The following is a 55,985-nucleotide window of genomic DNA, read 5'->3' on the forward strand; positions in this document are numbered from 1 at the left end:
GGCGACCTGGGCCGAGCCGTCGGTGGAACCGTTGTCGACGACGAGTGCGCGCCAGCCCGGCGGGATCCGTTCGAGGACCCAGGGCAGGGCCTCGGCCTCGTTCAGGCAGGGCAGCACCACGTCGACGTCCGAAGGAATCGTCTTCACGGCTTCACCCTACGAACGCGAATCAGGCATATCGGACTGCCGCTCCTTACGAAACGCGGACGTCGGCGGCCCGGAGGGCTCCGGGCACGGCATCGGAGGCGGCCCGGTGCCAGGCTGGGGGCATGCAGCAGCCCCATCAGCAGGACGAGGCCCTCGACGGGTCCCCGCGGATCCTGGTCGTCGACGACGATCCGACCGTCGCCGAGGTCGTCGCCGGGTATCTGGACCGCGCCGGTTACGTCGTCGACCGCGCGGACGACGGCCCGACGGCCCTCACGCGTGCCGCCGCGCACTGGCCGGACCTGGTCGTCCTCGACCTGATGCTGCCCGGGATGGACGGCCTGGAGGTGTGCCGGCGGATGCGGGGGCACGGACCGGTGCCGGTCATCATGCTCACCGCCCGTGGCGACGAGGACGACCGCATCCTCGGCCTGGAGGTCGGCGCCGACGACTACGTCACCAAGCCCTTCAGCCCCCGCGAACTGGTCCTGCGCGTGGAGTCGGTCCTGCGCCGCAGCAGGCCCGCGACCCCCGGGCACCGGCTGGGGGCGGCCGGTCTGACCGTCGACCCGGCGGCCCGCCGGGCCACCAGGAACGGCTCCGAACTCGCCCTCACCCTCCGCGAGTTCGACCTGCTCTCCTTCTTCCTGCGCCACCCGGGGCGGGCCTTCGGCCGTGAGGACCTGATGCGGGAGGTGTGGGGGTGGGACTTCGGCGATCTGTCGACGGTCACCGTCCACATCCGCCGCCTGCGCGGCAAGGTCGAGGACGACCCGGCCCGGCCGCGGCTGATCCAGACCGTGTGGGGCGTGGGCTACCGCTTCGACCCCGCCGGAGAGGAGACCGGGTCGTGAACGACACCCTCCTCATCGCCCTGTACGCCTTCGCCGGAGCGGCGGCCACCGGCCTGGCCGGAGCCGGCGCACTGCGCCTGATCCGGCGCCGCTCGCTCACCGCCTCGTTCGCCGTGGTCGCGGCGGTCGGCGTCGTCGCGATGCTCGCGGGCACCCTCGCCGTCGCCTGGGCGATGTTCCTGTCGGCTCACGACCTGACCGTGGTCACGACCGTCGTCGCCATGGCGGCCGTCGTCTCCCTCGCCACCGCGCTGCTGCTGGGCCGCTGGGTCGTGGCCCGCAGCCGCGAACTCGCCGTGGCCGCACGCTCCTTCGGCGACGGCGGGGACTTCGCCGCTCCCGACGGACCGACGACCGCCGAACTGGAGGACCTGAGCCGCGAGTTGGCCGCCACCAGCGCCCGCCTCGCCGAGTCCCGGGACCGGGAACGAGCGCTGGAGACCTCCCGGCGCGAACTCGTCGCCTGGATCTCGCACGACCTGCGCACCCCGCTGGCCGGTCTGCGCGCCATGTCCGAGGCCCTGGAGGACGGCGTCGCCGCCGACCCCGACCGCTATCTGAAGCAGATCCGCACCGAGGTCGAGCGCCTCAACGACATGGTCGGCGACCTCTTCGAACTCTCCCGCATCCACGCCGGCACCCTGCCCCTGAGCCTCACCCGGATCTCCCTCTACGACCTGGTCGGCGACGCGCTGGCGGGAGCCGACCCGCTCGCCCGGGAACACGGGGTGCGGCTGGTGGGCGACCGTGTCGAGCCGGTACCCGTGGAGGTGGACGGCAAGGAGATGAGCCGGGTGCTCGGCAATCTGCTGGTCAACGCCATCCGCCGGACCCCGGCCGACGGCACGGTCGCCATCGCCGCGGAACGTTCCGCCGAGGGCGTGGTGCTGTCGGTGACGGACGCCTGCGGAGGCATCCCCGAGGAGGATCTGCCGCGCGTCTTCGACACCGGCTGGCGCGGCACGCACGCCCGGACGCCCCCGGCCGGCGCGGGCCTCGGCCTCGCCATCGTCCGGGGAATCGTGGAGGCCCACCAGGGCCGGGCCACCGTACGCAACATCCCCGGCGGGTGCCGTTTCGAGGTGGTGCTGCCCGCCGCCGCTTCCTGAACACGGGCAGCACCACCGGTCTTTCGCGAGCCGGGGCCCCGAGGGGCCGCGCGACAGGACGCTACGCGTCCCGCATCCCGGCCCGTGCGAACTCCGCCATGCCCTCTGCGAACCCGACTTCCGGCTTCCACCCCAGTCCGTCCCGCAGCCGCGACGAGTCCGCGGTGATGTGCCGTACGTCCCCGAGACGGTACTCGCCGGTGACGACGGGATCGGGCCCGCCGTACGCGGCGGCCAGCGCCCGCGCCATCTCGCCGACGGTGTGCGGGTCGCCGCTGCCGGTGTTGTACGCCGTCAGCACGCCCCGGGGCGCCTCGGCCTCCAGTGCCACCGCGCCCGCCTCCGCCACGTCGCGGACGTGCACGAAGTCCCGCCGCTGCCGCCCGTCTTCGAACACGCGCGGTGCCTCGCCCCGGGCGAGCGCCGAGCGGAAGAAGGAGGCGACACCGGCGTACGGGGTGTCGCGGGGCATGCCGGGCCCGTACACGTTGTGGTAGCGCAGCGACACCGCCGAGCCGCCCGTGCAACGGGCCCACGCGGCGGCGAGATGCTCCTGGGTCAGCTTGGTCGTCGCGTACACGTTCCGTGGATCGGCCGGAGCGTCCTCGCCGACCGGCCCGGGGACGAGATCAGCCCCGCAGACCGGACACGGCGGTTCGAACCGGCCCGCGTCGAGGTCCTCGACGGCACGCGGCCCGGGCCGTACGCCCCCGTGCCGGGGGCACTCGTACCGCCCCTCCCCGTAGACCACCATCGATCCGGCCAGCACGAGACGCCGTACACCTGCCTCCGCCATGGCGGCGAGCAGCACGGCCGTCCCGAGATCGTTGTGCGAGACGTACGCCGCCGCGTCGGCGACCCCGTCCCCGAGCCCGACCCTCGCGGCCTGGTGACACACGGCGTCCACACCGGCCAGGGCGCGGCCGACGGCCGCCGGATCACGCACGTCGGCGCCGGGCTCCTCCCGCATGTCGAACACGACCGCCTCGTGCCCACGCTCCCGGAGCACGGCGACGACATGGGACCCGATGAACCCGGCACCGCCGGTGACCAGTACGCGCATACGGCCACGCTAGGCCCGCACCGGCGCGGTGCCACGGGACCGCGCCGGTGCGTCATGACTCCGTAAGGTCCCGCGCCGTGCGTCGAACCGGGACAGCACCCGCTTCACAGCGACGCGTTCTCCGGCGCCGTCGCCCAGGCGAACCCGTCCGGGTCGGTGAAGGTCCCGGCGTCGCTGTCGACCGTGAGCCGGTGCGATCCGGTGCCGTCGGGTGAGATGCCGACGAGCTTGGCCAGGCCCCGGCGCTTGTACAGCGCCAGCTTGACCGGCCCCGACCCGGTGGCGAACTCGACGTACTTGCTGCCGAAGCTCTTCGCCACGGCGAGGCCGTGATCGACGTAGAACTGCTTGCTGGCCTTCACGTCCTCGACGCCGAGCAGGAGCACGATCTCGTCGATCTGCCGGGCGGCCGGGCCGGTGTTCTTCTTCGACGACGAGGCCACCTGCCAGATCGTCCCGTCCGGGGCCTGTACGACGCCCCCGTAGCCCCAGAGCGACTTGGCGGCGGGCTTCAGGGTCTTGGCACCGGCGTCCACGGCGGCGTCGACGAGGGCGTCCACGTTGGCCGGCTGGGACACCACGAGCGACAAGGTGAACCCGCGGAAGCCGCTGCTGGGTGCCTCCGAGGCCCGCAGGCGTACCTGACCGCCCAGGCCGAAGGCGGTGGTGAGGAAGCGTTCGGCGGCCGCGGGGTCGGCCACCTCGAGGGTGACGGATGCGATGGAAGTCATGACGTCGACGCTAGGTCCGCTCCGGGACCCGCGCTTCTCGAATCCTGACCGGAACGGCGCCGAGGCCGGGATGGCCGGCGTGCCGACGGCCCGGTCCGCGCCTAACGTGGGCCGGGCCAGCGCCGCCGCGGAGAGGAACGTGCCATGCCGGTCGCTCAGAGCCCCCTGCACGGTCGGACCGCCGTCGTGACCGGTGCGGCGCGCGGCCTCGGGGAGGCGATGGCCCGGGAGCTGTGCCGCCGGGGCGCGAGGGTGGCGCTGCTGGGCCGTGAGGAGCGGACGCTCGCCCGGGTGCGGGACAGCCTTCAGGGCGTGTCCGAGTGCTGGGAGGCCGATGTCACGGACGAGCGCCGGATGGCTCGCGTCGCCGACGAGATCCGTGCGCGGTTCGGGCCGCCCTCGGTGGTGATCGCCAACGCGGGAGTCGCCGAGGGCGGACCGTTCGCCGAGGCCGATCTCGACGTCTGGCGCCGGGTCGTCGAGGTGAACCTCGTCGGCAGTGCCGTCACCGCGCGGACGTTCCTGGCGGACCTCCTGGACACGCGGGGCTACTTCCTCCAGGTCGCGTCGCTCGCGTCCATCGGGGCCGCGCCGATGATGAGCGCCTACTGCGCGTCGAAGGCCGGGGTCGAGTCGTTCGCTCACGCGCTGCAGGCCGAGGTCGCCCATCGGCATGTGGGCGTGGGGATCGCGTACATCAACTGGACGGACACGGACATGGTCCGGGACGCCGACGCGCACGCGGTGCTGCGGGAGTTGCGCGGCCACATGCCGCGGCCGGCGCGCAAGGTGTATCCCGTCCCGTATGTCGCCGGCCGGCTGGTCACGGCGGTCGAGCGGCGCCGGCCGTCGGTCTACATGCCCCGTTGGCTGCGGTACACCCAGGTGGTGCGGGCGGCGATGCCGCCGGTCGTCACGCGGCTGTCGCGACGGGAACTGCCGCGTCTCGCCGCCCACGAGCCGTTCACGGCCACGGGGCTGCTCGGTGCCGGAGGCCGGGCCGACCAGGCGGCCGGCGTCGACACTCCGCCCGGTTGAACGCCCGCTCGGCGGTGTCGCGCATCCGTCGGCCGCTACGCGACCGAAGTGGTCGTGTGAGAGCGAATGCGGCCGGTCGCCCCGCCGCGACAGGCGCGGTCCCGCTGGTGCGGCCATGCTCGAAGGAGCGAGGCCACAACGCCGGAGCCCACACGTGGAGGAGCCGATCGTGGAGACACGCGGACAACGGGACGCACAGCGGCTGCACTGTCTGGTGACCGGGGCGTCCGGGTACATCGGCGGGCGTCTGGTGCCGGAACTGCTCCAGGCCGGCCACCGGGTCCGGTGTCTGGCCCGCTCCCCCGGCAAGCTTCGCGATCACCCCTGGGCGGGGCACGCCGAGACGGTCCGAGGCGATGTCACGGACGCCGATTCGGTCGCCGCCGCGATGCGAGGTGTCGACGTCGCGTACTACCTGGTGCACGCCCTGGGGACCGGTCCGGGCTTCGAGGACACCGACCGGAGGGCGGCCCGGGTCTTCGCCGAGCAGGCGCGCGCCGCCGGTGTGCGGCGGATCGTCTACCTCGGCGGGCTCACACCCGAGGACGTTCCCGAAGCGTCCCTCTCCCCGCATCTGCGGTCCAGGGCCGAGGTGGGACGCGTCTTCCTCGACGCGCCGGTGCCGGCCACCGTGTTGCGGGCGGCGGTCGTCATCGGCTCGGGATCGGCGTCCTTCGAGATGCTGCGATACCTGACCGAGCGGCTGCCGGTCATGGTCACGCCCAGTTGGGTGCACACCCGGACTCAGCCGATCGGCGTGCGGGACGTGCTGCGGTACCTGGTCGGTTCGGCGTCGATGCCGGATGACGTCGACCGTGCGTTCGACATCGGCGGGCCGGATGTCCTCACGTACCGGGAGATGATGGACCGGTACGCCGAGGTGGCAGGGCTGCGGCGCAGGCTCATCGTTCCGGTGCCGGTGCTCACCCCGAGGCTGTCCAGCCACTGGGTCGGCCTGGTGACCCCGGTGCCCGCCGCGCTCGCCCGGCCGCTGACGGAGTCGCTGCGCCACGAGGTCGTGTGCCGCGAGCACGACATCGCCCGGTACGTGCCCGACCTTCCGGGCCGGCCGCTGCCGTTCGACGCGGCGCTGGCACTGGCGTTGCGCAAGGTGCGGGAGGCGCAGGTCGTCACCCGCTGGTCGTCCGCCGCCGTGCCCGGGGCGCCCAGCGATCCCCTGCCCACCGACCCGGACTGGGCGGGCGGCAGCCTCTACGAGGACGAGCGGCACCTCTCGGTGGACGCGTCCCGGGAGTCGCTGTGGAAGGTGATCGAGGGCATCGGCGGCGACAACGGCTGGTACTCCTTCCCGCTCGCCTGGACGGTCCGGGGCTGGCTGGACCGTTTCGTCGGCGGTGTCGGTCTGCGCCGCGGACGACGGGACGCCGAGCGCCTGCGGGCCGGCGACTCACTGGACTTCTGGCGGGTCGAGGAGATCGAGCCGGGCCGGCTGCTGAGGCTGCGGGCGGAGATGCGCCTGCCCGGCCTGGCGTGGCTGGAGATGTACGCGGAGACGGACGACGCAGGGCGCACGCGCTACCGGCAGCGCGCCCTCTTCCATCCCCGGGGTCTGCTGGGGCACGCCTACTGGTGGTCCCTCTCCCCGTTTCACGCCGTCGTCTTCGGCGGCATGGCCCGCAACATCACCCAGGCCGCCGCCAAGGGCATGAGCGCGCGCCGGGCCGGGCCGCGTTCCGGCCGCATCCGGATCACGCGCCGCGACCGAAGAGTCCGGCAGTAGAGATCCGCACCGCATCGCCCCCTCAGGAGAGTCGCCATGACCGTCGCGGTCGTCCTGTTCACCTCGGATCTGCGGGTGCACGACCATCCGCCGCTGCGCGCCGCACTGGCGTGGGCGGACGAGGTGGTGCCGCTCTTCGTCCGCGATCCCGGTGTCCACGCGGCGGGCTTCGACGCGCCCAACCGCAGCGCCTTCCTCGCGGACTGCCTGGCCGACCTCGACGCCTCGCTGCGCCGGTGCGGCGGCCGGCTCGTCGTGCGCAAGGGCCCGGTCGTTCAGGAGGTCTGCGCGGTGGCCGCGGAGTGCGAGGCGACGGAGGTGCACCTCGCGGCGGGCGTCACGGGCTACGCCCACCGGCGGGAGCAGCAGTTGCGGGACGCGCTGAGCGGACAGGGCGTGGCGCTGCACGTGCACGACAGCGTGATCACGGCCGTCGCACCCGGCGCCGTGACGCCCGCGGGCAACGACCACTTCGCCGTGTTCACCCCCTACTTCCGCCGGTGGTCGCAGGAGCGGCTGAGGGATGTCTGCCCGGCGCCGCGCGTCGTGCACGTCCCGGACGCCGTGCGGGGCGAGCCGCTGCCCTCCCGGGAGGAACTGTCCGGCATCTCGCCGGGCCTGCCCACCGGGGGCGAGGCTCCTGGGCGCGACCGGTTCTCCCGCTGGGTACGCAGCGGCCTCTCCGATTACGAGGACCGGCACGACGATCTGGCGGGCGACGCGACCTCCAGGCTCTCGCCGTATCTGCACTTCGGTGCCCTGTCGCCGGTGGAGCTGGTCCAGCGCGCCCGCGAGCGCGGCGGGCCGGGGGCGGAGGCGTTCGTACGGCAGCTGTGCTGGCGCGACTTCCACCACCAGGTGCTGGCGGCGCGCCCGGACGCCTCACATCAGGACTACCGGACCCGGCACGACCGGTGGCGGACCGAGGACGAGGCCGCCGAGGACATCGCCGCGTGGCGGGACGGCCACACCGGCTACCCGGTCGTCGACGCCGCCATGCGCCAGCTGCGCCACGAGGGCTGGATGCACAACCGGGCGCGGCTGCTGGCGGCGAGTTTCCTGGCCAAGACCCTGTACGTGGACTGGCGGATCGGCGCCCGGCACTTCCTGGACCTGCTGGTGGACGGCGACATCGTCAACAACCAGCTCAACTGGCAGTGGGTCGCCGGGACCGGCACCGACACCCGTCCCCACCGTGTCCTCAACCCGGTCGTCCAGGGCAAACGCTTCGACGCGGCGGGAGGGTACGTGCGGCGGTGGGTGCCGGAACTGCGGGACGTGGCCGATGCCCGCATCCATGAGCCCTGGCGGCTGCTCGAACGTGAACGGGCGCGGCTGGAGTACCCGCAGCCGCTGATCGACCTCGGTGAGGGCCTGGCACGGTTCAAACACGCGCGCGGCCGGGACTGACGGCGGGAGCGCCTCATGCACTGGCTTTTCGGTGATCAGCTCGGTCCGCACTTCCTGCGGCCGTCCGAGGACAGCGGCCTCGCCCGTGACACGCCGCTGCTGATGATCGAGGCCCGGTCGGTGTTCCGGCGCCGGCGCTTTCACCGGGCCAAGGCACACCTGGTCCTGTCCGCCATGCGTCACCGGGCGGCCGAACTCGGCGACCGCGTCACCTACGTGCGCGGCGACACCTACCGGGAAGGGCTCGACCGGGCGGCGGGCGGCCGTCCGGTGACCGTTCACCACCCGACCTCGTACGCCGCGCTGCGGCTGGTGCGCTCGCTGCCGCAGGTCACGACGGGCCCGGCGCGCGGATTCCTGGTGCCCATGGCCGCCTTCGCCGCCTGGGCCGACGGCCAAGGCGGCAGGAGCTTGCGTCAGGAGGACTTCTACCGCTGGGTCCGGCGCGGACACGACCTGCTGATGGACGCCGACCGGCCCGCGGGCGGCCGGTGGAACCTCGATCACGACAACCGGCAGCCGCCGCCCCGCGACGCGACCACCCTGCCGGTCGACCGTCCCTACCGGCCGCGCGAGGACGACATCGACGAGCGGGTCCGCCACGACCTCGACCGCTGGGAGAAGGACGGCGACGTCTGCTTCGTCGGGCGGGACGGGCCACGCCTGTTCCCCGCGACCCGCGCCGAGGCCCGGGCGGCGTTGCGGCGCTTCGTCGAGCGCCGGCTCACCGCCTTCGGGCCGTACGAGGACGCCATGCTCGCCGCCGACCCCGTCATGAGCCACAGCCTGCTGTCGTCCTCACTCAACCTGGGCCTGCTCGATCCCGCCGAGTGCGTCGAACAGGCCGAAGCGGCGTGGCGCGAGGGACAGGCGCCGTTGAACAGCGTGGAGGGCTTCGTCCGGCAGATCGCCGGCTGGCGCGAGTACGTGTGGCAGCTGTACTGGTACTTCGGCGAGGACTACCGGAACTCCAACGTGCTGCGCCACACCGCCCCGTTGCCGGGCTGGTGGAACGACCTGGACGCGGACGACGTGGCCGCGCGCTGTCTGCACACGGTGCTGTCCCAGGTGCGCGACACGGGGTGGACCCACCACATCCCCCGGCTGATGATCCTCGGAAGCTACGCGCTCCAGCGGGGCTGGGATCCGGCCGCGGTCACGGACTGGTTCCACCGCTGCTTCGTCGACGGCTACGACTGGGTGATGGTGCCCAATGTCGTCGGCATGTCCCAGTACGCCGACGGCGGCCGCATGACCACCAAGCCGTACACGTCCGGCGGGGCCTATGTGAACCGGATGAGCGACCTGTGCGGCTCGTGCGTCTACCGGCCCGCGGACCGGACCGGCGCGCACGCGTGCCCCTACACCGCGGGCTACTGGGCCTTCCTCGACCGGCACCGCTCCGGACTGGAGCGCAACCACCGCATGAGCCGGGCCGTGCGCGGCCTGGACCGGCTCGCCGACCTCGACGCCGTAAGACGCCAGGAGCGGGCCCGCGGTGACTCACCGCCCTGACACGACCGACTCCACCACCGCGAGGGCCTCGGCCAGGCCGGGAGGATGTGGCAGCCCGGCAACGGTCTGCCCGGCCCAGCCCGGCCCCAGGGTCAGGACGACCGGCCTCCTGCGGGCACCGCGCACCCCCCATTCCATCGCCGCCACGTGCTGAGCCAGTGGCCGGCTGGCCGTGGTGCGGGACTGCGCCCACAGGCCCACCGCGGCCGGTCCGGTCCGGCGCACCGCCGAGACGACCGATTCGACGGGCAGCGCGCCACCGAACATGCGTACCGGCAGACCGCGTTCGGCCAGTGCGGCGGCCAGCACCTCCAGCGGCAGGGTGTGGTTCTCCCCCGGTACGCAGGCGAGCACCGTGGTGGTGCCCGGGCCGTCGGCGGTCACGGGTGGTGAGCTGCGCCGCAGCGCCCCGGAGACGTGCCAGGACAGGAAGTGCTCCACCTCGACGTACTTCTCGCCGGAGCTCTCCCACTTGCGGCCGGCCGCCTGCAGGGTCGGCATGATCACCTCGGTCCAGGCGGTGACCAGTCCGTGGTCGGCGATCGCCGCCAGCAGCAGTTCGTCCAGAGCGGCGGCGTCGAGGCGCAGGGCGGCACGGGCGATCCCCCGGGACTCCTGGCGTACGTCGCCGAGTCGCATGCCGCTCCCGGCCCGGCTGCGGCCGCGGGGCAGCGGTCGCGGCTGCGGGAGGGCCGCACGGGTGTGCGGGGCCGCGTCCGGCGGCGCATCGCCGAGCGCCGTGCGCGCGGCCTCGGCAGGGGGCAGCCCGGTCGCCGTCAGGGCGCACATCCGCTCCAGACGGGCCACGTCCGCGGCGGTCCAGCGCCGGTGCCTGCCGCCGGTGTGCGTGTCGGGACCGATGCCGTAGCGGCGGTCCCAGGAACGGACCGTGGTGGGCGCCACCCCGAGGCGCCTCGCCACTTCTCCGGTGGTGAGCCCGCCGCGCGGCAGGTCCTCGTCGTGCCGGTCGTCGCCGTCACCTCTGCTCACGGGCCCCACTGTACGACGCACAAACGACGCATGTTGCCTGCGTCGTTTGTGCGTCACAACACTGGGACGCGTGCGGACGGCCGCACCTCGCGCATGGCAGGAGGAACCAGGCCATGATCACTGAAACCCGAGAAGAAACCAGGTACGAGGACGAGTTGGCCCTTGGATTCCGTGCCGCCGACGAGGACGCCTTCGCCGCGGTCTACCGGCGCTGGGCGCCCTTGGTCCACACCATGGCCACCCGGTCGCTCGGCGACACGTACGAGGCCGACGACGTCACCCAGCAGGTGTTCCTCGGCGCCTGGCGCGGTCAGGCCGGCTTCCGCCCGGAGCGGGGCCCGCTGGGCGCCTGGCTCGTGGGCATCACCCGACGCAAGATCGTCGATGCGCTGGCCGCCCGGACCAGACGGCTGGCTCTCGCCGACTCGCTCGCCCACACGGACGGCACGCTCGGACGCGACGAGTCGGCGGCGGAGGACGTCCTGGACCGGGTCCTGCTGGTGAACGAGTTGTCCTGTCTGCCGTGGCACCAGCGGCACGTGCTGTGCCTGGCCTTCTACGAGGACCTGACCCAGGCCCAGATCGCGGAACGGACCGGAATGCCCCTCGGCACGGTGAAGAGTCACGCCCGCCGTGGCCTGCAGCGTCTGCGCAGGGCGATCGAACAGGGCCAGGTCCGCTGGACGGGTGCCTAGGCGCGCCGCCGGCGAAAGGTGTCGTCGGCGCATCCACGGCGGTCGCCCTTCACGAAACGACATCGAGACCCCGCAACGTGCGGAGGCGCATTCGAAGGGACCACCCCATGACTTCCCGGACCTCTCTCGCGGTCGCCGCTTCGGCCGCCGCCTGCGCCCTGGCCCTGGGCGCCACCGCGTCCGCCATGGCCGCTCCCGCCTCACAGAACGAGGCGATGGTGTCCGTTTTCCACGGCATCCCCGGGATGACCGTCGATGTCTACGCCAACGGTGACGAGCTGCTCGGCGACTTCAAGCCCGGCACGGTGACCGACCCGCAGGCCCTCGACGCCGGGACCTACGACATAGAGATCTTCGAAGCGGGCCAGAACCCGGACGGCACACCCGCCCTCGAGAAGGAGATCAAGGTGCCCGAGGGTGGGAACGCCACGATCGCCGCCCACCTCACCGCTGCCGGCGAACCCCAGCTGACGGCCTTCGCCAACGATGTCTCGCAGGTCGACGACGGCAAGGCACGCCTCACGGTGCGTCACGTCGCCGCCGCACCGGCCGTCGACGTCCGCGCGAACGGGCAGCCCCTCTTCACCGGCCTGGAGAACCCCGAGGAGGACACCACTGAGGTCGCGGCAGGCACCGTGAGTGCCGATGTCGTGCTCGCCGGCACGGACACCGTGGCCATCGGCCCGGCCGACCTGCCCCTCAAGGACGGGACGGCCAATGTCGTCTACGCCTGGGGCAGCGCCGATGACAAGAACCTGGCTCTGGCGACCCAGACCCTCAGCGCCACGAAGTAGGTTCGGTGGGCCGGCGGTCCAGGAGGTAGCGCAGCCGCACATCGCGACGGTCCGCTCCCCTGGCCGTGCGGTCCGCGACGGCCGTTTCCCAGCAGGCCGCGATGGCTTCCCGGAAGAAGCTGGAGGCGGACTCGTCGCGTGCGGCGGTCTCCACCAGGACCCGTTCCGGCTCCTGCGCGGACTCGCCGGAGCGATCCGCGGCGTCGGCTCGCGGCCTGGTGCGGTTGGGCAGGTCGGTGGCCCGCGGCTGGGCCTGTCGCACGGACCGGGAGACCGCTGACGTGGCGGCCAGGATGATCTCGAGTTGTTCGGCGAAGTGCGGGCCGGGGAGCGGGATTTCGTAGCCGGGGTTGCGGGCGTATCCGGCGGCGACGGCGTTGGTGACGTAGGACTTGACCGCGGTGAACGTCTCGGTGCGGTCGCGGGGGGCGGTCGGGGCCAGGCGACTGAGGATGCGCAGGACCGTGGGGATGCTGGTGTCGACGCCGAGGCCGCTGTCGGCCGGCGCGTCGTCGCCGGCCTGCTTGTGCCACAGGGCGGCCGCCTGCCTGTCGCCGAGCGCCAGGTGATGCAGGTAGAGGCAGTAGGACGCGGCGGGTTCGCCGGCCCCGGCGGCGTACTGCCACCAGAAGCGCGCGCCGTCCTGCGCGTCGGCGAGTTGCAGGACGCAGCCCAGGATCCAGGCGCCGCGCGGCGAGGGCAGCTGTTCGGTGACGAAGTCGGCGAGCTGGCCGGGCGTGGCGTGGACGACGACCGCCTCGCACAGGGCCCGCAGACTCCGGGCGGCGTTGTCGTCGGCCAGGTCGCCGCCGCCGACGTCCCACAGCGGTGTGCCGTCCGGGGCGAAGGCCGGGTAGGCGGTGTCCTCGTACGGGACGGTGTCCGAAGGCACCTGGGGATCGTGCATCAGAAGCGAGCGGGAGAGGAGATCGTCGATGGCGGTCATGGCGGGGTGCTCACTCCCGGTTGTCATGGCGGTGGTAGGTGCCTTCCAGGGCGCCTCGGGCGTGGTGGTCGATGGACTGGGTGATGGCCGTGGACAGGCCGACGACGTCGGGGATGGTGTCGGGGTGGATGCCGCACAGGTAGCGCAGGACGGTGACGTCGAGCTGGTTCTGGGGCAGCCGGGCGACGGCGTCGAAGAAGTCGGCGAGCCGGCCGATGCGGGCGAACCGGGCGGTGAGGTCGTCGATCCGGCTCTGGTCGACGGTCTGGAACGCCGCCGGGCGCAGGTCGGGATGTCCGGCCGGGTGAAGCTGCGCGCGTAACAGGACGCGGGAGCGCAGCAGCCGCCAGGCGTGGCGGGGGACGTTGGGGCCGGCGACGGCGTCGTCCCAGCCCAGCCAGAGGATGTCGCAGGCTTCCGAGACGACCCAGTGGGCGCGCCGGTCGCTCTGCAGGAAGGCGCGGGCGTAGGCGGTGTAGGGGTGGCGCATGGCCTCGGTGAAGCCCTGGTGCGCGAGCGGGGGCCGTTCCGGCGGCAGCGGCTGGACGGCGTGTATGCGGCTCTCGATCCACGCGGAGTCCTTGGCCGCTTCGCGTGCCGCCGCCGTCCACAGCCGGCGCAGCGGCCAGACGGGGATGTCCAGGGCCCGGACGACGCTGTAGGTGATCTCCCAGCCGGGGTAGTAGCCCTTGCCGCGCAGCAGTTCGCTGATGCGGGCCTTGGAGTAGCCGGAGCGGCCGACGAGGTCGTCGAGTGTGAGCCCCGTGGCGAAGAGCCTGTTGCGCACCGGCTCCAGCCAGGCCCGGTGGGAGGGGCCCACCTGCTCGCCGATCGACTCCGGTTTGCGGCCGCGCCTACTCGGCGGCTCGCCGTCGGGCTGCTCGTACGCGGAGAACGGGGTCATCGCACCGACTCCTCGGGTCCGGCCGCTATGGCCGTCGGGGCGGCGTCCACCGGGGTGTGGCGCGGGGACTGCGTGGCGTGGAGGGCGGCGACGATCTGCTGTACGAGCAGTCCGAGCGACGGCAGCAGCGCGGCCACTGCCGCGAGGTGCCCCAGCACGGTCATCACCGTGCTCCACGCGAAGACCGCCACCATCACGACGACGGTCAACACCTGCTTACTGGACATCGCACCTTGTCTCTCAACTCGAGGCGTCTGGAAGGCTCTTCCCCGGCGGTGCTGAGGCGCTGCGGAAGAGTTGGACGTCAGCATGGTGTGTCGACCGCCGGACACTCAACGTGATCATGAAATTACGGAACAATGCCGCCGGGCGCCCCGGTGCCCACAGCGCGCCTCACTGGGCCATGTCGGTCACCCGCACGCGCAAAACATGGCGGATTGAACGCTTTTGAAGGCGGAAACGTACTTCTCCTCGCGACACCGGGGGCAAGGCGCACCATGGAACACGGACGCCTCCCCGGGCGTCGGACCTTCCAGTCTGGAAGGACGAGCGGTCCCTTCGTGCTGAAGAACGACCGGAGGGGACCGCACCGCTCCCGCCCAGACCCCGTGCTGGGCGGGAGCCACCGCCGTACAGGCCTGTTCGGGTGACGCAAGGCGCGCGCTTCCATGGATATGCGGACAGAATGCGCGTAGACGGCTCACCAACCGGCAGGTCAGGAGACAGTCGTGGCAGAGGCACCCAACGGGGACGTCGAATTCCGCAACGCCATCATGGACGTTTTCGTCAAGTACCCCGAGGCGCAGCGCAGATACGCACTCGCGAGCCTGGGACTCGAGAACGAGATGGGCATCGACTTCGAGACCCAGGTCGGATTCTCCCGGATCGACGGCAACAAGATCATCACCGAATTCCGGGATCGGGACACGAGCGTCAAGGCCCAGCTCTGCTTGAAGTGGAACTTCGACTACAGCCGCTGCCTCCATTGGCGAGAGGCACCGGAGTAACGAGGCGGCGTCGCGCCGACACCCGGCTAACCGTGCCGTCGGCGCACCATCTCGGCGATCCAGACGGGTGCGAACGGGGACGTGCAGCCGGGGGACGTCGGGTAATCCTTGAGCACTTCCAGGCGCTCGCCGATGCCGATGGCACGACTGCGGTGCTCGGCGTGCTCGATCCCGATCTGGGCCAGGCAGTGGTTCATCGCCCACTGCAGGCGGTCCGGGGCGTCCTTCATCTCCGCCTCGATGACGTCGAGCAGTCCCGCGAGGTCGAGGCTCCCGGGCTTCTTCGCCACGCGTTCGGTGGTCAGCGCCCAGCCGGCGCTCGCGACCACGGGATCCGGATCGGCCGACCAGGCCAAGCGCAACTCCTCGGAGTGCGGGCTCTTCTTCACCACGTAGTTCACGAGCCAGTCGTGCACCTTGGGCGTGCGCGCCTCGCGCAGCATGACGTCCAGCGCATCACGCTCGAATGCCCTCGGGCGGCAGATCAGGAGCGCCAGCAGTCTCGCGGCGGTGTCATCCGTCCCCCAGAGCCGGCGCGCGAGTTCCTGCTGCGTCTTCAGCCGCTTCGCGAGCGCGCGCAGCTTGCCGAGGTTCACACCGTGATCGTCACCGTGCCTCTCGTTCACCTCGCGCGCCTTCGGGTCCTCGAGCGCGGCCAGCTCGGCCATCACCTCGGCAACCGTCGTCGGTGTCAGCGTCGTCTCGGCCACCTCGGCCTCCCGTCCCTCACGAGCGGCATTCACCCTACGACGGAACCCGGCCTCTGACTGTCCTCCGTCGTCGGCCGGGTCCTCCAGGGGCGTGCGTCCGCCGTGATCAGCCCCGCTGTCCCCAGTCCAGGCGGTCGGCCAGCCCCGCGGCGGTGAAGGCGGCCTCGAGTTCGTCGCGGCCCTCGGTGAAGTGGGTCCAGCTGTCGTAGTGGACGGGGACCACCCGGCGGGCGTCGAGGATCCGCGTGGCTTCGGCGGCCTGGGCGCTGTCCAGCACGAGGGTGCCTCCGTCGAAGAGACCGGCGAAGCGGGGGGCGCCCGCGAAGAGGACGGCGGTGTCCACCGGCCCGAGGCGCTCGGCGGTCTCCCTGACCGCGTCGAGGGAGGCGTTGTCACCGCTGACGTACACGGTGGGCAGTCCGTCTCCGGTCAGGACGAATCCGACGACCTGTCCGGTGATCGCCTCGGTCTCCTCGCGCGGACCGGGGCCGTGAACGGCGGGGACGCCGGTCACGGTGACCGTGCCGCCGCCGGGGCGGTCCAGCTCGACCGACTCCCAGTCGGCCAGCCCCCTGGCCTTGCCGCCGAGGCGCTTGCCGCCACCGGGAGTGGTGAGGGTCAGCGGTATCTCGGCGAGCAGGGCCCGGCCGGCGCGGTCGAGGTTGTCGGCGTGCTCGTCATGGGACAGCAGGACCACGTCGACGGGACCGAGCTCGGCGGGGCTGCCGGAGGCAGGGGCCGTCTTGGTCAGGACCGGGTCGCCCGCCTCCGGGTAGTCGCCGGGAGCGTCGAAGGTGGGGTCGGTCAGGAACCGCAGGCCGCCGTACTCGAAGAGAGCGGTCGGGCCGCCGAAGACGCGGACGGGGAACTGCTCACGGGTCGTCACTGAAGGAGCCACAGAGAAACACCTCACGGATGGGGGCGGCTTATCCGTGAGAGACCGTAGCACGCTCCTCACGGATATGGGCGAGCCGTACCATGAGAGCCATGGATGTGAACGCCGCCGCCGAGCCCGCCGGATTCGTCGAACCGGCCGTGCCCCCCGCGCCCGGCGAGGAGCAGTACCCGGCCCTCGCCTTCGCCAACAGCGCCATCGCATCGCCCGGCGGAAGGTTCACCGACTTCCTCGGCACGCCGGCGCAGGCGAATCAGTGGCTGGCGGACCGCGACCTCGCCCCCGTGGACGCCGGCCTCCGGGAGATGTGCACCGCACAACTGCGGTCGCTGCGCGAACAGATCAGGTCGCTGCTCGCCTCCCGCGTCGAGGCGTCGCCGGCCCTGCCCGCCGCCCTCTCCGCCGTCAACGACGCCATGACCAAGGTGCCCACCGCCTCGCTGCTCCGGTGGGACGAGAAGAACGGCCCCTACCGCACGCCCCCGCACCCCACCACCGAGATCGTCGACCACGCCCTCGCGACCCTCGCCGCCGACGCCGCCGACCTGCTCACCGGGCCCGACGCCGAGCGGCTCACCGCTTGCGGCTCACCGCCTTGCGGCCGCTACCTGCTGCGGCACGGCCGCCGCCACTGGTGCTCGACACGCTGCGGCGACCGCGCACGAGCGGCCCGCGCCTACGCACGCAGGACCCGGGCGGGGGCCGGTACGGACTAGAGCTTGAAGACGAGCTCGGCCCGGTCGCGCCGGGTGGTGTGCAGGTCCCAGTAGAGGGGCGTGATCTGCTCAGGCCGGGCCGCCTCCACACCGGGGATGACGGAGACGCCGATCGACGAGTCGATGCCGACATGGGCGGCCTGGACGCCGGTGCCGGCGTCGGCCAGCTCCTTGTGCAGGTTCATCGCCCAGTTGCGCAGCGCCGCCGCGGCGGCGTTGACGTTGGCGACCCGCGGGTCGGGCCAGATGGAGCCGGCACCGGTGGTGTAGAGCAGGGTGCCCGCGCCGGCCTCGCGCATCGCCGGCAGCACGGCCCGCGTGGCGGCGATGGCCCCGTACAGCTGGAAGTTCATCTCGAACTCCACATGGGACGGTTCGGTCCCGGTCGGAGCGGTCAGCGCGGTGATGCCGAACGTCCCCACCGGGGAGTACTCCAGGACCTCGATGCCGCCGAACGTGGCGGCGGCATCCTGGAGCGCCTCGGTGAGCCCGGCACGGTCGAGCACATCCGCGGGGAACGCGGCGGTGTTGACGCCCTCGGCTTCGAGCTTGCCGACGAGGTCGTCGAGCTTGTCCCGGTTACGGGAGATCAGAGCGACGTCGAAGCCCTGGGAGCCGAAGGTGCGGGCGATGGCCAGGCCCATCTGGGGGCCGGCTCCGACGATGGCGATGCTGGGCACGGTGAGTCCTAACGTTGCAGGTCAAGGGCGCTAGATATACGGATAGAGCTATCCATTTCTAGATCCGGATAGACCATTCCGGTTCACTGCGCCCCACCGTACACCAAAACTGGATAGGGCGATCCGCTTATCGGGCTCCCGGTGCCGGCGGTCGCGAGATCAGCGCAACGCGACAGTCAGGCGATACCGATCGGACGGCAGGCGGTACCCGCAGACCCCGTCCTCGAATCCGAGGAAACGCACTCCGGGCACCCGTGCCAGCGGGGTGCGTCCCTCACGGACGGCGTCGGCGGATGCCGCCGGAAGGCGCAGGGTCGCCTCGCTGTTGGCGGGCACGACGGCTTCGTACGCCAGGGCCCGCCCCGCCTCGACGACCTCCCACGCACTGCTGATCTCGCCGTACGGCGACTCGTACGAGCCCGCCACCCTCGTGATCCTGCCCGTGGGATCGAGGTGGGGTTGGAGCAGGAAGTGCTTGAAGCCGGGGCTGTCCGGGTCGCGGGCGATGCCGGCCATGTGCGTGTACATCCACTCCATGATCGCGCCGTAGGCGTAGTGGTTGAAGGAGTTCATGCTGACCGGGCCGAAGCCTGCGTCCTCGGAGTAGGAGTTCCAGCGCTCCCAGACGGTGGTGGCGCCGTTCTTCACCGAGTACAGCCAGGACGGCAGTGCGTCCTGGTGCAGCAGCTCGTACGCCAGATCGGCGCGGCCCTCGTCGGACAGGACGGGGGCCAGGACGTTGACGCCCAGGAAGCCGACGGACAGCGTGTTCTCGGCGTACCTGACCCGGCTGCTGTCCGGGTGCGCCGCCTTGTAGGCCGCGTCGTTGCCGATGTTGTCGGCCAGGTGCCGGACGAGCGCGCGGCGTTGCGCCTGTGTCTCGTAGAAGCCGAGCTTGAGGACCCACAGCAGCGCGGTCTGGCTGTTGTCCTCCGTCTTCTGGTTCGGGTCGGCGCCCGGTTCGATCGGGGACGCCTCGCCCAGGCTGGACCTCACCGTGACCTGGCCGCCCTCGGTGCTCAGGTACGTGGCGATGAACGCCTTCCTGATCCGTCCGAAGAGGCGCTGGTACGTCTTCGCCTCCGCGGTCCGGCCGATCGCCCGGGCCATCTGCGCCATCAACCGCGCGGAGTAGCCGTAGTAGACGTCGCTCATGAGCTGGGCGCTGGTCTTCTGCGGAGCCAGCCAGTCGCCGGTGAGGGATCCCTGGCCGGCGTGGGTGTCACCGGTCCGCTCACGGATCCAGGCCAGATAGCGGGTCATCGCCGGCCAGCTGCTCTCGATGACGGTCGCGTCCCCCGTCATCTGCCACACGGTCCACGGGAGGACGACACCGCAGTCCGCCCAACCGCTCCCACCGTCGGGGAAGTTGTACCGCCCGCCGGGAGCCACTCCGGTGAACTGCGCCCGGTCCGTGCCGTAGATGGTCTGGGAGTCGACGACGGTGTCCTGGAAGTGGCCGAGGAAGACACCGGCGTCCACGTTGTACAGGCCGGTCGCGGCGAAGACCTGGGTGTCACCGGTCCAGCCGAGGCGTTCGTCGCGCTGGGGACAGTCGGTGGGCACCCAGAGGTAGTTGCCGCGCTGGCCCCAACGGATGTTGCTCATCAGCCGGTTGACGTCGGGATCGTTCGTGGTGAGGGTGCCGGCCTCGCGGATCGCGGAGGTGGCGGCCTTGCCGGTCAGACCGGTGATCGTGACGGTCTCCGTCGCGGTGACCGACACATAGCGGAAGCCGTAGAAGGTCAGAGCGTCCTGATGGGTCTCGCCGTGCCGGTCGCCCTTGAGGATGTACGTGCTGGTGGCCTTGGCGCTGCGGAGGTTGGCCCGGTAGACGGAGCCCTCGGGGCCGTCCGCGCCGGCACTGTCGTCGTTGAGCATCTCGCCGAACCTGAACTCGACCCGGGCGCCGGCCGGGCCGCGCAGACGGTAGCGGGCGACGCCCACCATGTTCTGGCCGAGGTCGAAGACGGCCGTCTCGCCGCCGCCGATCGTGACGGCGGCGGAGGCCGCCTGCTCCGGGTCGGTCACCGTCCGGGCGGGGTCCACGACGATGCGCCCCTTGCCGTTGGGGCTGCCGTCCTGGCCGGTCACTCCGGTGGCGACCGTGACCGACCGCGGCCGGCGGTCCCACTTCGGCATCAGACGTGCCGTCTCGGCCGGGTAGGCGAGGAGCCGGACGCCCGGGTACCTGTCCTCGAAGGCGACGCGCTCCACGTCCGCCCACGCGCTGTCGTCGAATCCGGGAGCCGTCCAGCCCGGCAGCTCCCTACGGGCGTCGTAGGTCTGGCCGTCGTAGATGTCGTCGGCCCGGTAGGGGCCGGTGTCGGTGGCCTTCCAGGTGCCGTCCGGCCCGGTGACGACCGTCTGCTCTGTGCCGTCGGTGTACCGGAGCAGCAGCTTGGCCTTGACCGCGAGGGCGTTGCCGTCCTTCGAGTAGTACGTGCTGCCCTCGGAGACACGGCCGTTGTACCAGCCGTTGCCCAGGACGAAGGCGAGGGTGACCGCGCGCTCCCGTGTCACGAGTTCCGTGACGTCGTACGTCAGGTAGTTGATGCGCGCGTCGTAGTTGGTCCAGCCCGGGGGCAGCAGTTCGATCGTGGTGCCGCCGTCCTGCGGGACGGTCACGTGCTGCCCGTTGACGTAGGCGTCGTAGACGCCGAGAGCCGAGACGTACAGCCGCGCCTCGCGCACCCGCCTCCGGCCGTCGCTCCTGAGGGGTGTCTCCCTCCGGAGCATGGGGGCACCGGCCGAGTGGGGCGCCTTCCCCTGCATCCCGATCCACAGCGCGCCGTCCCATCCGGCCACACCGTCGGTGCTCAGCAGGCCGGTCTCGAACGCGGCCGGCAACGCGAGACCGACCGGACGGCCTTCCGTGTCCCAGACGGTGACGGTCCAGTGGTAGCGGGTGGAGGCGCTGAGCGGCTTGCCCTCGTAGCGGACGGCCACCGAATCGGAGGAGCGGACCCGTCCGCTGTTCCACACGTCCGCGCGGGTGGCGGAGAGCTTGTCGGGCGAGGTCGCCACGAGGATCCGGTACGACCCTTGGCTCCGGCCGCGGGTTGCCGACCGTATGCGCCACCCGAAGCGCGGCATCGCCGCGTCCACGCCGAGGGGGTCGGTGCGGTGTTCGACGGTCAGCGCCCCCACCGCGTGGCCCTCCGGCAGGCGGGACGCTTCCGCGGCGGCACTCGTACCGGCTCCCGTGGCACCGGCCCCCACCGACACGACACCGGCCGTCGCGGCGAGCACGGTCCGGCGACGCACAGCATCATGACTCACGCCTGCCTCCTCCACGTTGAATCGATTCAAAATCGGGCGGTCGAGACCCCTGTTCGACCTGGCACGCGAGGAGGGTGCCGCCCTCCGGTCGATCGTGGGTAACGTTTTCCAAAGAAGAGTGGGCCCGACCCTAGAGAGCACCCTGCGGGACGTCAAGATGCCGGGCATACACTCGGCGGCAGCGTTTCCCAGAGAGGCAAGGGACCGGATGGAGCCGCCAGCACCACGTCGCAGAGTCACCATCGTCGACGTCGCGCGTCACGCCCAGGTCTCCACGACCGCCGTCTCCAAGGTGCTGCGCAACGCCTACGGCGCCAGCCCCGAGATGCGTGCCAAGGTGCGGCGCGCGATCGACGAACTGGGCTACCGTCCGCACGCGGGCGCCAGGGCCCTGCGCGGTCAGACGTACACCATCGGCGTGATGCTGCCCGACATCCGCAACCCCTTCTTCCCCGAGATCCTCGACGGCATCACGGGTTCGCTGGAGGACACCGAGTACCAGGTGCTCCTCGGACCGGGCTGCAACGGCGAGAAGGCCGAGGCCCGCGTCACCGAGGCGATGATCGACCGGGGCATGGACGGCATCGTCCTGGTCGCCCCCGTGTCGTCGCGAGCCCGCCTGGAGCAGGTGGCCTCCGCCGTGCCGACCGTCGTCATCGGCCGGCACGGGTCGTCCTCGCTGTACGACACGGTGACCGACGACGACATCGAGGGCGCGTCCCTGGTCGTCGGCCACCTCGCCGGTCTCGGGCATCGCCGGATCGCCCACATCGACCACCACGAAACCGATCCCGCACGCCTCGCGGAGATGCCCAACGCCCGGCGTGCCGACGGATACCGGCAGGCCATGCGGGCGCACGGCCTGGAGGAGTCGATCGACGTCGTCTCCACCAGCTACACCCAGGAAGGCGGCTACGAGGGCGCGAAGCGGCTGCTGACCCGCCCGCACCGGCCCACGGCCGTCTTCGCCGGGGCCGACGTCGTCGCGATGGGTGTCCTGGAAGCGGTCGGCGAGGCCGGGTTGACCGTCCCCGGCGACCTCTCGGTGGCCGGCTACGACAACACCACCTTCGCCGCGTTCGGCCCGATCTCACTGACCAGCGTCGACCAGGCGGGGCACGAGATGGGCAGGAACGCCGTACGCCTCCTGCTGGACCGGATCGCCGACCGTCACCGACCGTCGAGCCGGGTCATGCTCTCCCCCACCCTCGTGCCACGCCGGACCACGGCCCCGCCGTCGTCGTAGGCCGGCCCGGCCGAGCCGGGGTCGGCCCACGACGTCCGCTACCCGACGCGAATCTCGGCGAGCTGCAAGCGGTACTTGGCCGTCTCGTCGGCGGCGGGCGCACCCAGCCTGGTGGCGCGCAGGCGCAGGTAGCGGCCGGTGGCGGAGGTGAGGCTGTAGGTCTGGGCGGCTCCCTGGGGGTTGTTCTGGCCGGTGACGGCGCGGACGGTGGTGTACGTACTGGAGCCGTCGCCCCGGGTCTGCAGGGTGAAGTCGACGGGGAAGCCCGCCGTGCCACCACCCGTCGCAGACGTGTCGGTGCGCGGGTGCAGGGTGACGGTGCCGATCGCCCGGTCGGCGCCCAGGTCGACCTCGATCCACACGGCCGTGTCACCGATGTCGGCGGAGGCGAAGTCGATGCTGGTGAAGCCCTTGGCGCCGGCCACGCTGGTGGTGGCGCCGTCCAGGACCCGGGTCTTGCCCCAGTCGCCGTTCTCCAGGGTGTAGTTGCCGGTGACCGTGGTCGCGGCGGTGGGGACCGTGAGTTCGGCGAGTTGGAGACGGTACCTGGCGGACTCGTCGGCGGCGGGCGCGCCGAGCCTGGTGGCCCGCAGACGGACGTAGCGGGCCGTGGTCGTCTTGAAGCCGTACGTCTGGACGAGCCCGCGGGGGTTCGGCTGGCCGGTGACGGTGCGGACGGTGGTGTACGTACTGGAGCCGTCGCCCCGGGTCTGCAGGGTGAAGTCGACGGGGAAGCCCGCCGTACCACCGCCCGCCGCAGTGGTGTCGGTGCGGGGGAAGAGCCGTACGGCGTCGAGGTCGGTGTCCGACCCCAGGTCGATCTCCACCCACACGGGGTTCGCGCCGATGTCGGCGGAGGCGAACTCGTCGCTGGTGAAGCCCTTCGCCCCGTTCACGCTCGTGAGCTTGCCGTCGGTGAGCCGGTTCCTGCCCCAGTCCCTGTTCTCCAGGCTGCTGTTGCCGGTGACCGGCCTGCCCAGAGCGAGGTTGTCGAGTCGGCCGGTGCCCGTCGCCGTGAAGGTCCACGTGCCGGGCCGGACGGTGAAGTACACGTACGAGGAGTCCTTGCCGTCCCGGCCGAGACCGCTGACGCCGCCCGTGAAGGAGCCGCCGCTGAAGACGGTGGTGCCGTTCGCCTTGATGAGGGGCTGGGAGCCGCCGTACGTGGGGACGCCCACGCGAGCGGTCGTTCCCTTCGGCGAGGTGAGTGTCAGGGTGACCCGGGTGCCGTCGCGCCGGATGCCGAAGCGGATGTCGCCCCGGACGGTGGGCGTGACCGTGTCGATCTTCGTGAGCGTGCCGGTCTGCGGGATCACCTCGTACGTCGTCCAGCCGGGCCGGGTGGGGCGCACCCCGGCGGCGTACGCGGACAGCGCGTACAGCGGGCCCCCGTTCCAGGCGTGGTTGTCGGTGCCCGCCGCCTTGTCCCACAGCTCCCACAGGGTGTGGCAGGCGGGATCGGCGACCTGGGCGGCGAAACGGTTGCGCATCCGCTCCTCGGCGACGGTGGCCGCACCCATCAGATACAGCGCCTCCAGGACGTAGAACTCCATGTACGGGCTGGCGTTGAGGTGGGTGCGCAGGACCTCGGTGACGGCACGGTGCCGGGAGGCGGGGGCCAGCCCCGCGACGACGGCCAGGGCGTTGGCCCGGTCGTCGGTGTCGCGGGTGTAGCCGGGTGAGCGGTACTCGTTGCCGGACGCGTTCCACAGCACGCGGTCGAAGTTGGCCTTGATGCTGTCCCGTTGGGCCTTCCAGCCGGCCACATCGCCGCTGTTGCCACTGAGGTCGGCCAGCTTGGCGGCCGTGTCCAGGGCCAGGTAGTACCAGCAGTTGTCGAGGACGCGGGCGTCGATGTCGCTGCCCCAGTCCTCCCAGTCCCAGTCCCCCGCGCGGTGGGCGACCAGGCCGTCGCCGTCCAGGCTCCACAGGTTCAGGTACTTCCGCACCGCCGGGTAGGCGCCGGTGACGGCGTCGGCGTTGCCGGTGTGGAGGTAGTAGGTCCAGAAGGACCAGACCGAGGCGAGCATCTGGACGGGCAGTTCGGCGGTCCAGATCACCGACGGCATCGGGGAGTAGAGCACCCCGCCGGACTCCTGCCAGGAGACCAGCTGGGAGATGGCCTTCGCGCCGAGCGCGTGGGATCTGGTGTCGAAGGTGTAGAAGCCCTCCTTCAGCTGGTTGACCACGTCGCCCCACCACTGGGCGCGCTCGCGGGTCGGGCAGTCCATGTAGTTGTCCCGCATGTTGACGTACATCGTGCGGGCGGCCTTGGACCACAGGGTGTCGAGGAAGGCGTCGTCGCTGCGGAACGAGCCCGCGAAGTCGGTGTCGTAGCCACTCTCCCGGTACTTCAGCTCCAGGATGGTCACACCGGCCGGGACGGTGTACCGGACCGCGGTGCCGCTCATCCAGCCCAGCGACTCGAACTCCTGGACTCCGCCGGTGCAGACGTAGGTGGAGCGGACGTTGTAGGCGGTCCCGGGCTCGATCCCGGTCAGGCCGGCGCCGTCGTCGTAGTGGTCGGTCCGGAGGTCGATGACCGCGCCGGCCGGAGCGTCCACCTTGAGGTACGGGGTGACCTGGATGTTGGACGGGAGGGCGGCCGAGATCGCGGTGGCGCCCTGGCCGGTGCCCGGGAGGGCGGAGGCGTTGGTGTAGGGCTTCAGGCCGGAGTGGCGGAAGAGCGGGATGGGCCGCCGGACGAGGCTGTTCCAGGGCGCGGAGCCGGCGGCTCCGGAGTCGGTGGGCGCCGCCCAGCCGCTGTCGTCGAAGCCCGGGGACCGCCAGCCCGTCATGGCGGTGGCGTCGCGGGCGTCGTAGTGGATGTTCGACTCGGGCAGCCGGAAGTTCGCCTGCGGACCGCTGGTGTCGTGGGAGTAGCCGGGGTGGACGGTGTGCTTCCAGTCGGTGTCACTGACCAGACGGGTGGTCGTCGTGCCGGTCCGCAGGTCCGACTGGAACAGCAGGCCGCCCTTGCCGCTGCTGCTGTGTGAGAAGCCCTGCTTGCCGAAGTACCAGACGAGCAGCGCGATCGTGTTGTCGCCGCCGTCGAGGTACGGGGCCAGGTCGATCTCGTCGTAGTAGGTGTCGGTGCGGTTGGGGCCGCGTTTGAGGCCGCCCTCGAAGACGACCAGGCTGCCGTTCACCCACAGCCAGTACTTGGAGTCCGCGGCGATCCGCGTCACGGCCTCGGACGGTGCGGAAGCCAGCCGGAAGGACCTGCGGAAGGCGACCCACTGGTTCGTCGAACCGGACGGCGCCCAGATCCACTTCGCGGTCCAGGACTCCGCGGCGGCCGCGGCCGGTGCGAGGCCGGGAAGGACCAGGGAGCCCAGCGTGGGTGCGAGGGCCACGGCTATGGCGGAGCGCAGGGCAGCCCGGCGGGAAACGTTATGCATCGAGGGGACCTTCCCAGAGTGCTGTCGAGGAGGGGGCGAGAGGGGCGACCTTCTTGGAACTGCTCTTTGAATCGATTCAATTCTGGTCTTGCAGGCGCGATCCTCAGCCCCCGGGGAGGGCTTGTCAATGGGTTGGGCAGAAGGTGGCTAGGGTGGGTGACGTGGAGCTCCTACACCTGCGTTACTTCGTCGCCGTCGCCCAAGAACTGAACTTCTCCACCGCGGCCCGCAAACTGCACATGGCGGCGTCCCCGCTGAGCCGGCGGATCAAGGACCTCGAGAGCGAACTCGGGCACCGGCTCTTCGACCGCGACACGCATCGGGTGAGGCTCACCCCGGCCGGCACGGCGCTGCTGCCGATCGCGCGCGGCATTCTGGAGCAGGTCGATTCCATCCGGTGGCGGCTGGACGAGACGGCCCGGCCGCAGCGGACCACCTTGTTGCTCGGCGTCCCCAGCGGGATCCATCCGGACCTGCGCGAGCGGATGGACGCCCTCGCCGAGCGAGTAGGCGACCGATTCGAGATCAAACGCTGGCCGGGCGGCACCGACCGGCTGGTCGACGCGGTGTGCGACGGCAGACTCGCACTGACACTGGCCCGGCTCCCGGTCGGCGGCGACCCCGCCCTGGAGCAGGTGCCGGTGATGTCGGAGCGGCTCGGCGCGGTCGTGCCCAGGGACCGGTTCCCGGGGCGGGAGTCGGTCGCACTGGCGGAGCTCGCCGAACTCGCCTACGCGGGCTCCCCCACGGCCGTGACCAACGCGTATTTCCGCGGACTCGACCAGCGACTGTCCGATCTCGGCATCAAGAAGCGGATCGAACTGAGCAGTGTCACTTTCGACGGAGTTTCCGAGATAGTGGCCAGCGGACTGGCGTTCTCCATTTCCATGCTGGACTCGAGAAGCCCTGTGCAGAATTACCGTCTGGACAATGTGGCGGTCCTTCCCTTCTCCGATTTCCACCCGACCCTGGAGACCGGCCTGTTCTGGCGCAAGGACCGAGCAGATGGCGGTGACCTGGCAGAAGTCGTCGCAGCGGCTCGCGAGGTATTCGCCGAGCCTCTGCAGGCCTGAATTCCGAAGAACCCCTGAAAAGGCGGTATGACCACTGTGGTCATACCGCCTTTCGTTATTTGGTCATTCCGTTCGATGCCAGCCCTTGCTAACTTAGTTTCCAGATACACACATGTGGCGAAGCTAGGAGTGAAGGTAACGATGACGGAAATCACGGACACCACCGCCGGTCCTCTGGACGGCGTGCGCGTGATCGACCTCTCGACCGTGGTGATGGGCCCGTACGCGGCCCAGATCCTCGGTGACCTGGGCGCCGACGTGATCAAGATCGAGTCGCCCGCCGACACCGTGCGCGTGGGCCACTTCCGCACGACGCCGGGCATGACCCCGCTGAACCTGAACGTCAACCGCAACAAGCGGAGCGTGACCCTCAACCTCAAGGACGAGACCGACCGGGAGCGCGCGCTCGCGCTGGTCGACACCGCGGACGTGCTCATCACGAACATGCGGCCCGGCGCGCTGCACCGCCTGGGCCTGTCGTACGACGACATCGCCGCCCGCAACCCGCGGCTCGTCTACGCGCACGCCCAGGGGTTCCGCGGCGACTCGGACCGCGCCGGCCACGCCGCCTACGACGAGACCGTGCAGGCCGCGTCCGGCCTGGTCGACATCGCCGACCGCGCCCTGGGCGAGCCCGTCTACCTGCCGACCATCATCGGCGACAAGGTCTCCTCCCTGACCATCGCCTACAGCGTGCTCGCGGCCCTGCTGCACCGGGACCGGACCGGCCGGGGCCAGCAGGTCGAGATCCCGATGACGGACACGCTGATCGCCTTCAACCTCGTCGAGCACCTGGCGGGACACACCCACGTCCCCGAGAGCGGCCCCACCGGCTTCCCGCTGTCGATGCTCAAGGGCCACAAGGCGGTGCGCACCAAGGACGGCCTCGCCTGCGTCATCCCGTACAACCCGCAGAACTACCGTGACTTCTTCACGGCCGCCGGACGCCCGGACCTCGCCGAGGACCCGCGGGTCGGCGGGGACGCCATCGACAGTGCCGACCACGAGGGCCTGGCCGAGCTGATCGGCGTGTGCGCCCCGGCGCTGACCACCGAGGAGTGGGCGGAGGTGTGTGCCAAGCACAGCATCCCGATGGCCCCGGTACTGGAGCTGGAGAACGCACACGAGGACCCCTACGTCCGCGACGGCCACCTGCTCGACACCGTCGAGCACCCGACCGAGGGCACCGTCCGCACCATCGGCATCCCGGTGCGCTTCTCCGCGACCCCCGGCTCGATCCGCCGGCTGGCGCCGGTCGCGGGCCAGGACACCGAGGACGTCCTCGCCGAACTCGACGCCGCCCGCTGAGCGTCGCCCACCTCTCCGTCGGGGAGCGGCCCCGCTCCCCGACGGCCGTCACGAAGGACAGCCATGAGCACCCCTGAATCCCCCGTAGTACGGACCGAACGCATCGGCTCCGCCCTGCTGATCACCCTCGACCGGCCCGAGGCCCGCAACGCCGTGAACGCGGCGGTGGCCACCGGACTGGCCGGCGCACTGGACGAGTTGGAGGCCGATCCGGCGCTGCGGGCCGGTGTCCTGACCGGTGAGGGCGGCACCTTCAGCGCCGGTATGGACCTCAAGGCGGCGCTGCGCGGCGAGTCTCCCGAGATCGAGGGCCGCGGGTTCGGCGGACTGACCGAGTCCGAGCCGGCCAAGCCCCTGATCGCCGCCGTGGAGGGCTTCGCCATGGGCGGCGGCTTCGAACTGGCCCTGGCCTGCGACCTGATCGTCGCGGCCGAGGACGCCCGGTTCGGTCTGCCCGAGGTCAAGCGCGGGCTGATCGCGGCGGGCGGCGGCGTGATCCGGTTGCCCAAGCGGATCCCGCACCACCTCGCCATGGAACTCCTGCTGACCGGCGAGCCCGTCGACGGCCGCCGCGCCGGTGAACTGGGCCTGGCCAACCGGGTCACCGGCACCGGCCAGGCCGTCGCCGAGGCGCTCCGGCTGGCCGAACGGCTCGCCGAGAACGCCCCGCTCGCGCTCGCCACCGTCAAGCGCGTCGTCCGCGCCGCCGACGGGGCACCCGACGCCGAGGCCTTCGCCTTCCAGCGTGAGCAGATGAAGACCCTGATGGCCTCGGCCGACGTCCGCGAGGGCATGACCGCCTTCGCCGAGCGCCGCCCCGCGCAGTGGACGGGGAAGTGAGGCGACATGCGCGCCGAGGACGTACGACAGCACGTCACCACCCCGCTCACCAGCCCGGCGTTCGCGCCGACCGTCCCGCGGTTCACCGACCGGGAGTACCTCAACGTCGTCTACCGCACCGATCCCGAGGCGCTGCGGGCGGTCGTCCCGGAGCCGCTGCGGATCGCTGAGCCGCTGGTCCGGTTCGAGGTCATGAAGATGGGCGACGTCAGCGGCTACGGCCCCTACACGGAGGCCGGCCAGGCGATTCCCGTCGGCTTCGAGGGCGAGCGGGGCGAGTACCTGCACGCGATGTACCTCGACAACTTCCCGGCGACCGCCTCCGGCCGCGAGGTCTCCGCCTACCCCAAGGCCATGGGCTCCCCGGCGCTCCGCGTCGACACCGGCGCGCTCGTCGGCACCCTCGACCACGGCACCCTGCGGGTCGCCACCGCGACCATGGGCTACAAGCACCATGAACTGGACCGGACCGAGGCGGCGGCGCAGATCACCGTGCCGACCTTCATGCTCAAGACCGTTCCCGGCTACGACGGTCTGCCGCGCGTCCAGGAACTCGTCCGCACCCGCATCACCGACCTCACGGTCAAGGAGGCCTGGACCGGCCCGGCCCGGCTGCAGCTCTTCCAGCACGTGCTGGCCCCGCTGGCCGACCTGCCGGTGCTGGAGGTCGTCTCCGCCAGCCACATCCTCACCGACCTGACGCTCGCGGGCGTCGAGCCGGTCCACGACTACCTGAAGGGAGTCACGTCATGACCCGCGCCTTCCGTACGGCCGCGGTGATCGGCGCCGGGACCATCGGACTGTCCTGGGCGACGCTGTTCGCCGCGCACGGCCTGACCGTCCGGGTGACCGACCCGCGGCCGGACCTCGCCGATGCCCTGGCCGAGGCCCTGGATCTCAACGCCCCGCACCTGGCCGCCCGCGGCCTGGACGTGACGGGCCTCGCCGACCGGGTGCACATCGCGGCCGATGTCACCGAGGCGGTCCGGGACGCGGACGTCGTCCAGGAGAACGGCCCCGAGCGGGTCGAGTTCAAGCAGGACCTGTTCGCCACGCTGGTCCGCCAGGCGCCCGACCACGCGCTGCTGCTCAGCTCCTCGTCGGCGATCCCGTCCAGCGCGTTCACGCGTGAGCTGCCGGACGAGGCCGCCGCCCGGGTCCTGATCGGCCACCCCTTCAACCCGCCGCACCTGGTCCCGCTCGTCGAGGTGGTGCCCGGGGAGCGCACCGGCGAGGAGGCCGTGCAGGACGCGGTGGACTTCTACACCTCGGTCGGCCGCACCCCGGTCGTGGAGCGCAAGGAGATCCCCGGCTTCGTCGGGAACCGGCTGCAGAACGCGCTCAGCCGCGAGGCGGTGTACCTCGTCGAGCAGGGCGTGGTGACCCCCGAGGACCTCGACAAGGTGATGACGAACTCACTGGGCCTGCGCTGGGCCACGGTCGGGCCGTTCCTCGGCTCGCACCTGGGCGGCGGACCCGGCGGCTACCGGCACATGGCCGAGCACATCGGCGCGTCGATGAAGCAGCTGTGGGCGGGCCTCGGCACCCCGTCGCAGACCGACGAAGAACAGGAACGGCTCATCGAAGCCGTGGAAAAGGCCTACGGCTCCTCCACGTACCCGGAACTCACCGAGACGCGCGACCGCAGGCAACTCGCTGTGCTGTCCGCCCTGGACAGCGCCGACAAGGAGGAGAACTGAGATGACCACCACCATGGAACCGCTCGAGGACCAGCTGGTCGCGGACTTCTACGGCTACGAGGCGCTGCTGCCGGACGACGAGCGCAAGATCCTCCTCAAGGCCCGCGCCCTCATGCGGGACGAGGTCAAGCCGCTGGTGAACGAGAACTGGGCCAAGGGCGAGTTCCCCACGGAGCTCATCTCCCTGTTCCGCGACAGCGGCCTCGCCGGACTGCCCTACGAGGGCTACGGCGAACACCGCCCCGCCGTCAGCAACCTCCTCAGCGGCATGCTCGCCCTGGAGATGACCCGCACCGACGCCTCCGTGTCGACCTTCTTCGGCGTCCACAACGGCCTGGCGATGTACTCGATCCACTCGGGCGGCGACCAGGAGCAGCGCGACCGCTGGCTCCCGGAGATGGCCGCGATGGACAAGATCGGCGCGTTCGCCATGACCGAGCCGCTCGGCGGCTCCGACGTCGCGGGCGGCATGCGCACCACCGCCCGGCGCGAGGGTGGCACCTGGGTCCTGAACGGCGCCAAGAAGTGGATCGGCAACGCGACCTTCGCCGACTACGTCGTGGTCTGGGCCCGGGACGTGGACGACAACCACGTCAAGGGCTTCGTCGTCGAGAAGGGCACGCCCGGCTTCGAGCCGGTGAAGATCGAGGGCAAGATCGCCTTCCGGATCGTGGAGAACGCCGAGATCACCCTGACCGACGTCCGGGTGCCGGAGGCGAACCGCCTGCAGAACATCAACTCGTTCCGGGACGTCGCCGAGATCCTGCGCGCCACTCGCGGCGGGGTCGCCTGGCAGGCGCTGGGCGTGATGGTCGGCGCCTACGAACTGGCCCTGGACTACGCCCGGGAGCGCCGCCAGTTCGGCCGTCCGATCGGCGGCTTCCAGCTGGTGCAGGACCTGCTGGTGAAGAGCCTGGGCAACATCACGGCGTCCTGGGGCATGCTGGTGCAGCTCGCCCGACTGCAGGACGCGGGGATCTTCCGTGACGAACACTCCGCGCTGGCCAAGGCGTTCGTCACCTCCCGGATGCGGGAGGTCGTGGCCTGGAGCCGCGAGATCTTCGGCGGCAACGGAATCCTCCTGGATCACGACATCGCCCGGTTCTTCGCCGACGCCGAGGCCATCTACTCCTTCGAGGGCACCCGCGAGATGAACACCCTGATCGTCGGCAAGTCGATCACCGGCCAGAGCGCCTTCGTGTGACACACGCGCGCACAGGGAACCCCAGGTCCTTCGACCTGGGGTTTTCTCATGGCGCCACCTTGATGCCATCATGCCGCCATGGACCTCACGCCCTACGTCGACACACTCCGCCGGGAACTCGCGGTGGCTGCCGAAGCCGGTGGGGAGGACGCCCGCGAGCTGGCCGAGCGGCTGACCGCTCCGCTGGAGTCGGCGACCCGCCTGACACTGCTGAACGTCCTGTCCGCCGCCATGGACGAGATCACCCGCGAACTCGCCCCCGGCTCGGTCGACGTACGGCTGCGCGGGCTCGACCCCGCCTTCGTCGTGACACCGCCGCCGGCCGGCGCCGGTTTCGAGGAGCCGGACACGCGTCCGGAGCCGCCGAGGGCCCCGGCACCGGCCCCGGCACCAGCCGACGCCGATGACGGCACCACCGCGCGGATCAATCTGCGTCTGCCCGCCCACCTCAAGGGCCGGGCCGAGGAGGCCGCCGCGCGCGAGGGCCTGTCGGTCAACGCCTGGCTGGTGCGCGCGGTGAACGCGGCCGTGGAGAGCGGCGACGTCCGGGCCCGCTCCACCGAGTCGCCCCGGAGCGGCGGTAACCGCTACACCGGCTGGGTGCGCTGATGCCCGCCTTCGAGACCCCGGAACCCGTTTCGGTGACGCTCCGCATCGGCACGTGACTCGTGCGGTTCCACGCCGGCGACCGCACCGACACCGTCGTGGAGGTGCTGCCCACGGATCCGGAGCGGGACGCCGATGTGCGGCTCGCCGAGCAGACCCAGGTGAGCTGCGCGGGCGGGCGACCGCACATCGAGGCGCCCCGGCAGCGCACCCTGTGCGGGCGGCCGCCGTCGGTGGACATCGTCATCGAACTGCCCGCCGGTTCCCGGGTGGAGGCGGAGGCGGCCTGGGCCGACTTCCGCGCCGGGGGACGGACAGGGCGCCGCGGCCCGGATGTTGTCCCGGGGCGCACCCCTGCTGTCCCCACCGTGCACGGGCGGCCCCGAACCCCTCCGGCGCTCGTCCGGCGTGCCTAGCGTGACGAGCGAACCGGCCGAGATCCGAGCCGGAGTCACGCTCCCCGGAGGACACCCATGGTCAGCATCGCCGACGTCACCGCCACCCCCGGCCCCGATCTGCTCACCCCGGACAACTGCGCGGTGCTGTTCGTGGACCACCAGCCGCAGATGTTCTTCGGCACCGGCAGCGGCGACCGCACCGCCATCATCAACGCCACCGTCGGCCTGGCCAGAGCCGCCCGGACCTTCGACGTGCCGGTCGTGCTGAGCACGGTGGCCGCCGAGTCCTTCTCCGGCCCGCTCCTGCCGCAACTGGCGGACGTCTTCCCCGAGCGGAAGCCCGTCGACCGTACCTCCATGAACGCCTGGGAGGACCGGGACTTCGTCGAGGCGGTCAAGGCCACCGGGCGGCGCAAGCTGGTCATCGCGGGGCTGTGGACCGAGGTGTGCGTCGTCCTGCCCGCGCTCTCCGCGCTCGCCCAGGGCTACGAGGTCTACGTCGTCACCGACGCGTCCGGCGGCGTCAGCCCGCAGGCCCACGAGCACGCGGTCCAGCGCATGGTCCAGGCCGGGGCCGTCCCGGTCACCTGGGTGCAGGTGCTCCTGGAGTTGCAGCGCGACTGGGCCCGTACCGAGACGTACGGCGCGGTGACGGACGTGGTGAAGGAGTACGGCGGCGCCTACGGCCTCGGCATCGTCTACGCGCAGGCGGTCATCGGCGCCCACGCCGCCGGCTGAGCCCCGCCCGCCCGCCGGTGTCCCGGCCGGACGGAGCGCACCGGCTGCCCGGCATATCATCGCGCGGTGGAGACCGGGGTGGGGATCGCGGCGCCGTTCGGACGGCTGCTGCGCGCGTTACGGCAGAGCCGTCGGCTGACGATCGAGGAACTGGCCGAGGCCTCCGGGGTGTCGGGGCGCGCCATCGGTGACATGGAGCGGGGCCGGAGCCGGCGCCCGCACCGGGGCACCATCACCGCGCTCGCCCAGGGACTCGATCTGGACGAGGCGGCGCACGCGGAACTCCTGGGCGCCGCCCGCGCCGCCCGTCCCGGCGCCCGGCCCTCCGGGTTCACGAAGGCCTCACCGCACTCGCTGCCGAGGGGCGTGCGCGACTTCGTCGGGCGGCATGAGGAACTGGCCGTGCTGCGCGCCCTCGCGCAGGAGGGCGCCGACAGCGGGCCGGCGCGGGGCCGGGGGCTGCTCGTACCGCCGGCGGCCGTGGTGTCCGGCCCGCCCGGAAGCGGCAAAACGACTCTGGCGGTCCGGCTGGCCGAGGAGCTCGCGTCGTCCTGCCCCGACGGGGCGTTCCTGGTGGACATGCGGGGTCTGGACGAGCGGCCGCTCCCCGCGGAGCAGGCCCTGTCGGGGCTGCTGGGCGCATGGGGCGTGGGGGACGCCGAGCTGGCCCGGCTCACCGCCGAGGAGCGGCTCGCCCGCTTCCACGAGATCACCGCCGGGCTCCGCGCCGTCCTGGTGCTGGACAACGCGGGCAGCGAGGCCCAGGTCAGGCCGCTGCTGCCGCGCGAGGGGCGGCTGCTCGTGGTGGTGACGAGCCGCCGTGCCCTCGCCGGTCTCGAGGGGGTGCGGCGCGTCGGGCTCGGTGGGCTGAGCCGGCAGGAGTCCGCCGCCCTGCTGCGGGCCGTGGTGGGCGCCGGGCGCGTGGACGCCGAGCCGGCCGCGGCGGACGTCGTGGCCGAGCTGTGCGGTCAGCTGCCCCTGGCTCTCAGGGTGGCCGCCAACTGGGCCGCCACCCGCACCAACTGGAGCCTGCGGCGCCTCGCCGACCGGCTCGCCGACGAGGACCGCAGGCTGGACGCGCTCAGCGCGGGCGACCTGCGGATCAACTCCGCCTTCGCGCTCTCCTACTCCCGTCTCGCCCCCGAGGCCGCCCGGATGTTCCGGCTGCTGTCGCTCGTACCGGGAGGCGACTTCAGCGTGGCACCGGCCGCGGTGCTCGCGGATGTCCCGCTGCCCGACGCCGAGGACCTCCTGGAGGAACTGCTGGAGGCGGGGCTGCTGATGACGTCCCGTCAGGACCGCTATCGCCTGCACGACCTGCTCCGGCTGTACGCGGGCTCCCGTCACCGCCAGGAGGACGGGGAGGAGAGGTCGCTCGCCGCACGGTCCCGCCTGCGGCACTGGCTGCTGGAGACCGCCGTCCTGGCGGGCCGCTGGTACGAGCCGGACTACGGCATGCCCGCGCCGGACCCCAGCCGGCTGGTCGCCCTCGACGACCGTGAGCGGGCGGCGCGCTGGATCAAGGCGGAGAGCGACGCCTGGCTGGCCGCGTTCCGCGAGGCCGCGGCGCGGGGCGAGCACACGCGGGTCGTCGAGGTCGCGGAGGCCATGCACTGGTTCTCCGACCACTGGGTGTCCTGGGGCCACTGGACCGAGATCTACGAGCGTGCCGCGACGGCCGGGGCGGCGCTGGACGACGCCGGTCTGGAGGCGACCCACCGCAACTACCTCGCCTGGGCGTACTGGGCCTGCGCCCGGCGGCACGACGAGGCGGTGGAGTCGGCCACGGCCGCGCTGCGGCTCGCGGGGGCGGCCGGGAACGTCCTCCAGCAGGCCTGGGCCCACGCCTATCTCGGCTGGCTGCGGGACGCCGTCGGCGACATGCCGCCCGCCGCCGACCACTACCACCGTGCCCTGGAGCTGTTCACCGAGGCGGACGACGTCACCGGGTATCTGCAGGTGTCCTGCGGGGTGATCAGGGTGCTGCGCGGGGCGGGCCGGGCCCGGGCGGCGGTCGAGACCTACCAGGGCATCCTGGACGCCCTCGCGGATCCCCGTCATCACGACCGGATCCCGCCCAACGTACGGGACTTCACCCTGCTGTCCGCCGTCTACTCGGTGTCGTTCGTCCATCTCGGCCAGGGGCACTGGCAGGAGGCGGCCGACGCGCTGCGCTCCATACGCGGGCAGTTCGACGCCCGCGGCTGGCACAAGCAGGCGGCCAAGGTCCATCTCCACCTGGGCCAAGCCCTCGCCCACCTCGGCGAGAGGGCCGAGGCCGCCGCCGAGTACCGCGCCGTGCTCGCCCTCGACGACCGCGTCCCCGCCGACGTACGGGACGAGGCCCACACGGGTCTCGCCGCCCTGGCCACGGGCCGGCCGGCACCGGCCGGCCCGCTCGTGCAGTGAGCGCCGGCCGGTCGCTAGGGCTTGCGGCCCGTGGCGGAGGCGAAGCCCAGCCAGGTGTGGCGGTTGTTCCACCAGCACCAGCCGACCTTCGGGGCGTCGCGGCGCTCGCGGCCGTCGCGGCCGGTGCCGTTGCTGATCCAGATCGCCGGGGTGCGGGCGTCGAACGTGCCGTTCGGCTTGCGCAGCCGGGAGCCGATGGTCATGAAGCACAGGTTGCGCTCCAGGGCCGCCGGCTGCTGGAGCACCCAGTGGATGCCCTCGGTGAGCAGCAGCGGGGTGCGGTCCTCCTTGGTGAGGGCGGGCAGTGCCTCGTCCGGGCTCCAGTTGCTCATCTGGTCACCGCGGTCGAGGCCGGTGATGACGTACAGCGGGGCGTCGGGCAGCTCGATGGCGGTGGGGGTGAACTCGTCGACGTCGGGCATGTCGACGACGACGAAGCCCGGCTTGCCCTCGCGGCGGAGGAGCGGCGCGAGGGCGGAGGCGGGGGCCCGGTCCGGGTGCACGGCGAGCAGGGCGCCGTCGCTGCCCGCCCGGGACTCGGCGTCGGCGGCGTACGTACGGATCTCGGCGGCCGGCAGCCCGGCGATCTCGTGGACCCCCGACTCGATCAGTCGCTCTGCCTGTGCGCTCAGGGCCGGGAGTACGGGCAGAACGGCGGTGGTTCCGGGCGTGGTCTCGGGCACGATGCTCCCTGGGTCGGCGGCGTGAACAGTGAGGCAACGCGGCGAACCGCCGGGACGTTCCCGGGGTCAGGCCCGGGATCGGCCGGACAGGCCGCTTCGCTGCCACTCGCGGGGCGTCACACCGTAGGCAGCCCGGAAGGCACGGCTGAAGTGGCTGGGGCTCACGAACCCCCAGCGCCGGGCGACCGCCGCGATCCCCTGTCCCGGGGCCGGGGACCGCAGCAGATCCTTGCGGCACCGTTCGAGGCGCTGGGTCCGGATCCACTCCCCCACCGTGACGCCCTCCAGCTGGAACAGCTTGTGCAGGTAGCGGACCGACATGAAGTGCGCGGCGGCGATCCCCGGTGGGGACAGGCCGGGGTCGGAGAGGTGGCGCAGGATGTGGTCCTGCACGCGCACGAGGGTGGCCGCGGCGGTCTCCGGAGCCTGGGTGGTGAAGCGGCCGCGGCGCTCGTTGATCAGCAGCGCCAGCAGGTCGAGCGCGGTGGCGGCGAACTGACGGCCCGCGACGGCGTCGAACCCGGCCGCCTCGCGGGCCAGCTGAGCGAAATAGGTCGCCACCAGTGCGGCACCGCCCTCCCGGCCGGAGAACGCCGTGGCGGTCATCGCCCGCAGATCGTCGTCCCGCACGCGGAGATCCTCGCGCGGGAAGTGGAAGGAGGTGAAACTGAACCCGTCCTGCACCTTCTTGCGGAACAGCCGGGAGGAATCCGAGAGGGAGAAGTCACCCGGCCCTATACAGGCCTCCCTCCCGTCCTGCTCCTTGATGGAGCTGCCGCGCTGCTGAAGGGTGAGGATGAGGAACTCCTTCCCGTCCCGGGCGATCAGCCGTCTGCTGCGCGTCACGACCTGCGGGCCCGCCTGGACGTGCGAGACCCGTAAGGAACCCAGCGCGTTGCTGACGATCCTTCCGGGTGACGGGTCCTTCTCGAGGAGGTGCACATCGAGCGGGACGAAGGTGCGTGACACGGCGTGGTGCCAGCGCTCCGCCCGGTCGGCCGCCGACAGTGACGCGGTGCAAAGGACGACGGCCACCTGATTCCCCTCCGGGCACGGTCAAGGGACGGCAGCTCGGTTCCGCTGCCGTCCCTGACGATGTCACCACCCCGGCCGAGGGCCGTCCAGGAAGAATCGGAGGAAGAATTCGATCACTTCTGTTCGATCACGTCTGCCCGCTCACTTCTGCAGGAAGGCGAGCAGTGCCGCGTTGACCTCCTCCGCGTGGGTCCAGAGCAGACCGTGCGGGGCGCCCTCGATCTCCACGTAGTCCGCGGCCGGGAGGGCCTTGTGGAAACGCCTCGCCGTCCCGTCCACCGGCAGGATGCGGTCGCCGGTGCCGTGCAGGATCAGGGCCGGCACATCGATGGCCGGGATGTCGGCCCGGAAGTCGGTGTACCAGGTGGCGGGCGCGGCGGACGCCGCGAAGAAGCCGCCGCCGGCGGCGACGTTCCAGCTGTTGCGGACGGCCTCCTCGCTGATCCTGGTGCCGAGGTTCTCGTCGAGGTTGTAGAAGTCGTTGTAGAAGTTCGTGTAGTACGCGTACCGGTCCGCCTTCACGGCCGCGACGATCTCGTCGAAGAACTCCTTCGGGGCGACCCCGCCCGGGTTGTCGTCCGACTTGAGCAGGCAGGGCTCCAGGGAGGCGAGGAAGGCGACCTTGGCGACCCGGCCGGAGCCGTGGGCGGACACGTAGCGGGCGACCTCGCCGGTGCCCATCGAGAACCCGACGAGGACGGCGTCCCGCAGGTCGAGGGTCTCCATCACGGTGTTCAGGTCGGCGGCGAAGGTGTCGTAGTCGTAGCCGGTCGTCGGCTGGGCGGACTGCCCGAAGCCGCGCCGGTCGTACGTGATCACGCGGTACCCGGCGTCGAGCAGTACGGCGCTCTGCCGCTCCCAGGAGTGCCCGTCGAGCGGGAAGCCGTGGATGAGGACGACCGGCTGCCCGGTTCCGTGGTCCTCGTAGTACAGGTCGATGGCGGTGGAGTTCTCCTGGCCCACGGTGATGTACGGCATGCGCTGCTTCCTCGTTTCGGGAGGGCGGGTGGAAGGGATGCGGCCACGCTAGGCCGGAGGCCGGGCGGGCGGTTGCCGTGCAGCGCACGACTCCTTGACCGGGCGCGCACTCCCGTCAGTCTGCAACAGGACGGAAAGGTTTGCCGTCACGACTCCGCAGGAAATGGGCCTGGCCCGCCCGTGCTGTGCCGCGAGCGGATCGATCTCGTCGTGGTGTGCTCGGTGGACCGCACCCACGACGACTACATCGTGCGTGCCCTGGAAGCGGGCTGCGACGTGGTCACCGAGAAGCCCATGACCACCGACGCCGACAAGGCCCGCCGCATCCTGGAAGCGCAGCGGCGCATCGGACGCCAGGTCCGGGTTGCCTTCAACTACCGCTACAACCCGGTGCATTCGGCCGTACGGGAACTGATCTCCTCCGGGGAGATCGGCGAGGTCGGCTCGGTGCACTTCGAGTGGCTGCTCGACCTGCGGCACGGCGCCGACTACTTCCGCCGCTGGCACCGCGACAAGGCCAACTCCGGCGGCCTCATGGTCCACAAGTCCACCCACCACTTCGACCTGGTCAACTGGTGGCTGGGCACCCGGCCCGAGACGGTCTTCGCACAGGGCGGCCTGTTCTTCTACGGCGACGAGGCCGGCCGGCGCCGGAACCTCGCCCAGGAATACGACCGTGCTCATGGCTCCCCGGCCGCCGAGGCCGACCCGTTCGCCGTGCACCTGTCCGACTCGTCCGTGCTCAGCGCGCTCTACCTGGACGCGGAGGCGGAGGACGGCTACCACCGCGACCAGAACGTGTTCGGGCCCGGGGTGACGATCGAGGACGACATGGCGGTGCTGGTCCGGTACGCCACCGGCGCGACCCTGACGTACCACCTGACCGCGTACTCCCCGTGGGAGGGTTACCGGATCGCCTTCAACGGCAGCCAGGGGCGCCTGGAACTGCTGGTGGAGGAGTCGACGTGGACCCGCCCCCGGGTGCGCGTGAACAGCTCCGAACCCGTCCTGCACGGCGCCGAGGCCGAGGACACCGCCGGACGTACCGAGCTGCTGCTGCGCCGCTTCTGGGAGGAGCCGCGGGAGATCAAGGTGGCGACCGGCGAGGGCGGGCACGGCGGCGGTGACGTCCGCATGCTGGAGGATCTGTTCGGCACCCGGGCCCCGGACCCCCTGCACCGCGCGGCGGACGCTGCCGACGGCGCCCTCTCCCTCGTGACCGGCCTGGCCGCGAACCGTTCCTTCGAGACCGGACTCCCGGTGCGCACACGGGACTTGATCCCCTCTGACTGATCGCGAATTCACCGCCTCGCCCGTCCCGGGCGTGGCACCATCGGCGCCATGGAAGGATTCTTGACACCTGATCAGGTCGACGCCCGCAAGGCCCGTGCTTTCGCCGCCGCCGTCGCCGCGGGTCGTGACCTGGGGCTCACGGTGACCGACGCGAGGGTGATCTACGACGTCTTCTCCGTCGTGGTGCACCTCGCTCCGTCGCCGGTGGTGGTGCGGGTGCCGACCGTCCTGCCGTCGTACTCCGACCCCGGCTTCCAGTCGGCGCGGCAGCGACTGGAGATCGATGTCGTGGCGTGGCTCGTGGAGCAGGGCCACCCGGTGATTCCGCCGAGCCCGCTCGTGCCGCGGGAACCGGTGCGGCGCGACGGTTTCTCGATGACGTTCTGGCAGTTCGTCGAGCTGGACAAGAGCGTCGAGCCGGACTACGCGCACAACTCCGCTCTGGTCGCCGACCTGCACGCCGCGCTGCGCGAGTACCCAGGCGAGCTGCCGTTCCTCTCGGCGGCGGAACCGCGGTTCGTCTCCGAGGGGCTTGCCGCGCTCGAAGGGCGGCCCGACCTCCTGGAGCCGGCCGACCTCGACCGCGCGCGGCGCGAGTGGGAGATCCTGGAGCCCGTCGTCAGCTCACGCGCGGCATTCGAGGCGGCGTTCCCCGGCATCGGGTTCCAGCCGGTCCACGGGGACTCCCCCGCCGCCAACATCGTCTCCGCCGCGGACGGCGAGCTGTACTCCGACTTCGAGCTGACCACCCTCGGCCCGGTCGAGTGGGACCTGGCGGCACTCGGCCCCGAGTGCGAGGCCGCGTACAACACGGCCGCCGAGCGCCGGGGCCTGCGGCAGCTGGACGAGGGCGTGCTGCGCGTCGTCAACGCCGTGGGCATGTCCCGCGCACTGGCCTGCCTCGCCCTCGCCCCGCAACTGCCCCTGCTCGTGGAGGCGCTGAAGCCGGCCGTCGAGCAGTGGCGGACGATGCCGTTCGCTGGTGGCCTGGGCGCCGAATGACCGAGGCTCTGCTCACTCCGGCAAGGGCCGGTCGTCGACCACGTGTTTCATGACCAGGGTGGACGTCAGCCGCTGGATGCCCGGGAGGCGGGCGAGCTGCTGGTCGTAGAGCCCCTGGAAGGCGGCGAGGTCGGTGGTGGCGACGCGCAGGAGGTAGTCGGGGTCGCCGAACAGGCGCTGGGCCTGGAGCACGTGCGGGACGGCGGCCACCCCCTCCTCGAAGGCGGTGACGGTGTCGGCGTCCTCCCACCGCAGGGTGACGAAGACGAGGGCCTCGAAGTTGAGGCCCACGGCGACCGGGTCGACGACCGCGCGGTAGCCCCGGATCGCGCCCTCGCGTTCGAGATCGCGCAGGCGGCGGTGGCAGGGAGAGACGCTCAGCTTCACGCGGGCGGCCAGCTCGGTGACCGTGAGGCGGCCGTCCAACTGCAGCTCGGTAAGAATTTTCCGGTCCAGGGCATCCATGGAGAAGATTCTGCCCCAGATCGCGCGATCAAGGGGTAAAGGAGGGAACACCTTCGGCCCGATCCGGCCTAGCCTTCCTCTCGCAACACTGCACGTGAGAGGGGCCGATCCATGGACACGACGACGCTGGCGGCATTTCTGGCCGTGGATCTGCTGCTGGTGTTCACGCCCGGCGCGGACTGGGCCTACGCGATCGCCGCGGGTCTTCGGGACCGGTCGGTCGTGCCGGCGGTCGCCGGGCTGATAGCCGGGTACGCGGGATACACGCTGCTCGCGGTCGCGGGCCTGGTGGTGATCGTGGCGAGTTCGGCGACCCTGCTCACCGCGCTGACCGTGGCCGGCGCCGGCTACCTGGTGTGGCTCGGCTGGGGCGTGCTGCGGCAGCCGGCCGCCCTGACGGCATCCGAGGCAGCGGTGGGTTCCGCCGCGGGGGCGGGCGCCTCCCGCTTGCGGATCATGCTCAAGGGAGCCGGGATCAGCGGCCTCAACCCGAAGGCGCTGCTGCTGTACTTCTCGCTGTTCCCGCAGTTCATCGACCCCGCGGGCGGCTGGCCAGTCGCCACGCAGACCGGGCTGTTCGGCACGTTGCACATGACCGCCTGCGCCGTCGTCTACCTCAGCGTCGGCGTCCTGGCCCGTACGGTCCTGAGCACCAGGCCGTCCGCGGCCCTGGCGGTCACCCGCACGTCCGGTGCGCTGATGATCGCCATCGGCGGGTTCCTGCTGCTGGAACGCCTCGCCGGCTGACGAACCCGGCGCACCCTGGTACGTACCCCCGCGACGTCCGCCGAAGGAGAGCACGTGGAAGAGCAGGCGCAGCAGGAACAGGCGAGCCCGGAGACGGAGGCCCGCGTCCGGGAGAGCTTCGGGCGGCAGGGGCTGATGGCCCATCTGGGTGCGCGGATCACGCGGATCGCGCCCGGCCGCGTGCACATCGAGCTTCCGGGCCGCCCGGAAGTCACGCAGCAGCACGGCTACTTCCACGCGGGCGCCACCAGCGCGATCGCGGACAGCGCCGGCGGCTACGCGGCGTTCACCCTGTTCCCCGAGGGCACCGACGTGCTCACCGTCGAGTACAAGATCAACCTCCTGGCCCCGGCCGTCGGCGACCACCTCGAGGCGGTCGGCACGGTCCTGAAGGCCAGGCGGACGCTGACCGTGTGCCGGCTCGAGGTGTTCGGCGTCCAGGACGGCCGGACGGGGCTCGTCGCGAGCGGACAGCAGACCCTGATCCGTGTGAACCCGACCTGAGGCAAGCCTGCGGCCGTCAGCGGAGGATCACCGTGCGTCTGCCCTGGACGAACACCCGGCCCTCGCAGTGCCAGCGGACCGCCCGGGCCAGAGCCGCTGACTCCGCGTCCCGGCCGATCGCGGCGAGGTTCTCGGGGGTGTGGCTGTGGTCGACGTCGATGACCTCCTGGGCGATGATCGGGCCTTCGTCGAGGTCGGCGGTGACGTAGTGGGCCGTCGCCCCGACGAGCTTGACGCCGCGTTCGTGTGCCTGGTGGTAGGGCTTGGCGCCCTTGAAGCTCGGCAGGAACGAGTGGTGGATGTTGATCGCCCGTCCGGCCAGCCGGGAGCACAGGCCGTCCGACAGGACCTGCATGTAGCGCGCCAGCACGACCAGGTCGACGTCGAACGAGTCGACGAGGTCGAGGAGTCGGGCCTCGGCATCCGGCTTGGTCGCGGCGGTGACCGGGACGTGGAAGAACGGGATGCCGTGCCAGGTGACGAGTGCCTCGTGGTCGCGGTGGTTGGAGACCACCGCGACCACGTCGACGGGCAGGTCACCGCTGCGGGTGCGGAAGAGCAGGTCGTTGAGGCAGTGGCCGTAGCGGGACACCATGACCAGCACGCGGCGCCGGGTGCTGACGGGTTCGAGGTGCCACCGCATGGCGAAGGGGGCGGCCACGGCGGCGAAGTCACGGCGCAGGGTTCCTGTCGCGGTCTCGTCGGCGGTGGCGGCGAAGCGCACCCGCATGAAGAAGTGGCCGTCACGGCGGTCGCCGAACTGCTGGTTGTCGATGATGTCGCTGCCGTGCTCCAGCAGGAACCGTGAGACGGCGTGGACGATGCCGGGAGCCTCGGGGCAGTCGAGGGTCAGGACGTGCTCGGTCTGTGGTGACGTGCCCATCAGGGCACCTCCGGGCCGCGGAACTCGCTCATCGCGTCGATGAGCCAGCGCCCCAGGTGGTCGGCGAACGAGGAGCGCGGGAGCAGGTGGTAGGCGGGCGCGTCGTCGATCTGCCGGAGCAGCACCGCGACCGGGCCCACCGTGGTCGACACCGCCCGGCCCGGACCGAAGGCCCGGGGATGCAGGTCCAGGGGGCAGCCCTTCTCCAGCACCTGGCGGGCGGCCGGGCCGCGCAGCTCCAGCGTGGTGCGGTTGGCGGAGACGTCCACGACCGAGCCCGGGTCTCCCCCGAGTGCCTCCCTCAACTCGCCGGTCAGGGCGGTCCCGTCGGCCCGGGAGATGACGAGCCACTCGTCGGGTCCCAGCCAGACGGCCGTGTGCGGGCCGGACGCGGTGGTGTCGCCGCACTCGCGCGGGAGTCGCGCCCCCAGGGTCTTCTCGATGCGCCCGGCCGACTCGGAAGCAGGGGCGACGCGCACGTTCACCATGGTGAGGAACGGCCGCTCCGTGAGGGTGACGCCCCGGCCGCCGGTGACGGCGGCGGCGCGCATCCGGTCCTCCAGATGCGCGAGGGGACTTCTGCGCAGGGCCACCGGCCCTGTGTCGATCGTGGGCTCAGCCATCTCGCTTGGTCCCTTCGGGGTCGTAGAGGACGCAGTCGGCCACCTCGACGGGCACCAGCTCGTCGCCCACCGGGGCGAGCAGCGTCGCGCCGATCCTGGCCCGCCCGTCGGCGACGAGGGCGAGGGCGAAGGGGCGGTCGAGGGCCGGGCTGTGGTAGCTGGAGGTGACATGGCCGAGCATCGGCACGGGCACCGTCTCCAAGGAGACGTCCGGCGCGACGAGTTGGGCGCCCTCGGGCAGCCGGGTCGCGCGGTCGGTCGGCAGCAGGCCGACCAGTTGCTTGCGGTCGGTGCGGGAGGTGTCCGCGCGGGAGTAGGACCGTTTTCCGATGAAGTCCTTCTGCTTCGAGACCACCCAGGACATGCCCGCGTCCTGCGGAGTGACGGTGCCGTCGGTGTCCTGGCCGACGATGATGTAGCCCTTCTCGGCCCGCAGGACGTGCATGGTCTCGGTGCCGTAGGGGGTGATGCCGTACGGCCGGCCGATCGCGTCCACCTCCTCCCACACCGCGAGGCCGTACCACGCGGAGACGTTGATCTCGTAGGCGAGTTCGCCGGAGAAGGAGATCCGGCAGACGCGGGCCGGGATGCCGGAGGCCAGAGTCGTCTCGCGGAAGGCCATGAATGGGAAGGCCTCGTTCGACAGGTCGACGTCGGGCGCGAGATGGGCGACGACCTCGCGCGACTGCGGGCCCACGACGGCGATCGTCGCCCACTGCTCGGTCACCGAGGTGCAGTGCACGTCGAGTTCGGGCCACTCGGTCTGCAGCCACTCCTCCAGCCAGTCCAGGACCCCGGCGGCTCCGCCGGTCGTGGTGGTCATGAAGTAGCGGTCGTCGTCGAGGCGCAGCGTCACACCGTCGTCGAAGATCATGCCGTCGGGCTTGCACATCACGCCGTAGCGGGCCATGCCGGGCTTCAGCTTCTTGAAGGCGTTGGTGTAGACGCGGTTGAGGAACTCGCCCGCGTCCGCGCCACGGATCTCGATCTTGCCGAGGGTGGAGGCGTCCATGAAGGCCACACCCTCGCGGGCCGCGCGGCACTCCCGGGCCACGGCCGTGTCCATGTCCTCATCGTGCCGCGGGTAGTAGCGGGGGCGCTTCCACTGCCCGACGTCCTCGAACTCCGCGCCGTGCGCGACATGCCAGCTGTGGAGGGACGTCGTGCGCTCCGGGTCGAACAGCTCGCCGCGTTCCCGCCCGGCCAGCGCGGCGAAGGCGATCGGTGTGTACGGCGCCCGGTAGGCCGTGGTGCCGATCTCGCCCGGCGAACCGCCGAGGACCTCGGCGATCACACCGATCGCGTTGACACCGGACGTCTTGCCCTGGTCGTTGGCCGTGCCGAGCGAGGTGTAGCGCTTGACGTGCTCGACACCGCGCATGCCGGCGCCGGTGGATCGCAGGACGTCGGCGACGGTGGCATCGCGCTGCAGGTCGACGAAGTGGGTGTCCCAGTCGTCGTCGAGGCCCGGCACCAGCCACAGGGCGCGCACAGCAGGGCGGACCTCCTCGGACGACTCCGGGGGCACGGGCACCGGGAACCCGGCCTCCGTGGCGGCCAGCGCGCCGGCCCGCCTCCCCTCGGCCACACAGCCGTCGAGGTCGTACGTCCCGCCTGCGGCGCCGACGACCCGCTGGTCCCGTACGGTGCCGTCGGGCACGAAGGCGACCAGGTCCTCGTCCCAGCGGAGCCTGCCCTGGCGCTGGCTGTGCAGGTGCACCACCGGGCTCCAGCCGCCCGAGACGGCGAGCAGATCGCAGGCGAACGACTGGGGTCCACCGGTGAGTCGGCCGTTCTCGTCGAGGGACTGGACGGTGACGCCGGTGAGCCGGCCGCCGCCCGCCGTGTCGACCACGGCACCGCCGGTCAGCACCCGCACCCCGGTCGCCGCGGCGACCTCGGCCGCCCGGCCGGACAGTTCGGGGCGCGCGTCCACGACGGCGGCGATCTCGATGCCGGCGGCGTGCAGGTCGGCGACCGTGTCGTAGGCGCTGTCGTTGGTCGTGCTCACCACGGCCCGCGAACCCGGGGCCACGGCATACCGGTTGAGGTAGGTGCGCACGGCCGCGGCGAGCATCACCCCGGGCCGGTCGTTGCCCGCGAAGACCAGCGGACGCTCGTGCGCGCCGGTCGCCAGCACCACCTGGCGGGCCCGGATGTGCCAGAGCCGCTGACGCGAGACGCCGGTGGAGGGGCCGGGGGCGGCGGCTCCGAGGTGGTCGGTGCGCCGCTGGAGGGCCAGGACGTAGTTGTCGTCGTACGACCCGAAGGCCGTGGTGCGTGGGAGGACGAGGACGTCGGGGGCGGCGTCGAGTGCCGCGCGGACGTCGGCGACCCAGGAGAGGCCGGTCCGTGCGCCGGAGAGCAGCGAACCGCCGGGCTCGGGCTGGTCGTCGACGAGGATCACGCGGGCGCCGGAGCCCGCGGCAGCGGCGGCGGCCGCGAGTCCGGCCGGTCCGGCGCCGACGACGAGGACGTCGGTGTGGACGAACTTCTTGTCGTAGACGGCGGGGTCGGGTGCCGGGTCGAGCCGGCCCATTCCCGAGAGGGTGGTGGCGGACAGGCCGTCGTGGAGCTCCACCGTCGTCGCCGGGAGCATGCCCTCCGAGCAGGGGCCGTCGAGCTGTACCAGGGCGTTGGGTTCCTCGGCGCCCGCGGCGACGATGCCGCGCGGGCGGCCCCGGTAGAGGGACGGGGCGACCTCGACGAGGCCGTTCGCCAGCAGGGCCGAGGCGAGGGTGTCGCCGGGGTGGCCGGTCAGTTCCCGGCCGTCGACGGTGAACCGCAGCACGGTGCCGCGGTCGATACGGCCGCCCTGCCGGAGCCGGAAGCGCTGGTCGGTCATCGGTTCCCTCCGGGGCGGGGCTCGTCGAGGCGGTACGAGGTCAGCACCTCGTGGGTGGCGGTGTCGCGCAGGACGTTGAACCAGCGGCGGCAGCCGGTGCCGTGCATCCACCGTTCGGCGAAGGGGCCCTTGGGGTTGTCCCGGTAGAAGACGTACGCGGCCCACTGCTCGTCGGTGAGCTCGCCCGGGTTCTCGGGGTGGGGGACGTGGGCCTGGCCGCCGTAGTGGTACTCGGTCTCGTTCCGCGGACCGCACCAGGGGCAGGTGATGAGCAGCACGGTGGTGTCCTCCTCAGTGGGCCACGGCCGCTGCGCCGTGTTCGTCGATCAGGGCGCCCGTCGTGAAGCGTTCGAGGGCGAAGGGGGCGTTCAGCGGATGCGGCTCGCCCGTGGCGAGGGTGTGCGCGAAGGTCCAGCCGGCGGCCGGGGTGGCCTTGAAACCGCCGGTGCCCCAGCCGCAGTTGACGTAGAGGTTCTCGACGGGGGTCCGGCCGATGATCGGGGACGCGTCCGGGGTGACGTCGACGATCCCGCCCCAGGTGCGCAGGACGTGCGCGCGGGCGAAGACGGGGAACAGCTCGACGGCGGCGGCCATCTGCTGCTCGATGACGTGGAAGGAGCCGCGCTGCCCGTAGCCGTTGTAGGAGTCGACGCCCGCGCCCATCACCAGCTCGCCCTTGTGGGCCTGGGAGACGTAGACATGGACGTGGTTCGACATCACCACCGTCGGGTGGACCGGCTCGTGCAGCTCGGAGACCAGTGCCTGCAACGGATGGGACTGCACCGGCAGCCGTACGCCCGCCCGTTCGGCCAGCACGCTGCTGTGCCCGGCCGCCGCGAGGCCGACCCGGCCGGCGAGGATCCGGCCCCGGTTGGTCTCGACGCCCACGACACGGTCGCCGTCCTTGAGGAAGCCGGTGACCTCGCAGCCCTGGATCAGGTCCACGCCCAGCTCGTCGGCGCGGCGGGCCAGCGCCCAGGCGACGTGGTCGTGCTTGGCGATGCCGGCCCGGGGCTGGAAGGTGGCGCCGAGGACCGGATAGCGGGTGCGGGGCGAGACGTTGAGGATGGGGCAGACCTTGGCGACTTCGTCCGGTTCGAGCCACTGGGCGTCGACCCCGTTGAGGCGGTTGGCGTTGGCCCGGCGCACGCCCTCGCGTACGTCCTGGAGGGTGTGCGCGAGGTTGAGGACGCCGCGCTGGCTGAACAGGAAGTCGTAGTCCAGCTCCTCGGGGAGCCCCTCCCACAGCTTCAGCGCGTGCTCGTAGATCGCCGCGCTCTCGTCCCACAGGTAGTTGGAGCGGATGATCGTGGTGTTGCGGGCCATGTTGCCGCCGGCCAGCCAGCCCTTCTCCAGGACGGCGACCTTGGTGATGCCGTGGTTCTTGGCGAGGTAGTAGGCGGTGGCCAGGCCGTGGCCCCCCGCGCCGACGATGACGACGTCGTACGAGGAGCGCGGCTCGGGGGTGCGCCACAGGAAGTCCGGGTGCTCCGGCAGCGGCTGGGCGGTCATGCCGCGCCTCCGTTCGCGTGGGACAGGTGGGGATGGAGGGGGAAGGCGGCGGCGAGCTTGCCGACCCGGTCGCGCAGTGCGTCGTCGGACTGTTCACCCTTCAGGGCCTGGGCGATGATGTCGGCGACCTCGCGGAACTCCGCGTCGCCGAAGCCGCGGGTGGCCAGGGCCGGGGTGCCGATCCGCAACCCCGACGAGACCATCGGCGGGCGTGGGTCGAACGGCACCGCGTTGCGGTTGACGGTGATCCCGACGCGGTGCAGCCGGTCCTCGGCCTGCCGGCCGTCGAGCGCGGAGTCACGCAGGTCGACGAGGACCAGGTGGACTTCGGTGCCGCCGGTGAGCACCGTGATCCCGGCCTCGGCCACGTCGTCGGCGAGCAGCCGTCCGGCGAGGATGCGGGCGCCGTGCAGGGTGCGCTGCTGCCGCTCTTTGAACTCCTCCCCCGCCGCCACCTTGAAGGCGACCGCCTTCGCCGCGATGACATGCTGCAGCGGGCCGCCCTGCTGGCCCGGGAAGACCGCCGAGTCGATCTTCTTGGCCAGGCCGGCGCGGCTGAGGATCACACCGCCGCGCGGGCCGCCGAGGGTCTTGTGCGTGGTGGTCGTGACGACATCGGCGTAGGGCACCGGGTCGGGGTGCAGGCCGGCGGCCACCAGCCCGGCGAAGTGCGCCATGTCCACGAGCAGATACGCGCCGACCTGGTCGGCGATCCGCCGGAACGCGGCGAAGTCCAGCCGCCGGGCGTAGGCGGACCAGCCGGCGACGATCATCCTGGGCCGGTGCGCGAGGGCGAGTCGCTCGACCTCGTCCATGTCGACGCGCAGATCGGACTCGCGCACGTGGTACGGCACGACGTCGTACAGCTTGCCGGAGTAGTTGAGGCGCATGCCGTGGGTCAGGTGACCGCCGTGTGCCAGGTCGAGCCCGAGGATCGTGTCGCCCGGCTTGAGCAGCGCGGACATCGCGGCGGCGTTGGCCTGGGCGCCCGAGTGCGGCTGGACGTTGGCGTGCTCGGCGCCGAACAGCTCCTTGACGCGGTCGATCGCGATCTGCTCGACCACGTCGACGTGCTCGCAGCCGCCGTAGTAGCGGCGGCCCGGGTAGCCCTCGGCGTACTTGTTGGTGAGGACCGAGCCCTGGGCCTCCATGACGGCGGCCGGGGCGAAGTTCTCCGAGGCGATCATCTCGAGGGTGGACTGCTGGCGGTGCAGCTCGGCGTTCACGGCGGCGGCGACCTCCGGGTCGAGTTCGCCGAGCGGGAGGGCGAGGGGGGAGGCGAGTGTGCTGGTCGACGGGCTGGTTGCCATCTGTGCACCATCCTGGTGGCCGACTAATGCGCAACTGATATATCAGGCTCTGCGGTACGGTATGGGAGCTCGCCGGACAGGTCAAGGGGGCGTTCATGCAGCAGCTGGCGACCGAGCCCAGAGGCGGAGAACCGACTGGTGGGGCGCCCGGGGGCGAGGAGCTGTCGCTCGCCGAGCGTGCCTACCGCGCCATCCGCGACCGGCTCGTCATGCTCGAGATCCGCCCCGGCGCGCCGATCCACGAGGAGCAGCTGGCGCAGTCCCTCGGCGTCGGACGGACACCGGTGCGCGAGGCGCTCAAGCGGCTCCAGTACGAGCGGCTGATCACGACCTACCCCCGGCGCGGCACCTTCGCCACCGAGGTCAACATCACGGACCTGGCCCATATCTCCGAGGTGCGCCAGGAGCTGGAGCCGCTGGCCGCCGCCCAGGCCGCGCGCCGCGCCACGGCCGCGGACCGGGCGGTTCTGACGGCCCTGCGGCAGGAGCTGGCGAGCGCGGACTCCGGCCGGCACGACGACACCGAGCTCATGCACCTGGACCTCCAGGTCCACCGCGCCGTCTACGCCGCCGCGCACAACCCCTACCTGGAGGACACCCTCGTCCGCCACGACAACCTCGCCACCCGCATCTGGTGCCTGTTCCTCGACCGCCTGTCCGACATGGCCGGCCACGTCGAGGAGCACGGGCCGTTGATCGAGGCGATCGTCGCGGGTGAACCGGAGAAGGCGGCGCGGCTCGCCCGCGGTCACGTCGAGGGCTTCGAGCGGGCGATTCGCGCGGCCATCTGACAACGCGACGGGGGTTCAGCCCAGGCGGGGCCGTCGGGCCGGCGTGGCCCACAGGTGCCGGGCGATGTCGTCCTCGGGAAGCTGGGCGATCATGTAGCGGACACAGCGTTCGATCTTGACCCGCCACAACCGGGCCGCCTCGTTCCCGTCGGCGTCGCGCCGTGCGCGCGAGCACCTCCATGGCAGCCGGGGACCACCCCGGGCACCACCTGTCGGTCATCCTGCGGGAACCGCTCGGCGTGACCGGCGTGATCACGCCGTGGAACTACCCGCTGCTCATGGCGGCCTGGAAGCTCGCGCCCGTCCTCGCGGCCGGCGACACCGGTCATCAAGCCGTCCGAGCAGACCCCGCCGACCACCCTGAAGTTCACCGAACTCGTCGCCGATCTCCTGCCGCCCGGCGTGTGAACGTCGTGAACGGCTACGGCGCGATCGCCGGGGCCCGGCTCGCCGAGCACCCGGACGTGGACATGATCGCCCTGACCTGCTCGGTCGCCAGCGGTCGTGCGGTGGCCCGGGCCGCCGCCGGCAGCCTGAAGCGGGTGCACCTCGAGCTCGGTGGCAAGGCCCCGGCCGCGATCTTCCCGGACGCCGATCCGGCCGCCGCCGCGTCCGCACTGCGCGTCGCGGGCCTATGGAACTCGGGGCAGGAATGCGGGGCCGCATGCCGCGTCCTCGCCCACGACTCCATCGCCGAGGAGTTCGTCGAGCGGCTCGCCGGCGAGGTCCGGACCCTGGCGGTCGGCGAACCCCGCGCAGGCGAGGACGTCGAGGTCGGCCCCATGGTCCCCAGGGCCCACTTCGACCGTGTCGCGGGCTGCCTAGAGTGCGAAGGCCGAAGGCGTCCGCGTGGCGACCGGAGGCGGGGCACTGGACGGACCGGGCTACTTCGTGGCCCCGACCGTACTCGTCGATGTCCCCGAGGGAGCCGAAGTCGCCCGCGAGGAGATCTTCGGCCCGGTCAGCACGGTCGAGACCTTCACCGACGAGGAGGAAGCGGTCCGGCGCGCCGACGACGTCCCCCTGGGCCGGTCGGCCTCCGTCCGGACCGAGAACGCCCGCCGCGCTCACGCCGTCGCCGCGCGCCTCGATTCCGGAACCGTCCGGGTCAACTCCCACCTCGTGCTCGCGAGCGAGGTTCCCTGGGGCGGGTTCAAGGGCTCCGGCTACGGCCGGGACCTGTCGGTCTAGACCCTGGACGACTACGCGCGCACCGAGCACGTCATGCACAACCACGAGCGCTGATCCACCCCACCGGGAGTCGCGGTAGCGGGCGGCCCGAAGGGGTACCCGCCTCCGGACACGGTCAGATACGAACAGAGAGGGCAAGGATCAGGTCGGGGTCACCTGCGGAGGCACCGTGGAGGGACGCGTACCGGAGGATCTCGCGGTCGTTGTCGACGCCCGTGGGGCGATCATGGTGTGGAGCGACGGCGCTCGCCGCCTGCTCGGCTACGACGCCGCCGAGATCGTGGGCCGGGCCGTCGGCGCACTGCTCGCCGCCGACCTCCCGGAATCCACGCGGCGGCATGTGGCCGGCGGGCAGCGGTGGGCCGGTGAGGTGGCGCTGCGGCACCGGGACGGCGACCGTGTGGTGGTACGGCTGCAGGGAACGCCCCTGACGGACGCAGGTCACCGGCGGCTCTGGCTGGTGACCGGCGCCGCACCGGCGCACACGGCAAGGCGGGCCGAGCACGGAGCCCTGCCCCTGTGGGACCTCACGCTCTCCCAGCTCCCGGTACCGGTGGCCGTCTACGACCGCGAGGCCCGGCTCGTGGCCGCCAACGAGGTCATGACGCAGGTGATGGGCCGGACCGAGGAGGAGATGAAGGGCCTGACGCTGTGGGAGATCCAGCCCGCTTGGCCCTTCGACGAGTACGACCGCCTCCAGCGGGAGGTTCTGCGCACCGGCGAGATGATCTTCCACGAGGAGCGCGGCCGGGCCCCGGGCGAGACCCGGACGCATGCCTGGTCGATGTTCATGGCGCCGCTCAAGGACGAGACCGGCACCGTGCAGGGACTGTCCGCGACCGTGTTCGACACCACGGAGCAGTCCTGGGCCCGCCGCCGGCTGGCGGTGCTCAACGACGCCAGTCTCCGCATCGGGAGCACCCTGGATGTGGCCCGGACGGCGGACGAGCTGGCCGAGGTGGCCGTGAGCGGGTTCGCGGACTTCGTGACCGTGGACCTGCTGGAGTCCGTCGCCCTGGGGGACGAGCCGGAACCGCTGCCGCCGGCCGCGCCGGTCACCGTGCGGCGCACCGCGCAGCGGTCGGTGCTGGCGGGCTGCCCCGAGTCGGTGATCCCCTCCGGCGGGACGACGTTCTACCCCGTGGGCACGCTGCCGGCGCAGACGCTGGTCGCAGGCCGGGGCTCCCGGCACCGGCCGGGGGATCCGGGGATGCGGGAGTGGATCAGATCCTCGCCCGCCCGCGCCGAGTCCGTGGCCCAGCACATGATCCACTCGGTGATGATGGTGCCGCTGCGTGCCCGGGGGGTGACCCTGGGGCTGGTGCACTTCCTGCGGCACCGGACGCCGGAGCCGTTCAGCGAGGACGACCTGCTGCTCGCGGAGGAGATCGTCGCCAGGGCGGCGGTGAGCGTGGACAACGCCCGCCGCTACACCCGGGAACGCCGTACGGCACTGGCGCTCCAGCGCAGCCTGCTGCCCGACCGGCCTCCGGAGCTGGCGGCGCTGGAGGTCGCCTACCGCTATCTGCCGACCGGTTCCGGGGCGGACATCGGCGGCGACTGGTTCGACGTGATCCCGCTGTCCGGCGCCCGGGTCGCCCTGGTCGTGGGCGACGTGGTGGGCCACGGCATCCACGCGTCGGCCACGATGGGCCGGCTGCGGACCGCCGTACGGACGCTCGCGGATGTCGATCTCGCCCCCGACGAGCTGCTCACCCAGCTGGACGATCTCGTCCTGAGGCTCGACCGGGAAGAGGGCCCGGAGGTGCGCGGGCGGTCGGCGGAGGCGTCGGGGCAGGTCGGCGCCACCTGTCTGTACGCCGTGTACGACCCCGTGTCCCGCCGCTGCACCATGGCCCGCGCCGGGCATCCGCAGCCCGCGCTGGTCACGCCCGACGGCGGCGTGCGGTTCCTCGACCTGCCGGCCGGGCCGCCGCTGGGCCTGGGCGGCCTGCCGTTCGAAGCGGCCGAGGTCCGGCTGGAGGAGAACAGCCTGCTCGCCCTCTACACCGACGGGCTGATCGAGGCCGCCGACCATGACATCGAGGTCGGGCTCGGCCTGCTGCGCCAGGCGCTGAGCAGCCCCGCAGAGGCGCTTGAGGAGACCTGCGACCGGGTGCTGCACAGTGTGCTGGCGGGCCGTTCCGCCGACGACATCGTGCTGATGCTGGCCCGGACCGCCGCGCTCGGCGCCGGGCAGGTACACACCTGGCAGCTGCCACCAGACCCCGCCGCCGTGGCCCGGGCCCGCAAGCTGGCGGGCGGACAACTGGCCTCCTGGGGACTGACGGAGGCGGCGTTCACCACGGAACTGATCGTCAGCGAACTGGTCACCAACGCCCTGCGCTACGGCGGCGCCCCCATCGAACTGCGGCTGATCCGCGACTCGACCCTCATCTGCGAGGTGTCCGACGGCAGCAACACCGCACCCCACCTGCGCCGGGCCCGCGTCTTCGACGAGGGCGGACGCGGCCTCCTCCTCGTCGCCCAGCTCTCCGACCGCTGGGGCACCCGCCAGACCCCCACGGGCAAGACGATCTGGGCGGAACAGCCGCTGCCCGCCGAGACGTCCGGGTGACTCGGACGCCCCCACGCTCTACGTCCGCCGCTCCCCCGCGTCGCGTGCAGGGGGCCCGGCGTCGAGGTCGCTCTCGGTGTGCGTGACGAAGTCGTCGAGGAGCCGGCGAAGGAACCCGGCGAGCTGCCGCAGCTCCCCGGCGGGCCAGGCGGACAGCGCCAGCTCCATGCCCCGCCGGCGGACCTCCTGCATGCGCTCGGCGGCGACCAGGCCGGTCTCGGTGAGCTGGACGCGCTGGGCGCGCCCGTCATCCGGGTCGGGGACGCGGACGACGTAGCCGGCCCGCTCCAGCTGGCGCAGCTGCCGGGTGACGTGGGAGGCCTCCACCGACAGCCGGGCGGCCAGCACGCCGGGCCGTGGCGGGTCGCTCCCGGCGATGTGCGTCAGGATCGTCGCGGCGGCCCGGTCCAGGGTCAGTCCCGACTCGGCCATCAGACGCTCGTGCTGCCGGGCCCGGCCGGCCAGGTACGTGATGCGCGTGAGGGCCTGCTCGATCTCGGTCAGGGCCGTCGAGGCGGGCTCCGCCACTGAATGCGGTGTGGGCATACACCCAGAGTAGGCATACTTGCCTGAGTTAAGCAATGAGAGAAAGTTGCTTGACTTAGGCAAGAGAGATCTGCTTGCCTAAGTCAAGCAACCTCACTCCCCCGTCATCCACGGAGGCTTCCATGTCCCACCCCCTCGCCCGCCACGCGAAGGGCGGATCGTCCGCCCCGCCCAGATCGAACGCCGTGGTCGGGGTACTGGCCTTCGCCGGGATCGTGGTCTCGCTGATGCAGACCCTGGTCATCCCGATCGTTCCCGAACTGCCGAGATACCTGGACGCCTCGCCGTCGAACGCCGCCTGGGCGATCACCGCCACCCTGCTGGCCGCCGCCGTCGCCACTCCGGTCGTCGGCCGCCTCGGCGACATGTTCGGCAAGCGCCGGATGCTGCTCGTCAGCGTCGTGCTGCTGGTGTCCGGCTCGGTCGTCTGCGCCCTGAGCGACTCGCTCGTCCCGATGATCGTCGGCCGGACGCTCCAAGGCCTGGCGGCGGCCGTCGTCCCGCTCGGCATCAGCATCATGCGGGACGTCCTGCCCGCCGAGCGGCTCGCCGGCTCCACCGCCCTGATGAGCGCCTCCCTGGGGGTCGGCGGCGCCCTCGGTCTGCCCGCGGCCGCCTTCATCGCGGACCGCTACGACTGGCACGCGCTGTTCTGGATCTCCGCCGCGCTCGGTGTCGCCGCCCTGGCGCTCCTGGTGCTGATCGTGCCCGAGTCGAAGGTCCGCACCGGCGGCAGCTTCGACCTGGTCGGCTCCCTCGGCCTGTCCGCCGCACTGGTGTCCCTGCTGCTGGCCGTCTCCAAGGGCGGCGACTGGGGCTGGACCAGCGGGACGACGCTGGGTCTGTTCG

General features: G+C 71.9%; 52 protein-coding genes and 1 pseudogene (2 of these 53 running past the window's edge). 30 read left to right on the forward strand and 23 right to left on the reverse strand.

Going from position 1 to position 55,985, the window contains the following annotated elements; genetic code table 11:
• Positions 1-147, reverse strand: partial view of a glycosyltransferase family 2 protein gene (locus tag OHU35_RS05405; protein WP_189724254.1) — the 5' portion only. It extends 558 nt beyond the left edge of the window; 147 of the gene's 705 nt are visible here — the first part of the coding sequence; the start codon lies at positions 145-147; its stop codon lies off the left edge, out of view.
• A gap of 122 nt (positions 148-269) precedes the next feature.
• Here OHU35_RS05405 and OHU35_RS05410 point away from each other — a divergent pair, with 122 nt between their 5' ends.
• Both OHU35_RS05410 and OHU35_RS05415 read left to right on the forward strand, forming a co-directional pair.
• The gene (locus OHU35_RS05410; protein WP_405504885.1) at positions 270-1,001 is read left to right on the forward strand and encodes a response regulator transcription factor; all 732 of its coding nucleotides are present in this window, start codon (positions 270-272) and stop codon (positions 999-1,001) included.
• Positions 998-2,110 carry a sensor histidine kinase KdpD gene (locus tag OHU35_RS05415; RefSeq protein WP_189724256.1) on the forward strand — a complete coding sequence of 371 codons (1,113 nt, stop codon included), beginning with the start codon at positions 998-1,000 and terminating at the stop codon, positions 2,108-2,110. The genes OHU35_RS05410 and OHU35_RS05415 overlap by 4 nt, the downstream gene beginning before the upstream one ends.
• Before the next feature lie 61 nt (positions 2,111-2,171).
• On the opposite strand, the gene OHU35_RS05420 is transcribed toward OHU35_RS05415, so the two are convergent.
• Both OHU35_RS05420 and OHU35_RS05425 read right to left on the reverse strand, forming a co-directional pair.
• Complete coding sequence (locus OHU35_RS05420; RefSeq protein WP_405504887.1) at positions 2,172-3,173, reverse strand: NAD-dependent epimerase/dehydratase family protein; 1,002 nt, start codon at positions 3,171-3,173, stop codon at positions 2,172-2,174.
• Positions 3,174-3,277: 104 nt separating this feature from the next.
• Positions 3,278-3,904, reverse strand: a complete 627-nt coding sequence (locus tag OHU35_RS05425) for a glyoxalase (RefSeq protein WP_359895218.1) — start codon at positions 3,902-3,904, stop codon at positions 3,278-3,280.
• 144 nt (positions 3,905-4,048) lie between these two features.
• On the opposite strand from OHU35_RS05425, the gene OHU35_RS05430 reads away from it, so the two are divergent.
• From OHU35_RS05430 to OHU35_RS05445, 4 genes are all read left to right on the forward strand, one after another.
• Positions 4,049-4,942 (forward strand): SDR family oxidoreductase, encoded by an 894-nt coding sequence (locus tag OHU35_RS05430; RefSeq protein WP_189724259.1) that lies wholly within the window; start codon positions 4,049-4,051, stop codon positions 4,940-4,942.
• Between the two features lie 115 nt (positions 4,943-5,057).
• Positions 5,058-6,683 carry an SDR family oxidoreductase gene (locus OHU35_RS05435; RefSeq protein ID WP_267943501.1) on the forward strand — a complete coding sequence of 542 codons (1,626 nt, stop codon included), beginning with the start codon at positions 5,058-5,060 and terminating at the stop codon, positions 6,681-6,683.
• 36 nt (positions 6,684-6,719) lie between these two features.
• The gene (locus OHU35_RS05440) at positions 6,720-8,093 is read left to right on the forward strand and encodes a cryptochrome/photolyase family protein (protein ID WP_405504889.1); all 1,374 of its coding nucleotides are present in this window, start codon (positions 6,720-6,722) and stop codon (positions 8,091-8,093) included.
• 15 nt (positions 8,094-8,108) lie between these two features.
• Positions 8,109-9,608 (forward strand): cryptochrome/photolyase family protein, encoded by a 1,500-nt coding sequence (locus OHU35_RS05445; protein WP_189724262.1) that lies wholly within the window; start codon positions 8,109-8,111, stop codon positions 9,606-9,608.
• Here the strand turns inward: OHU35_RS05445 and OHU35_RS05450 are convergent.
• Positions 9,597-10,598 carry a MerR family transcriptional regulator gene (locus tag OHU35_RS05450; protein WP_359895210.1) on the reverse strand — a complete coding sequence of 334 codons (1,002 nt, stop codon included), beginning with the start codon at positions 10,596-10,598 and terminating at the stop codon, positions 9,597-9,599. The genes OHU35_RS05445 and OHU35_RS05450 overlap by 12 nt on opposite strands.
• A gap of 113 nt (positions 10,599-10,711) precedes the next feature.
• On the opposite strand from OHU35_RS05450, the gene OHU35_RS05455 reads away from it, so the two are divergent.
• The gene (locus OHU35_RS05455) at positions 10,712-11,293 is read left to right on the forward strand and encodes an RNA polymerase sigma factor (protein ID WP_189724264.1); all 582 of its coding nucleotides are present in this window, start codon (positions 10,712-10,714) and stop codon (positions 11,291-11,293) included.
• Positions 11,294-11,400: 107 nt separating this feature from the next.
• Complete coding sequence (locus tag OHU35_RS05460; RefSeq protein WP_405504891.1) at positions 11,401-12,087, forward strand: DUF4397 domain-containing protein; 687 nt, start codon at positions 11,401-11,403, stop codon at positions 12,085-12,087.
• Here OHU35_RS05460 and OHU35_RS05465 read toward each other — a convergent pair.
• The 3 genes from OHU35_RS05465 to OHU35_RS05475 are packed head-to-tail and all read right to left on the reverse strand — an operon-like array spanning position 12,071 to position 14,164.
• Positions 12,071-13,033: a DUF6207 family protein gene (locus OHU35_RS05465; protein ID WP_405504893.1), complete on the reverse strand. Its 963-nt coding sequence runs from the start codon at positions 13,031-13,033 to the stop codon at positions 12,071-12,073. The genes OHU35_RS05460 and OHU35_RS05465 overlap by 17 nt on opposite strands.
• Before the next feature lie 10 nt (positions 13,034-13,043).
• The gene (locus tag OHU35_RS05470) at positions 13,044-13,937 is read right to left on the reverse strand and encodes a helix-turn-helix domain-containing protein (RefSeq protein WP_189724267.1); all 894 of its coding nucleotides are present in this window, start codon (positions 13,935-13,937) and stop codon (positions 13,044-13,046) included.
• Positions 13,934-14,164: a hypothetical protein gene (locus tag OHU35_RS05475; RefSeq protein ID WP_189724268.1), complete on the reverse strand. Its 231-nt coding sequence runs from the start codon at positions 14,162-14,164 to the stop codon at positions 13,934-13,936. The genes OHU35_RS05470 and OHU35_RS05475 overlap by 4 nt, the downstream gene beginning before the upstream one ends.
• Positions 14,165-14,665: 501 nt before the next feature.
• On the opposite strand from OHU35_RS05475, the gene OHU35_RS05480 reads away from it, so the two are divergent.
• Positions 14,666-14,944: a hypothetical protein gene (locus tag OHU35_RS05480; protein ID WP_405504896.1), complete on the forward strand. Its 279-nt coding sequence runs from the start codon at positions 14,666-14,668 to the stop codon at positions 14,942-14,944.
• A gap of 26 nt (positions 14,945-14,970) precedes the next feature.
• Here OHU35_RS05480 and OHU35_RS05485 read toward each other — a convergent pair whose 3' ends face one another.
• Both OHU35_RS05485 and OHU35_RS05490 read right to left on the reverse strand, forming a co-directional pair.
• Positions 14,971-15,612 carry a DNA alkylation repair protein gene (locus OHU35_RS05485; RefSeq protein ID WP_267943537.1) on the reverse strand — a complete coding sequence of 214 codons (642 nt, stop codon included), beginning with the start codon at positions 15,610-15,612 and terminating at the stop codon, positions 14,971-14,973.
• A gap of 148 nt (positions 15,613-15,760) precedes the next feature.
• A complete protein-coding gene (locus OHU35_RS05490; RefSeq protein ID WP_405504897.1) occupies positions 15,761-16,552 on the reverse strand; it encodes an MBL fold metallo-hydrolase in 792 nt (263 codons plus the stop codon).
• A gap of 80 nt (positions 16,553-16,632) precedes the next feature.
• Between OHU35_RS05490 and OHU35_RS05495 the strand changes: the two genes are divergently transcribed.
• Positions 16,633-17,265 carry an ABATE domain-containing protein gene (locus tag OHU35_RS05495; RefSeq protein ID WP_405504898.1) on the forward strand — a complete coding sequence of 211 codons (633 nt, stop codon included), beginning with the start codon at positions 16,633-16,635 and terminating at the stop codon, positions 17,263-17,265.
• Here the strand turns inward: OHU35_RS05495 and OHU35_RS05500 are convergent.
• Entirely contained in the window at positions 17,262-17,945 is a 684-nt protein-coding gene (locus tag OHU35_RS05500) for an SDR family NAD(P)-dependent oxidoreductase (protein WP_359895203.1), read from the reverse strand. The genes OHU35_RS05495 and OHU35_RS05500 overlap by 4 nt on opposite strands.
• Before the next feature lie 159 nt (positions 17,946-18,104).
• Entirely contained in the window at positions 18,105-21,227 is a 3,123-nt protein-coding gene (locus tag OHU35_RS05505; RefSeq protein ID WP_405504900.1) for a family 78 glycoside hydrolase catalytic domain, read from the reverse strand.
• A 208-nt stretch (positions 21,228-21,435) separates the two neighbouring features.
• On the opposite strand from OHU35_RS05505, the gene OHU35_RS05510 reads away from it, so the two are divergent.
• Complete coding sequence (locus OHU35_RS05510) at positions 21,436-22,473, forward strand: LacI family DNA-binding transcriptional regulator (RefSeq protein WP_405504902.1); 1,038 nt, start codon at positions 21,436-21,438, stop codon at positions 22,471-22,473.
• A 38-nt stretch (positions 22,474-22,511) separates the two neighbouring features.
• Here the strand turns inward: OHU35_RS05510 and OHU35_RS05515 are convergent, their stop codons facing one another.
• Positions 22,512-25,874 carry a discoidin domain-containing protein gene (locus OHU35_RS05515; protein WP_405504904.1) on the reverse strand — a complete coding sequence of 1,121 codons (3,363 nt, stop codon included), beginning with the start codon at positions 25,872-25,874 and terminating at the stop codon, positions 22,512-22,514.
• 161 nt (positions 25,875-26,035) lie between these two features.
• Between OHU35_RS05515 and OHU35_RS05520 the strand changes: the two genes are divergently transcribed.
• From OHU35_RS05520 to OHU35_RS05565, 10 genes are all read left to right on the forward strand, one after another.
• Entirely contained in the window at positions 26,036-26,947 is a 912-nt protein-coding gene (locus OHU35_RS05520; protein WP_405504906.1) for a LysR family transcriptional regulator, read from the forward strand.
• Positions 26,948-27,088: 141 nt separating this feature from the next.
• Complete coding sequence (locus OHU35_RS05525; RefSeq protein ID WP_189724276.1) at positions 27,089-28,255, forward strand: CaiB/BaiF CoA-transferase family protein; 1,167 nt, start codon at positions 27,089-27,091, stop codon at positions 28,253-28,255.
• 63 nt (positions 28,256-28,318) lie between these two features.
• Positions 28,319-29,095, forward strand: a complete 777-nt coding sequence (locus tag OHU35_RS05530; protein WP_405504908.1) for a crotonase/enoyl-CoA hydratase family protein — start codon at positions 28,319-28,321, stop codon at positions 29,093-29,095.
• 6 nt (positions 29,096-29,101) lie between these two features.
• A complete protein-coding gene (locus tag OHU35_RS05535) occupies positions 29,102-29,848 on the forward strand; it encodes an acetoacetate decarboxylase (RefSeq protein WP_405504910.1) in 747 nt (248 codons plus the stop codon).
• Positions 29,845-30,795, forward strand: a complete 951-nt coding sequence (locus tag OHU35_RS05540; protein ID WP_189724279.1) for a 3-hydroxyacyl-CoA dehydrogenase NAD-binding domain-containing protein — start codon at positions 29,845-29,847, stop codon at positions 30,793-30,795. The genes OHU35_RS05535 and OHU35_RS05540 overlap by 4 nt, the downstream gene beginning before the upstream one ends.
• A 1-nt stretch (position 30,796) precedes the next feature.
• Positions 30,797-31,999 (forward strand): acyl-CoA dehydrogenase family protein, encoded by a 1,203-nt coding sequence (locus OHU35_RS05545; protein ID WP_359895190.1) that lies wholly within the window; start codon positions 30,797-30,799, stop codon positions 31,997-31,999.
• A gap of 78 nt (positions 32,000-32,077) precedes the next feature.
• A complete protein-coding gene (locus OHU35_RS05550; protein ID WP_189724281.1) occupies positions 32,078-32,608 on the forward strand; it encodes a toxin-antitoxin system HicB family antitoxin in 531 nt (176 codons plus the stop codon).
• A 59-nt stretch (positions 32,609-32,667) separates the two neighbouring features.
• Positions 32,668-33,021 carry a hypothetical protein gene (locus OHU35_RS05555; RefSeq protein WP_405504912.1) on the forward strand — a complete coding sequence of 118 codons (354 nt, stop codon included), beginning with the start codon at positions 32,668-32,670 and terminating at the stop codon, positions 33,019-33,021.
• A 57-nt stretch (positions 33,022-33,078) separates the two neighbouring features.
• A complete protein-coding gene (locus OHU35_RS05560) occupies positions 33,079-33,741 on the forward strand; it encodes a hydrolase (protein ID WP_405504914.1) in 663 nt (220 codons plus the stop codon).
• Between the two features lie 66 nt (positions 33,742-33,807).
• On the forward strand, positions 33,808-36,150 hold the full coding sequence (locus OHU35_RS05565) for a helix-turn-helix domain-containing protein (protein WP_405504916.1): 2,343 nt from the start codon (positions 33,808-33,810) through the stop codon (positions 36,148-36,150).
• Between the two features lie 14 nt (positions 36,151-36,164).
• Here the strand turns inward: OHU35_RS05565 and OHU35_RS05570 are convergent, their stop codons facing one another.
• The 3 genes from OHU35_RS05570 to OHU35_RS05580 form a co-directional block, all read right to left on the reverse strand.
• A complete protein-coding gene (locus tag OHU35_RS05570) occupies positions 36,165-36,833 on the reverse strand; it encodes a DUF5701 family protein (protein WP_359895183.1) in 669 nt (222 codons plus the stop codon).
• 66 nt (positions 36,834-36,899) lie between these two features.
• Positions 36,900-37,868, reverse strand: a complete 969-nt coding sequence (locus OHU35_RS05575) for a helix-turn-helix domain-containing protein (RefSeq protein WP_405504918.1) — start codon at positions 37,866-37,868, stop codon at positions 36,900-36,902.
• A 141-nt stretch (positions 37,869-38,009) separates the two neighbouring features.
• A complete protein-coding gene (locus OHU35_RS05580; RefSeq protein ID WP_189724287.1) occupies positions 38,010-38,846 on the reverse strand; it encodes an alpha/beta fold hydrolase in 837 nt (278 codons plus the stop codon).
• A 3-nt stretch (positions 38,847-38,849) separates the two neighbouring features.
• On the opposite strand from OHU35_RS05580, the gene OHU35_RS05585 reads away from it, so the two are divergent.
• A complete protein-coding gene (locus OHU35_RS05585; RefSeq protein WP_405509176.1) occupies positions 38,850-40,139 on the forward strand; it encodes a Gfo/Idh/MocA family protein in 1,290 nt (429 codons plus the stop codon).
• Positions 40,140-40,187: 48 nt separating this feature from the next.
• On the forward strand, positions 40,188-41,141 hold the full coding sequence (locus tag OHU35_RS05590) for a phosphotransferase (protein ID WP_189724288.1): 954 nt from the start codon (positions 40,188-40,190) through the stop codon (positions 41,139-41,141).
• A 12-nt stretch (positions 41,142-41,153) separates the two neighbouring features.
• On the opposite strand, the gene OHU35_RS05595 is transcribed toward OHU35_RS05590, so the two are convergent.
• Positions 41,154-41,606, reverse strand: coding sequence for an Lrp/AsnC family transcriptional regulator (locus OHU35_RS05595; protein ID WP_405504921.1), 453 nt, complete (start codon positions 41,604-41,606; stop codon positions 41,154-41,156).
• Positions 41,607-41,717: 111 nt separating this feature from the next.
• Between OHU35_RS05595 and OHU35_RS05600 the strand changes: the two genes are divergently transcribed.
• Positions 41,718-42,353, forward strand: a complete 636-nt coding sequence (locus tag OHU35_RS05600; RefSeq protein ID WP_189724289.1) for a LysE family translocator — start codon at positions 41,718-41,720, stop codon at positions 42,351-42,353.
• Between the two features lie 54 nt (positions 42,354-42,407).
• Positions 42,408-42,857 carry a PaaI family thioesterase gene (locus OHU35_RS05605; protein ID WP_405504923.1) on the forward strand — a complete coding sequence of 150 codons (450 nt, stop codon included), beginning with the start codon at positions 42,408-42,410 and terminating at the stop codon, positions 42,855-42,857.
• Positions 42,858-42,873: 16 nt separating this feature from the next.
• Here OHU35_RS05605 and purU read toward each other — a convergent pair whose 3' ends face one another.
• The 6 genes from purU to glyA are packed head-to-tail and all read right to left on the reverse strand — an operon-like array spanning position 42,874 to position 50,030.
• Positions 42,874-43,740, reverse strand: a complete 867-nt coding sequence (gene purU / locus OHU35_RS05610; RefSeq protein ID WP_405504925.1) for a formyltetrahydrofolate deformylase — start codon at positions 43,738-43,740, stop codon at positions 42,874-42,876.
• Positions 43,740-44,363 (reverse strand): sarcosine oxidase subunit gamma, encoded by a 624-nt coding sequence (locus OHU35_RS05615; protein WP_405504927.1) that lies wholly within the window; start codon positions 44,361-44,363, stop codon positions 43,740-43,742. The genes purU and OHU35_RS05615 overlap by 1 nt, the downstream gene beginning before the upstream one ends.
• Positions 44,356-47,208 carry a sarcosine oxidase subunit alpha family protein gene (locus tag OHU35_RS05620; RefSeq protein WP_405504929.1) on the reverse strand — a complete coding sequence of 951 codons (2,853 nt, stop codon included), beginning with the start codon at positions 47,206-47,208 and terminating at the stop codon, positions 44,356-44,358. The genes OHU35_RS05615 and OHU35_RS05620 overlap by 8 nt, the downstream gene beginning before the upstream one ends.
• Positions 47,205-47,486, reverse strand: coding sequence for a sarcosine oxidase subunit delta (locus tag OHU35_RS05625; protein ID WP_189724294.1), 282 nt, complete (start codon positions 47,484-47,486; stop codon positions 47,205-47,207). The genes OHU35_RS05620 and OHU35_RS05625 overlap by 4 nt, the downstream gene beginning before the upstream one ends.
• A gap of 13 nt (positions 47,487-47,499) precedes the next feature.
• The gene (locus OHU35_RS05630) at positions 47,500-48,720 is read right to left on the reverse strand and encodes a sarcosine oxidase subunit beta family protein (protein ID WP_189724295.1); all 1,221 of its coding nucleotides are present in this window, start codon (positions 48,718-48,720) and stop codon (positions 47,500-47,502) included.
• Positions 48,717-50,030: a serine hydroxymethyltransferase gene (glyA, locus tag OHU35_RS05635; protein ID WP_405504931.1), complete on the reverse strand. Its 1,314-nt coding sequence runs from the start codon at positions 50,028-50,030 to the stop codon at positions 48,717-48,719. The genes OHU35_RS05630 and glyA overlap by 4 nt, the downstream gene beginning before the upstream one ends.
• A 95-nt stretch (positions 50,031-50,125) precedes the next feature.
• Between glyA and OHU35_RS05640 the strand changes: the two genes are divergently transcribed.
• From OHU35_RS05640 to OHU35_RS05655, 4 genes and pseudogenes are all read left to right on the forward strand, one after another.
• Entirely contained in the window at positions 50,126-50,821 is a 696-nt protein-coding gene (locus OHU35_RS05640; RefSeq protein WP_189724297.1) for a GntR family transcriptional regulator, read from the forward strand.
• Between the two features lie 179 nt (positions 50,822-51,000).
• Positions 51,001-51,588: pseudogene (locus OHU35_RS05645) on the forward strand (aldehyde dehydrogenase family protein); the annotation flags it as partial.
• An 82-nt stretch (positions 51,589-51,670) separates the two neighbouring features.
• Positions 51,671-52,012, forward strand: coding sequence for an aldehyde dehydrogenase family protein (locus OHU35_RS05650; RefSeq protein ID WP_405504933.1), 342 nt, complete (start codon positions 51,671-51,673; stop codon positions 52,010-52,012).
• Positions 52,013-52,181: 169 nt separating this feature from the next.
• A complete protein-coding gene (locus OHU35_RS05655) occupies positions 52,182-54,590 on the forward strand; it encodes a SpoIIE family protein phosphatase (RefSeq protein WP_189724298.1) in 2,409 nt (802 codons plus the stop codon).
• Positions 54,591-54,608: 18 nt separating this feature from the next.
• Here the strand turns inward: OHU35_RS05655 and OHU35_RS05660 are convergent, their stop codons facing one another.
• Positions 54,609-55,136 carry a MarR family winged helix-turn-helix transcriptional regulator gene (locus tag OHU35_RS05660; protein ID WP_359895154.1) on the reverse strand — a complete coding sequence of 176 codons (528 nt, stop codon included), beginning with the start codon at positions 55,134-55,136 and terminating at the stop codon, positions 54,609-54,611.
• A 122-nt stretch (positions 55,137-55,258) separates the two neighbouring features.
• Here OHU35_RS05660 and OHU35_RS05665 point away from each other — a divergent pair, with 122 nt between their 5' ends.
• Positions 55,259-55,985: the beginning of an MFS transporter gene (locus OHU35_RS05665; RefSeq protein WP_189724300.1), read on the forward strand. Its footprint extends 758 nt past the window's final position; only the first 727 of its 1,485 coding nucleotides appear in the window; the start codon lies at positions 55,259-55,261; the stop codon falls past the right edge of the window.

This window comes from Streptomyces purpurascens, from assembly GCF_045040895.1.
GTDB classification, from domain to species: domain Bacteria; phylum Actinomycetota; class Actinomycetes; order Streptomycetales; family Streptomycetaceae; genus Streptomyces; species Streptomyces purpurascens.

Excerpts from the sequence above, each read along its gene's own strand:
- OHU35_RS05630 (WP_189724295.1), bottom strand. The coding sequence starts at position 48,720 with ATGACCGCCCAGCCGCTGCCGGAGCACCCGGACTTCCTGTGGCGCACC.
- OHU35_RS05545 (WP_359895190.1), top strand. The coding sequence starts at position 30,797 with ATGACCACCACCATGGAACCGCTCGAGGACCAGCTGGTCGCGGACTTC.
- OHU35_RS05465 (WP_405504893.1), bottom strand. The coding sequence starts at position 13,033 with ATGACCGCCATCGACGATCTCCTCTCCCGCTCGCTTCTGATGCACGAT.
- OHU35_RS05590 (WP_189724288.1), top strand. The coding sequence starts at position 40,188 with ATGGAAGGATTCTTGACACCTGATCAGGTCGACGCCCGCAAGGCCCGT.
- OHU35_RS05620 (WP_405504929.1), bottom strand. The coding sequence starts at position 47,208 with ATGACCGACCAGCGCTTCCGGCTCCGGCAGGGCGGCCGTATCGACCGC.
- OHU35_RS05440 (WP_405504889.1), top strand. The coding sequence starts at position 6,720 with ATGACCGTCGCGGTCGTCCTGTTCACCTCGGATCTGCGGGTGCACGAC.
- OHU35_RS05420 (WP_405504887.1), bottom strand. The coding sequence starts at position 3,173 with ATGCGCGTACTGGTCACCGGCGGTGCCGGGTTCATCGGGTCCCATGTC.
- OHU35_RS05410 (WP_405504885.1), top strand. The coding sequence starts at position 270 with ATGCAGCAGCCCCATCAGCAGGACGAGGCCCTCGACGGGTCCCCGCGG.
- OHU35_RS05550 (WP_189724281.1), top strand. The coding sequence starts at position 32,078 with ATGGACCTCACGCCCTACGTCGACACACTCCGCCGGGAACTCGCGGTG.
- OHU35_RS05445 (WP_189724262.1), top strand. The coding sequence starts at position 8,109 with ATGCACTGGCTTTTCGGTGATCAGCTCGGTCCGCACTTCCTGCGGCCG.
- OHU35_RS05660 (WP_359895154.1), bottom strand. The coding sequence starts at position 55,136 with ATGCCCACACCGCATTCAGTGGCGGAGCCCGCCTCGACGGCCCTGACC.
- OHU35_RS05425 (WP_359895218.1), bottom strand. The coding sequence starts at position 3,904 with ATGACTTCCATCGCATCCGTCACCCTCGAGGTGGCCGACCCCGCGGCC.
- OHU35_RS05530 (WP_405504908.1), top strand. The coding sequence starts at position 28,319 with ATGAGCACCCCTGAATCCCCCGTAGTACGGACCGAACGCATCGGCTCC.
- OHU35_RS05535 (WP_405504910.1), top strand. The coding sequence starts at position 29,102 with ATGCGCGCCGAGGACGTACGACAGCACGTCACCACCCCGCTCACCAGC.
- OHU35_RS05580 (WP_189724287.1), bottom strand. The coding sequence starts at position 38,846 with ATGCCGTACATCACCGTGGGCCAGGAGAACTCCACCGCCATCGACCTG.
- OHU35_RS05455 (WP_189724264.1), top strand. The coding sequence starts at position 10,712 with ATGATCACTGAAACCCGAGAAGAAACCAGGTACGAGGACGAGTTGGCC.
- purU (WP_405504925.1), bottom strand. The coding sequence starts at position 43,740 with ATGGGCACGTCACCACAGACCGAGCACGTCCTGACCCTCGACTGCCCC.
- OHU35_RS05510 (WP_405504902.1), top strand. The coding sequence starts at position 21,436 with ATGGAGCCGCCAGCACCACGTCGCAGAGTCACCATCGTCGACGTCGCG.
- OHU35_RS05600 (WP_189724289.1), top strand. The coding sequence starts at position 41,718 with ATGGACACGACGACGCTGGCGGCATTTCTGGCCGTGGATCTGCTGCTG.
- OHU35_RS05460 (WP_405504891.1), top strand. The coding sequence starts at position 11,401 with ATGACTTCCCGGACCTCTCTCGCGGTCGCCGCTTCGGCCGCCGCCTGC.
- OHU35_RS05470 (WP_189724267.1), bottom strand. The coding sequence starts at position 13,937 with ATGACCCCGTTCTCCGCGTACGAGCAGCCCGACGGCGAGCCGCCGAGT.
- OHU35_RS05615 (WP_405504927.1), bottom strand. The coding sequence starts at position 44,363 with ATGGCTGAGCCCACGATCGACACAGGGCCGGTGGCCCTGCGCAGAAGT.
- OHU35_RS05515 (WP_405504904.1), bottom strand. The coding sequence starts at position 25,874 with ATGCATAACGTTTCCCGCCGGGCTGCCCTGCGCTCCGCCATAGCCGTG.
- OHU35_RS05540 (WP_189724279.1), top strand. The coding sequence starts at position 29,845 with ATGACCCGCGCCTTCCGTACGGCCGCGGTGATCGGCGCCGGGACCATC.
- OHU35_RS05640 (WP_189724297.1), top strand. The coding sequence starts at position 50,126 with ATGCAGCAGCTGGCGACCGAGCCCAGAGGCGGAGAACCGACTGGTGGG.
- OHU35_RS05475 (WP_189724268.1), bottom strand. The coding sequence starts at position 14,164 with ATGTCCAGTAAGCAGGTGTTGACCGTCGTCGTGATGGTGGCGGTCTTC.
- OHU35_RS05430 (WP_189724259.1), top strand. The coding sequence starts at position 4,049 with ATGCCGGTCGCTCAGAGCCCCCTGCACGGTCGGACCGCCGTCGTGACC.
- OHU35_RS05495 (WP_405504898.1), top strand. The coding sequence starts at position 16,633 with ATGAGAGCCATGGATGTGAACGCCGCCGCCGAGCCCGCCGGATTCGTC.
- OHU35_RS05485 (WP_267943537.1), bottom strand. The coding sequence starts at position 15,612 with ATGGCCGAGCTGGCCGCGCTCGAGGACCCGAAGGCGCGCGAGGTGAAC.
- OHU35_RS05595 (WP_405504921.1), bottom strand. The coding sequence starts at position 41,606 with ATGGATGCCCTGGACCGGAAAATTCTTACCGAGCTGCAGTTGGACGGC.
- OHU35_RS05525 (WP_189724276.1), top strand. The coding sequence starts at position 27,089 with ATGACGGAAATCACGGACACCACCGCCGGTCCTCTGGACGGCGTGCGC.
- OHU35_RS05560 (WP_405504914.1), top strand. The coding sequence starts at position 33,079 with ATGGTCAGCATCGCCGACGTCACCGCCACCCCCGGCCCCGATCTGCTC.
- glyA (WP_405504931.1), bottom strand. The coding sequence starts at position 50,030 with ATGGCAACCAGCCCGTCGACCAGCACACTCGCCTCCCCCCTCGCCCTC.
- OHU35_RS05435 (WP_267943501.1), top strand. The coding sequence starts at position 5,058 with ATGCTCGAAGGAGCGAGGCCACAACGCCGGAGCCCACACGTGGAGGAG.